At 71.1% G+C, this 57,671-nt stretch carries 48 protein-coding genes and 2 pseudogenes (1 of these 50 only partly in view); 29 read left to right on the plus strand and 21 right to left on the minus strand.

All coding sequences use genetic code 11. The features are described 5' to 3' along the window. Positions 1–443 precede the first annotated feature (443 nt). The 8 genes from ACPXB1_RS16040 to ACPXB1_RS16075 all read left to right on the plus strand — a co-directional run bounded on the left by ACPXB1_RS16040 (position 444) and on the right by ACPXB1_RS16075 (position 9,575). Positions 444–1,433 (plus strand): LacI family DNA-binding transcriptional regulator, encoded by a 990-nt coding sequence (locus tag ACPXB1_RS16040; protein ID WP_197281424.1) that lies wholly within the window; start codon positions 444–446, stop codon positions 1,431–1,433. A 364-nt stretch (positions 1,434–1,797) separates the two neighbouring features. Then, a complete protein-coding gene (gene chvE / locus ACPXB1_RS16045) occupies positions 1,798–2,943 on the plus strand; it encodes a multiple monosaccharide ABC transporter substrate-binding protein (protein ID WP_355598108.1) in 1,146 nt (381 codons plus the stop codon). Between the two features lie 82 nt (positions 2,944–3,025). Then, entirely contained in the window at positions 3,026–4,564 is a 1,539-nt protein-coding gene (mmsA, locus tag ACPXB1_RS16050) for a multiple monosaccharide ABC transporter ATP-binding protein (protein ID WP_355598110.1), read from the plus strand. Further along, a complete protein-coding gene (mmsB, locus tag ACPXB1_RS16055) occupies positions 4,561–5,811 on the plus strand; it encodes a multiple monosaccharide ABC transporter permease (protein WP_355598112.1) in 1,251 nt (416 codons plus the stop codon). The genes mmsA (ACPXB1_RS16050) and mmsB (ACPXB1_RS16055) overlap by 4 nt, the downstream gene beginning before the upstream one ends. A gap of 600 nt (positions 5,812–6,411) precedes the next feature. Beyond that, a complete protein-coding gene (locus ACPXB1_RS16060) occupies positions 6,412–7,581 on the plus strand; it encodes a peptidoglycan DD-metalloendopeptidase family protein (RefSeq protein ID WP_355598114.1) in 1,170 nt (389 codons plus the stop codon). 65 nt (positions 7,582–7,646) lie between these two features. Continuing rightward, a complete protein-coding gene (locus ACPXB1_RS16065; RefSeq protein ID WP_355598116.1) occupies positions 7,647–8,516 on the plus strand; it encodes an N-acetylmuramoyl-L-alanine amidase in 870 nt (289 codons plus the stop codon). A 100-nt stretch (positions 8,517–8,616) separates the two neighbouring features. Further along, positions 8,617–9,270: a M23 family metallopeptidase gene (locus ACPXB1_RS16070; protein ID WP_355598128.1), complete on the plus strand. Its 654-nt coding sequence runs from the start codon at positions 8,617–8,619 to the stop codon at positions 9,268–9,270. A gap of 74 nt (positions 9,271–9,344) precedes the next feature. After that, positions 9,345–9,575: a DUF2188 domain-containing protein gene (locus ACPXB1_RS16075; RefSeq protein WP_355598118.1), complete on the plus strand. Its 231-nt coding sequence runs from the start codon at positions 9,345–9,347 to the stop codon at positions 9,573–9,575. 114 nt (positions 9,576–9,689) lie between these two features. On the opposite strand, the gene ACPXB1_RS16080 is transcribed toward ACPXB1_RS16075, so the two are convergent. Next, entirely contained in the window at positions 9,690–10,808 is a 1,119-nt protein-coding gene (locus ACPXB1_RS16080; RefSeq protein ID WP_355628000.1) for an ROK family transcriptional regulator, read from the minus strand. Between the two features lie 90 nt (positions 10,809–10,898). Here ACPXB1_RS16080 and ACPXB1_RS16085 point away from each other — a divergent pair, with 90 nt between their 5' ends. Beyond that, complete coding sequence (locus ACPXB1_RS16085) at positions 10,899–12,197, plus strand: DUF1479 domain-containing protein (protein ID WP_355598122.1); 1,299 nt, start codon at positions 10,899–10,901, stop codon at positions 12,195–12,197. A gap of 61 nt (positions 12,198–12,258) precedes the next feature. On the opposite strand, the gene ACPXB1_RS16090 is transcribed toward ACPXB1_RS16085, so the two are convergent. Continuing rightward, the gene (locus ACPXB1_RS16090; protein WP_425735474.1) at positions 12,259–13,518 is read right to left on the minus strand and encodes a family 16 glycosylhydrolase; all 1,260 of its coding nucleotides are present in this window, start codon (positions 13,516–13,518) and stop codon (positions 12,259–12,261) included. A gap of 293 nt (positions 13,519–13,811) precedes the next feature. Between ACPXB1_RS16090 and ACPXB1_RS16095 the strand changes: the two genes are divergently transcribed. Then, complete coding sequence (locus tag ACPXB1_RS16095) at positions 13,812–14,213, plus strand: hypothetical protein (RefSeq protein ID WP_053652778.1); 402 nt, start codon at positions 13,812–13,814, stop codon at positions 14,211–14,213. A 30-nt stretch (positions 14,214–14,243) separates the two neighbouring features. Here ACPXB1_RS16095 and ACPXB1_RS16100 read toward each other — a convergent pair whose 3' ends face one another. After that, positions 14,244–15,701 (minus strand): aminotransferase class V-fold PLP-dependent enzyme, encoded by a 1,458-nt coding sequence (locus ACPXB1_RS16100; RefSeq protein ID WP_157552255.1) that lies wholly within the window; start codon positions 15,699–15,701, stop codon positions 14,244–14,246. Positions 15,702–15,867: 166 nt separating this feature from the next. On the opposite strand from ACPXB1_RS16100, the gene ACPXB1_RS16105 reads away from it, so the two are divergent. From ACPXB1_RS16105 to ACPXB1_RS16125, 5 genes are all read left to right on the plus strand, one after another. Further along, complete coding sequence (locus ACPXB1_RS16105; protein WP_355595520.1) at positions 15,868–17,046, plus strand: alcohol dehydrogenase catalytic domain-containing protein; 1,179 nt, start codon at positions 15,868–15,870, stop codon at positions 17,044–17,046. A gap of 600 nt (positions 17,047–17,646) precedes the next feature. Continuing rightward, positions 17,647–19,194, plus strand: coding sequence for a multiple monosaccharide ABC transporter ATP-binding protein (gene mmsA, locus ACPXB1_RS16110; protein WP_355595518.1), 1,548 nt, complete (start codon positions 17,647–17,649; stop codon positions 19,192–19,194). Further along, positions 19,191–20,489: a multiple monosaccharide ABC transporter permease gene (mmsB, locus tag ACPXB1_RS16115; RefSeq protein WP_053652775.1), complete on the plus strand. Its 1,299-nt coding sequence runs from the start codon at positions 19,191–19,193 to the stop codon at positions 20,487–20,489. Before mmsA (ACPXB1_RS16110) ends, mmsB (ACPXB1_RS16115) begins: the two co-directional genes overlap by 4 nt. Before the next feature lie 57 nt (positions 20,490–20,546). Beyond that, positions 20,547–21,650 (plus strand): sugar-binding protein, encoded by a 1,104-nt coding sequence (locus tag ACPXB1_RS16120; RefSeq protein ID WP_355595516.1) that lies wholly within the window; start codon positions 20,547–20,549, stop codon positions 21,648–21,650. 156 nt (positions 21,651–21,806) lie between these two features. Next, positions 21,807–23,012 (plus strand): ROK family transcriptional regulator, encoded by a 1,206-nt coding sequence (locus tag ACPXB1_RS16125; protein ID WP_355595534.1) that lies wholly within the window; start codon positions 21,807–21,809, stop codon positions 23,010–23,012. Positions 23,013–23,037: 25 nt separating this feature from the next. Here ACPXB1_RS16125 and ACPXB1_RS16130 read toward each other — a convergent pair whose 3' ends face one another. Further along, positions 23,038–23,388 carry a hypothetical protein gene (locus ACPXB1_RS16130; protein WP_355595514.1) on the minus strand — a complete coding sequence of 117 codons (351 nt, stop codon included), beginning with the start codon at positions 23,386–23,388 and terminating at the stop codon, positions 23,038–23,040. An 82-nt stretch (positions 23,389–23,470) separates the two neighbouring features. Between ACPXB1_RS16130 and ACPXB1_RS16135 the strand changes: the two are divergent. Beyond that, positions 23,471–24,041, plus strand: a pseudogene (locus tag ACPXB1_RS16135) (ATP-binding cassette domain-containing protein); the annotation flags it as partial. A gap of 125 nt (positions 24,042–24,166) precedes the next feature. Next, positions 24,167–24,985 carry an ABC transporter permease gene (locus ACPXB1_RS16140; RefSeq protein WP_425735493.1) on the plus strand — a complete coding sequence of 273 codons (819 nt, stop codon included), beginning with the start codon at positions 24,167–24,169 and terminating at the stop codon, positions 24,983–24,985. A 50-nt stretch (positions 24,986–25,035) separates the two neighbouring features. Here the strand turns inward: ACPXB1_RS16140 and ACPXB1_RS16145 are convergent, their stop codons facing one another. The 4 genes from ACPXB1_RS16145 to ACPXB1_RS16160 form a co-directional block, all read right to left on the minus strand. Then, entirely contained in the window at positions 25,036–26,646 is a 1,611-nt protein-coding gene (locus ACPXB1_RS16145; protein ID WP_355595512.1) for a hypothetical protein, read from the minus strand. A gap of 152 nt (positions 26,647–26,798) precedes the next feature. Beyond that, a complete protein-coding gene (locus ACPXB1_RS16150; RefSeq protein ID WP_355595510.1) occupies positions 26,799–27,788 on the minus strand; it encodes an ABC transporter permease in 990 nt (329 codons plus the stop codon). After that, positions 27,785–28,675, minus strand: a complete 891-nt coding sequence (locus ACPXB1_RS16155) for an ABC transporter ATP-binding protein (RefSeq protein ID WP_355595508.1) — start codon at positions 28,673–28,675, stop codon at positions 27,785–27,787. Before ACPXB1_RS16155 ends, ACPXB1_RS16150 begins: the two co-directional genes overlap by 4 nt. An 18-nt stretch (positions 28,676–28,693) precedes the next feature. After that, positions 28,694–29,101: a GntR family transcriptional regulator gene (locus tag ACPXB1_RS16160; protein WP_355595506.1), complete on the minus strand. Its 408-nt coding sequence runs from the start codon at positions 29,099–29,101 to the stop codon at positions 28,694–28,696. A gap of 206 nt (positions 29,102–29,307) precedes the next feature. Here ACPXB1_RS16160 and ACPXB1_RS16165 point away from each other — a divergent pair, with 206 nt between their 5' ends. Beyond that, on the plus strand, positions 29,308–30,576 hold the full coding sequence (locus ACPXB1_RS16165; RefSeq protein ID WP_355627991.1) for an Nramp family divalent metal transporter: 1,269 nt from the start codon (positions 29,308–29,310) through the stop codon (positions 30,574–30,576). A 172-nt stretch (positions 30,577–30,748) separates the two neighbouring features. On the opposite strand, the gene ACPXB1_RS16170 is transcribed toward ACPXB1_RS16165, so the two are convergent. The 6 genes and pseudogenes from ACPXB1_RS16170 to ACPXB1_RS16195 form a co-directional block, all read right to left on the minus strand. Beyond that, positions 30,749–31,021 carry a hypothetical protein gene (locus ACPXB1_RS16170; protein ID WP_355595502.1) on the minus strand — a complete coding sequence of 91 codons (273 nt, stop codon included), beginning with the start codon at positions 31,019–31,021 and terminating at the stop codon, positions 30,749–30,751. 111 nt (positions 31,022–31,132) lie between these two features. Continuing rightward, positions 31,133–33,829 (minus strand): annotated as a pseudogene (locus ACPXB1_RS16175) (DUF5682 family protein); the annotation flags it as partial. Continuing rightward, positions 33,826–34,938: an ATP-binding protein gene (locus ACPXB1_RS16180; protein WP_355595498.1), complete on the minus strand. Its 1,113-nt coding sequence runs from the start codon at positions 34,936–34,938 to the stop codon at positions 33,826–33,828. The gene ACPXB1_RS16180 and the pseudogene ACPXB1_RS16175, both read right to left, overlap by 4 nt. 15 nt (positions 34,939–34,953) lie before the next feature. Next, positions 34,954–36,384, minus strand: a complete 1,431-nt coding sequence (locus ACPXB1_RS16185; RefSeq protein ID WP_425735475.1) for a VWA domain-containing protein — start codon at positions 36,382–36,384, stop codon at positions 34,954–34,956. Continuing rightward, positions 36,381–37,772, minus strand: coding sequence for a hypothetical protein (locus tag ACPXB1_RS16190; RefSeq protein WP_355595497.1), 1,392 nt, complete (start codon positions 37,770–37,772; stop codon positions 36,381–36,383). The genes ACPXB1_RS16185 and ACPXB1_RS16190 overlap by 4 nt, the downstream gene beginning before the upstream one ends. Next, entirely contained in the window at positions 37,772–38,239 is a 468-nt protein-coding gene (locus ACPXB1_RS16195; protein ID WP_355595530.1) for a hypothetical protein, read from the minus strand. Before ACPXB1_RS16195 ends, ACPXB1_RS16190 begins: the two co-directional genes overlap by 1 nt. A gap of 326 nt (positions 38,240–38,565) precedes the next feature. Here ACPXB1_RS16195 and ACPXB1_RS16200 point away from each other — a divergent pair, with 326 nt between their 5' ends. From ACPXB1_RS16200 to ACPXB1_RS16215, 4 genes are all read left to right on the plus strand, one after another. Further along, the gene (locus ACPXB1_RS16200; RefSeq protein ID WP_355595495.1) at positions 38,566–39,675 is read left to right on the plus strand and encodes a hypothetical protein; all 1,110 of its coding nucleotides are present in this window, start codon (positions 38,566–38,568) and stop codon (positions 39,673–39,675) included. A 32-nt stretch (positions 39,676–39,707) separates the two neighbouring features. Further along, positions 39,708–40,757 carry a nitronate monooxygenase gene (locus tag ACPXB1_RS16205; protein WP_355595493.1) on the plus strand — a complete coding sequence of 350 codons (1,050 nt, stop codon included), beginning with the start codon at positions 39,708–39,710 and terminating at the stop codon, positions 40,755–40,757. Between the two features lie 63 nt (positions 40,758–40,820). After that, positions 40,821–41,906 (plus strand): SRPBCC domain-containing protein, encoded by a 1,086-nt coding sequence (locus ACPXB1_RS16210; RefSeq protein ID WP_355595491.1) that lies wholly within the window; start codon positions 40,821–40,823, stop codon positions 41,904–41,906. A 14-nt stretch (positions 41,907–41,920) separates the two neighbouring features. Next, complete coding sequence (locus ACPXB1_RS16215) at positions 41,921–42,559, plus strand: CG0192-related protein (protein WP_355595489.1); 639 nt, start codon at positions 41,921–41,923, stop codon at positions 42,557–42,559. Between the two features lie 52 nt (positions 42,560–42,611). Here the strand turns inward: ACPXB1_RS16215 and ACPXB1_RS16220 are convergent, their stop codons facing one another. Further along, on the minus strand, positions 42,612–44,648 hold the full coding sequence (locus ACPXB1_RS16220; RefSeq protein WP_355627977.1) for a glycosyl hydrolase family 28-related protein: 2,037 nt from the start codon (positions 44,646–44,648) through the stop codon (positions 42,612–42,614). Positions 44,649–44,860: 212 nt separating this feature from the next. Here ACPXB1_RS16220 and ACPXB1_RS16225 point away from each other — a divergent pair, with 212 nt between their 5' ends. Next, on the plus strand, positions 44,861–45,955 hold the full coding sequence (locus tag ACPXB1_RS16225; RefSeq protein WP_355595486.1) for a PIN domain-containing protein: 1,095 nt from the start codon (positions 44,861–44,863) through the stop codon (positions 45,953–45,955). A gap of 123 nt (positions 45,956–46,078) precedes the next feature. Next, a complete protein-coding gene (locus ACPXB1_RS16230) occupies positions 46,079–46,300 on the plus strand; it encodes a hypothetical protein (protein WP_030335934.1) in 222 nt (73 codons plus the stop codon). 115 nt (positions 46,301–46,415) lie between these two features. On the opposite strand, the gene ACPXB1_RS16235 is transcribed toward ACPXB1_RS16230, so the two are convergent. From ACPXB1_RS16235 to ACPXB1_RS16245, 3 genes are all read right to left on the minus strand, one after another. Further along, positions 46,416–47,477 carry a Gfo/Idh/MocA family oxidoreductase gene (locus ACPXB1_RS16235; RefSeq protein ID WP_355595484.1) on the minus strand — a complete coding sequence of 354 codons (1,062 nt, stop codon included), beginning with the start codon at positions 47,475–47,477 and terminating at the stop codon, positions 46,416–46,418. A gap of 95 nt (positions 47,478–47,572) precedes the next feature. After that, positions 47,573–48,238, minus strand: a complete 666-nt coding sequence (locus tag ACPXB1_RS16240) for a response regulator transcription factor (protein ID WP_355595482.1) — start codon at positions 48,236–48,238, stop codon at positions 47,573–47,575. Next, positions 48,226–49,539, minus strand: a complete 1,314-nt coding sequence (locus tag ACPXB1_RS16245; protein ID WP_355595480.1) for a sensor histidine kinase — start codon at positions 49,537–49,539, stop codon at positions 48,226–48,228. Before ACPXB1_RS16245 ends, ACPXB1_RS16240 begins: the two co-directional genes overlap by 13 nt. Before the next feature lie 134 nt (positions 49,540–49,673). On the opposite strand from ACPXB1_RS16245, the gene ACPXB1_RS16250 reads away from it, so the two are divergent. Both ACPXB1_RS16250 and ACPXB1_RS16255 read left to right on the plus strand, forming a co-directional pair. Continuing rightward, entirely contained in the window at positions 49,674–50,435 is a 762-nt protein-coding gene (locus ACPXB1_RS16250) for a TetR/AcrR family transcriptional regulator (RefSeq protein ID WP_355595478.1), read from the plus strand. Positions 50,436–50,512: 77 nt separating this feature from the next. Next, positions 50,513–50,959 (plus strand): low temperature requirement protein A, encoded by a 447-nt coding sequence (locus tag ACPXB1_RS16255; RefSeq protein ID WP_355595476.1) that lies wholly within the window; start codon positions 50,513–50,515, stop codon positions 50,957–50,959. A 148-nt stretch (positions 50,960–51,107) separates the two neighbouring features. Here ACPXB1_RS16255 and ACPXB1_RS16260 read toward each other — a convergent pair whose 3' ends face one another. The 3 genes from ACPXB1_RS16260 to ACPXB1_RS16270 form a co-directional block, all read right to left on the minus strand. Beyond that, positions 51,108–51,503 (minus strand): hypothetical protein, encoded by a 396-nt coding sequence (locus tag ACPXB1_RS16260; protein ID WP_355595474.1) that lies wholly within the window; start codon positions 51,501–51,503, stop codon positions 51,108–51,110. After that, the gene (locus ACPXB1_RS16265) at positions 51,500–51,949 is read right to left on the minus strand and encodes a hypothetical protein (RefSeq protein ID WP_355595472.1); all 450 of its coding nucleotides are present in this window, start codon (positions 51,947–51,949) and stop codon (positions 51,500–51,502) included. Before ACPXB1_RS16265 ends, ACPXB1_RS16260 begins: the two co-directional genes overlap by 4 nt. A gap of 363 nt (positions 51,950–52,312) precedes the next feature. Further along, a complete protein-coding gene (locus tag ACPXB1_RS16270) occupies positions 52,313–53,191 on the minus strand; it encodes an alpha/beta fold hydrolase (RefSeq protein WP_355595470.1) in 879 nt (292 codons plus the stop codon). Between the two features lie 152 nt (positions 53,192–53,343). On the opposite strand from ACPXB1_RS16270, the gene ACPXB1_RS16275 reads away from it, so the two are divergent. The 3 genes from ACPXB1_RS16275 to ACPXB1_RS16285 form a co-directional block, all read left to right on the plus strand. Beyond that, positions 53,344–55,209: a BTAD domain-containing putative transcriptional regulator gene (locus tag ACPXB1_RS16275; protein WP_425735476.1), complete on the plus strand. Its 1,866-nt coding sequence runs from the start codon at positions 53,344–53,346 to the stop codon at positions 55,207–55,209. Next, positions 55,191–56,762 (plus strand): hypothetical protein, encoded by a 1,572-nt coding sequence (locus ACPXB1_RS16280; protein WP_425735477.1) that lies wholly within the window; start codon positions 55,191–55,193, stop codon positions 56,760–56,762. The genes ACPXB1_RS16275 and ACPXB1_RS16280 overlap by 19 nt, the downstream gene beginning before the upstream one ends. 166 nt (positions 56,763–56,928) lie before the next feature. Then, positions 56,929–57,671 carry the 5' end (the start) of a Na+/H+ antiporter gene (locus tag ACPXB1_RS16285; protein ID WP_355595466.1) on the plus strand. The gene runs 835 nt beyond the window's last position, so 743 of the gene's 1,578 nt are visible here — the first part of the coding sequence; it begins with the start codon at positions 56,929–56,931; its stop codon lies off the right edge, out of view.

The following is a 57,671-nucleotide window of genomic DNA, read 5'->3' on the forward strand; positions in this document are numbered from 1 at the left end:
ACCCCGCCCCCCCCCCCCCCCCCCCCCCCCCCCCCCACCCCCCCCCCCCCCCCCCCCCCCCCCCCCCCCCCCCCCGCCCGCCCCCCCCCCCCCCCCCCCCCCGCCACTGTTCGTGCCCGTCGCCGCCCTGCTCCGTGCCCCTTCCGGGAACGGGGAACCGGTCGGTGGCGCGGGCGCCGCCCGGTCCGTTCGTCGCCCTCGGTGTGGGTGACGGGTGGGCCGGGCCGCCGACCTGCGACCCGTCGTGCCGTTCGCCCACAGCCAGGCCCTGTCCAGGCCGATGGCTGGCGTAGACTGTCGGCGATCCAGCGCTGGTCACCTGGGATTCAGCACCGGCGTGGTGACTGAGCGAGGGGGATCAGGCCGGGCCGCTTCCAGTCGACGTCGACGGGCTGCGGTCCGGATTTGGCGGGGGGAGTGAAATGGCCGTCCATGGTCCCGCGATGACTGATGTCGCTCGTCTCGCCGGTGTCTCCCACCAGACGGTGTCGCGGGTGCTCAACGGGCACCCCAACGTGCGTGAGCAGACCCGTTTGCGGGTGCGGGCGGCGATCGCCGAACTCGGCTACCGCCCGAACGGCGCGGCACGCGCCCTGGTGACCGGCCGGTCGCAGGTGATCGGCGTGGTGGCACAGAACACCACCCTCTACGGCCCGGCGTCGCTCCTGGCGGCCCTTGAGCAGACCGCAGCGGAAGAGGGCTTCGCGGTCAGCGTGGGCAGTGTCCGGGACCTCGACCACCGGTCGATCTCGGCCGCGGTCGAGCGGCACCTGGCGCACCGGGTCGCCGGCATCGTCGTCATCGCGCCGGTCGAGTCGGCCGGCGAGGCGCTGGAGCGGCTGCCTCAGGACGTCCCGTTGGTCACCGTCGACGGCGACCCGCATCGGCCGATGCCGCTGGTGACTGTCGACCAGGTGGCGGGCGCGCGGGCGGCGACCCAGCATCTCCTCGACGCCGGGCACCGCACCGTGTGGCACGTGTCGGGGCCGTCCGACTGGTTCGACGGTGCAGGTCGCATCGAGGGCTGGCGGGAGACTTTGCTGGCCGCCGGGATCAGCCCGCCGCCGCTGATGCCGGGGGACTGGTCGGCGGCATCGGGTTACCGGTGCGGGCAGATGCTGGCACGGATGCCCGAGGTCACCGCCATCTTCACGGCCAACGACCACCTCGCTCTGGGCGTGCTGCGGGCGTTGCACGAGTTCGGCAGGCGGGTGCCGGCCGAGATCAGCGTGGTGGGCTTCGACGACGTGCCGGAGGCCGCGTATTTCATCCCGCCGCTGACCACCGTCCGGCCCGACTTCGACGCTGTGGCACGGGCGAGTCTGCAGATGCTGTTGACCCAGATCGAGTCGGGCAGCGGCGGGGCTCTGCGGCAGACCATCGCACCGACACTTGTCGCCCGCGACAGCGTTGCCCCGCCCCCTTCGCGCTGAGGCGCGTCGCGTGTCGTCGACGGAGCCCTGCCGGCCTGTCGCATCCTGTCGGCGGTGTTCTGCCGGCCCGTCGTGTTGAGGGCCCGTCGCGTCTGGTCGACGATGTCCCGCCGCCCGTTGCGCTGACGGTGGTGGGCGGTCGGTCACGCTGAGGCAGCCGCTACCCAGCGTGCGATCGAGGCGACCACTTCCACTGTGGACGGCGGAATCCCAGGCCGCGCCGTCGGAAAGCCTCTCGTTACGAGACCGTGACACCGGTATTTCAGATCAACTGTTGACGTGTCTTATGTGAGCGCTAACACTACCCCAAAGGTGACACGTGGGCCCCGGCGGTCGGCGGGGGAATCCGGAGGAGGAGAGGCCCGTGAGCAGGAAATTCCTGGTTGCTCTGGGTAGCGCGATGCTGGCGCTGAGCCTGGCGGCATGCAGTGGCGAAGGCGCCGGCAGCGGCGGTAACACGAGCGAGAAGAAGCCCGGCGACCTGACCATCGGCGTCTCGATGCCGACCCAGACCTCCGAGCGGTGGATCGCCGACGGCAACGCCGTGAAGCAGAAGTTGGAGGCCAAGGGCTACAAGGTCGACCTCCAGTACGCGGGCGACGACATCCCCACCCAGTCGCAGCAGGTCGACCAGATGATCACCCAGGGCGCGGACGTCCTGGTCATCGCGGCGATCGACGGAACGGCGCTCAGCGGCCAGCTCCAGGCCGCAGCCGACGCGAAGATCCCGGTCATCTCCTACGACCGGCTCATCCGCGGCAGCAAGAACGTCGACTTCTACGTGAGCTTCGACAACTACAAGGTCGGCGTCGCCCAGGCCACCGGGCTGCTTGTCGGCCTCGGCCTGCAGAACCAGGACGGCTCGAAGGGCACGGCCACCGGCCCGTTCAACATCGAGCTGTTCGCCGGTTCGCTCGACGACAACAACACCCAGTACTTCTTCGGCGGCGCCATGGACACGCTGAAGCCGTTCATCGACGCCGGCACGCTGAAGGTGAAGTCGCGCCAGACCACCATCGAGCAGGTGGCCATCCTGCGGTGGCAGCAGGAGACCGCGCAGAAGCGGATGGAGGACCTGCTCACCTCCAGCTACAACGACGGCTCGCAGGTCGACGGCGTGCTGTCGCCGTACGACGGCATCTCCCGGGGCATCATCACCGCCCTGCAGAACGCCGGCTACGGCGGTAGCGGCAAGAAGAAGCTGCCCGCGGTGACCGGCCAGGACGCCGAGATCGCCTCGATCAAGCTGATCAACGACGGCGTGCAGACCTGCACCGTCTTCAAGGACACCCGGCTGCTGGCCGACCAGGCCGTCAACGCCGCCGAGGCGTTCCTCCAGGACAAGCAGCCGCAGGCCAACGACACGCAGACGTACAACAACGGCGTCAAGGTCGTCCCGTCGTACCTGCTGCCGTTCGTGACGGTCTACAAGGACAACATCAAGACCGCCCTGATCGACTCCGGGTACTGGACGGCGGAAGAGGTCGCCGCCGGTCAGGCCAAGAAGTAAGCCATTCGTCGGGCTCGGCGGTCACCCCGCCGGGCCCGACGTCGTGGCGGACCACGTCGGGACCTGACAGAGGACAGCGACCATGGACGACACCATCCTCGAGATGCGTCGCATCACGAAGACCTTTCCCGGGGTGACCGCCCTTGAGGACGTCACCCTCGCGGTGCGCCGGGGAGAGATCCACGCCATCTGTGGCGAGAACGGCGCCGGCAAATCCACACTCATGAAGGTGCTGTCCGGCGTACACCCATCGGGCTCGTACGACGGAGAGATCCTCTTCGACGGCAAGCCGATGCACTTCCGGGGAATCCGGGACAGCGAGGCAAACGGCATCGTCATCATCCACCAGGAACTCGCCCTGGTGCCGCACCTGTCGATCGCCGAGAACCTCTTCCTCGGCAACGAGCGCCGGGGCCGCAGCGGCCTCATCGACTGGAACCGGGCCAACGCCGAGGCGGCGGAACTGCTGGCGTCCGTGGGGCTGCACGAGAACCCGGTCACCCCGGTCATCCAGCTCGGCGTGGGCAAGCAGCAGCTTGTGGAGATCGCCAAGGCGCTGTCGAAGAAGGTGCGCCTGCTCATCCTGGACGAGCCGACCGCCGCTCTCAACGACGTCGACTCGGCGCACCTGCTCGGGCTGCTCCGACAGCTCAAAGAACGGGGGATCACCTGCATCATGATCTCCCACAAGCTCAACGAGATCACCGCGATCGCGGACTCGACGACAGTGATCCGCGACGGGCGCGCTGTGGAGACCTTGGACATGCGCGCCGACGACGTGAACCAGCAACGCATCATCCGGGGCATGGTCGGGCGCGACCTGGACAGCTTCTACCCCGACCGCGAGTCGTCGCCGGGCGAGGAGGTGCTGCGGATCGAGGACTGGTCGGTGCGCCACCCCACCCAGGAGCGGATGGTCGTCGAAGGTGTCGGCCTGTCCGTGCGCGCCGGTGAGGTCGTCGGCATCGCCGGGCTGATGGGCGCCGGCCGGACCGAGTTGGCGATGAGCGTGTTCGGCAGGTCGTACGGCCGGGACATCAACGGCCGGTTGTTCATGCACGGCCGGCAGGTCAACGCCCGTACCGTCGCGGAAGCCATCGACAACGGCATCGCGTACGTCACCGAGGACCGCAAGCGGTACGGCCTCAACCTCATCGACGACGTACGGCGCAACGTGTCGGCCGCAGCCCTGGACCGGCTGTCCCGGATGGGCTGGGTCAACGGTAACGAGGAGATCAAGGTCGCCGAGTCGAGCCGCCGGGACATGAACATCAAGGCACCGAGTGTCATGGCGGTGGTCGGCAAGCTCTCCGGCGGCAACCAGCAGAAGGTAGTGCTGTCGAAGTGGCTCTTCACCGACCCGGACGTGCTGATCCTCGACGAGCCGACGCGCGGGATCGACGTCGGGGCCAAGTTCGAGATCTACACGATCATCAACCGGCTGGTGGCCGACGGCAAAGCGGTGATCATCATTTCCTCCGAGCTGCCGGAGCTGCTCGGGATGTGCGACCGCATCTACACCCTCGCCGCGGGCCGGATCACCGGCGAGATGCCGGTGGGTGAGGCGACCCAGGAGAGCCTCATGGAGCTGATGACAAAGGACAAGGAGCTCGTCGGATGACAAGCATCAAGACCCCTTCGACGGAGCGCCCGACGCCACCGGACGCCACGCCGGCCGCCGCCCTGCACACCGGGACGAGCGACCTGCGGGCGCTTGTGTTGAACAACCTGCGGCAGAGCGGGATCTACGTCGCCCTGGCCGTCATCGTCGCGCTGTTCGCGATCCTCACCGACGGGGTGTCACTCAGCCCTGGCAACATCACGAACATCGTTCTCCAGTACTCGTACATCCTGGTCCTGGCGATCGGGATGGTCATCCTGATCATCGGCGGGCACATCGACCTGTCGGTGGGGTCGGTTGTCGCGCTGACCGGCGCGGTCTCCGCCGTCCTGGTCATCCAGCAGGGATACCCGTGGTGGGTGGGTGTCCTGGCCGCGCTCGCCGTGGGCGTCGCGGTCGGCGCGTGGCACGGCTTCTGGGTCGCGTACGCCGGGATTCCCGCGTTCATCGTGACCCTGGCCGGAATGTTGCTGTTCCGTGGGCTGACCTTGCAGGTACTCGACAACATCTCGCTGTCGCCGTTCCCGGCCGAATACCAGCGCGTCGCCGCGGGCTTCCTCAATGGCCTGCTCGGCGGTCAGGGCTTCGACGCCTTCACGCTGCTCATCGGTGCCGTCGCCGTCGCCGGGTACGCGGTAAGCGGGTTCCGCACCCGCGTGGCACGGATCCGCTACCAGCAGCCCGTCGAGTCGTTCCCGCTGTTCGTCGCCCGGGTCGTCGCGGTGGGCGCTGTCATCATGTACTTCGCCTGGCAGTTGGCGCACGCACGTGGCCTGCCGATCGTGCTGATCATCCTGGCGGTCCTGGTGCTGGTCTACGGCCTGCTCACCCGTCGTACGGTCTTCGGCCGGCAGGTCTACGCGATCGGCGGCAACCTGTCGGCGGCGGCGCTGTCCGGGGTGAAGGTCCGTACCGTCAACTTCTGGATGTTCGTCAACATGGGCTTCCTGGCGGCGGTGGCGGGGGTCATCTACTCCTCTCGGTCCAACGGGGCGCAACCCGCCGCCGGCAACATGTTCGAGCTGGACGCCATCGCCGCGGCGTTCATCGGAGGCGCGGCGGTCACCGGCGGGGTCGGTACGGTCGTGGGCGCGATGGTCGGCGGTCTGATCATGGCGGTGATGAGCAACGGCATGCAGCTGATGGGAATCGACCAGTCGACGCAGTCGGTGGTGAAGGGGCTCGTCCTGCTCGTCGCTGTCGCGTTCGACGTCTACAACAAGCGCCGCGCCGGAACGGCCCGCTGACGTCGCAAGAGCACGATCGTGGCCCCTGCCCGCCTCGGCGGGCAGGGGCCACGCGTCAACAGGTGGTCGGTAGGCACACCGTGCCCGCCTCGACCCCGCGCCGGTGCCTGGCACGCTGGTTGAGGGCTTCCCGCGGCGATGCCTGAGCCGCCCTGCAGGGTCGACCCACCTGTCGGTGGTCCTGTAGAGCTGCCCCACATATGGACCGTGCCCTGCGGAGATGGTTGTGGTGCTCCGGCTGCTCGCGGTGATCCGGTCGGCGCTGCCCCATTTCTGGGGCAGCTCTACAGGGAACCGGACACACCCCAGGGCCGGCCAGGGAGGCGGCACCGCAGCGCCGGTGCCGCTGTCGTTATCGCTGCCCGTCGCGGAGTCTCGTCACCGCTGATCTGACGGGTTGGCCAAAGCGCGCAGAGTGTAGGAAACCTTCGATGCGCACGTTGACTTCGACGGTTTACTACACAACAATCATCGTCAATATTCACGTTCCTCTCTATCTATGCGGCACTCCGCTCAGCCTCGCCGGTACCCCCACCCCGCCAGCGGCCGCAGGCTCTCCATCGCCCCGGCCTCGATCCCCGTATCGAAAGTGAGGTCACGATGAGACTCGATCGACGATGGGCAGGCGGCGCAGCCGCGGCCCTGCTGACGGTCACCAGCCTGTTCTGGGCGACCCCCAGCGTCGCCGCGCCGACCGCCGACGCCTCCGCGCTCACCGAGGCGGTGACCGCCAAACTCCTCGGCACCGCGAAGATGTCGACCGCCGGCGCGCAACAGGACACCCGGATCACCGTCAGCCGCAGCAGTGGCCGGTGGGCGTTCGGCACCGCCGTCGCGGTCGCCCCCCGGCAGGAGGACGCCCACCCGACCGGGTCGGTCTTCATCGCCCGCGCCGACCGCGCCGGATGGCGGATCGCCTTCGACGGCGAGGCCGCCTTCGGCGAACTGGCCGCCGAGTCGCCCCTGGTGGGCGGCCAGGAGAGAAGCGTGCTCACCACCACACCGACCCCGATGTACGCGGGCGGGGACTACCGGACCGGAATGGCCCTGCCGTTCGGTGTCGGACAGACGTGGACGCTCACCAGCGGCCCGCACGGCTGGGGCGGGACCGAGTCGCCGTACAGCTCGATCGACCTGGCCGGCGGCGACCAGGTGGTTCGCGCGACCCGGGCCGGAGCGGCGTACACCATGTGTCGGGGATGGATCCGGGTCATCCACGACCGGGGCTACTCGACCGACTACTACCACCTGTGGAACAGCATCTCGGTCAACGGCGCCAGCGTCGGGCAGGGTGCAGTCCTGGGCAACACCGGCACCGACGTCACCTGCGGTGGGGCTGCCTACGGCCGGCACGTCCACTTCGGACTGCGACAGAACAGCGCGTACGTGCCGATCGCCGGGCACGACATCGGCAAGTGGGTGCTTGCCAACGGCGGCGCCGCCTACCAGGGCGGGGCGCGGCACGGGTCGGCCTTCGCCGGCGTCGGCGGTGGCCTCTACAACTACGGCGCGCTCGGCTTCAACCAGGGCGTTGTCGACGCGAACGGCGGTGGCGCGCTCACCCGACGGGCCGGTCCGGGAACGGGCTACGGCTCGCTCGGCTCGGTGGGCGACGGCGCGACAGTCACCATCTCCTGCTCCGCGAACGGCACCTCCCACACCGGCCGGTACGGCACCACGGCGCTCTGGAACCGGTTGAGCGACGGCAGTTGGGTGTCCGACGCGTACCTGTCGACAGGTGTGAACGGTCCGGTAAACGGCTGGTGCTGACGAGTACGACCGCCGAGGTTGGCGGCCCCACGGGTCGCCAACCTCCGTTCCCGCGAGGAGTGCAGATGTCCGTTCGACCCATCCTCCGAGGCCGCCTCCTGCTCACCCTGACCACCGCGCTCACCACTGCGCTCACCGTCGCGGTCGTCGCACCGGCCGCCGCCGACCCCAGCGGGATCGGCACCCTCAGCACCGACTACGGGCCGGCCGCGTGGGCGCCGGCGAGCACGAGCAACTACACGGTGGCCAGCCGGCCGGGCAGCCACCAGGTGACCCGAATCGTCATCCACACCGCGCAGGGCTCGTACTCCGGCACCGTCAACTGGTTCCAGAACCCGGCCGCGCAGGCCAGCGCGCACTACACCTTCCGGTCCTCCGACGGGGCCGTCACCCAGTCGGTGCGGGAGAAGGACATCGCCTGGCACGCCGGCAACTGGACCTACAACACCCAGTCGATAGGCATCGAACACGAGGGGTACGTCGACAACGCCGCCTGGCTCACCGACGCCATGTACCGGGCATCCGCCGCGCTCACCCGCACCCTCGCCAACAGGTACGGCATCCCCAAGACTCGGGCGTACATCATCGGGCACAACGAGGTGCCCGGCGCCACCCACACCGACCCGGGCCCGAACTGGAACTGGACCTACTACATGCAACTGGTGAACGGGATCACCGGCGTCGGCTCCGGAACGGTGAGCACCAGTGCGAGCACCCTCAACGTGCGCTCCGGCCCCGGCGCCAGCTATCCGGTCGTGGGTTCGGTCGCCGACGGCGCGACAGTTGCCATCTACTGCCAGGCCGCCGGCAGTACTGTCACCGGCCCGTACGGCACGACCTCCGTGTGGAACCGGATCGGCACCAACAGGTACGTCTCCGACGCGTACCTGCTTACCGGCTACGACGGATACATCCCGAACGTGCCGCGCTGCTGACGGCACGGCCTGACGCCAGCTCACCGCCGCTGGGCAGCGGTGAGCTGGCGTACGGGCTGGGATGCCGCGACCCGGAGCCCACGCGTTGCCGGCGTCTGTCATGCTCGGGCCGGTGACGACCGGCAGCCCTCGCAGAGCCCGCAACCACCGCCGCCCCCGGAGTCGGCTGATCGGTGTCCTCGTCGGGCTCGTCGCGCTTGCGGTCGTCGTCGGGGTGGCAGTGGTCGTCGTGCCGCTGCTGCGTCCGGCGGGTCCGCGCCCGCTCTTCCAGATGCCTGTGGCCTGCGGCGAGACCTGGCAGTTGAGCACCTATCCCGGTCACGACGACTTCGACGTCGACCTGTTCCCGATCGAGGGCGAGGCGTGGGGGCGGCCCGTGCTCGCGTCCTACGGCGGCACTGTCACAGTGGCGGGCATCAACGGGACCCTGGGTGGGCGTACCCCGGAGAACCCGGACGGTCCGCGCGGCCGTGGCGGCGGCTACTGGGTGAAGATCGACCACGGTGGCAAGTGGGAGACGCAGTACCTGCACCTGCTCGAACCGCCGCTGGTGAAGGAGGGCCAAAAGGTCACGCAGGGCCAGCAGATCGGGCGGCTCGGCAGCACCGGCAACTCCGGCGCTCCGCACCTGCACTACGAGCAGCGCCGAGGGTGGGAGAAGGTCGAAACCTACTTCGACGGTACGCCGTCGGGCATCACCACCGACGAACGCGAACAGACGCTGCGGCGTACGAGCAACAACTGCGTCTCCTGAGGACGGCGTTTTGCCCGACCCCGCTCGGGGCACTGATCGAAGGACAGTGCAGAGACGCAGGGAGGGAGCAGGCCATGGCCAAGGGTGACGTCGACACGTACCACGAGGACGGGCAGTGGAAGAACAAGGCGGAGGGCAACGAGCGGGCCAGCAGCACGCATGAGGCCAAGGCCGACGCGCAGGCCCAGGGCCGGGAGATGGCTGCCGACCGTGGCGTCGAGCACGTGATCAAGAAGCAGGACGGCACGATCGGGGAGAAGAACACGTACCCGCGCAGCCGGGACCCGCGCGACATCGCTGGCTGACAGCCTCCCCATATTTCGCGGACTGACCCCGTCGGCCTGGCCGGCGGGGTCCGCTCTGTGCCTGGCACGGCCAGGTCCGAGGGGCGCGTGACGCCCGGCGGAGGGCCGTCGCGGTCAGGGTGTCCGGCGGGCGATGATTGCCGAGCGGAGACGGTCTAGGGCTTCCGCGCGGGCGCCGGTCAGCGCCGGATCGTCGGTGAGTCGGGCCGGACGCACCTCGACGTGCCGGGGCATCCCGCTGAACGCCGTGGTGACGGCGTCGAGGATCGGCGGATGGGTGCCCCAGGAGCCGCCGATCAGCACGAGCCGGGGGTCGGCTAGCGCGACGACGGCGGCGAGTACGCCGCTGACGGCATGTCCCAACAGGGCCCTGCCGGCTGCCGGAAGGCGGCGGACCCGCTCGATGTCGATGGCCGTCGTGCCGGCGTGGCGCACGCCCAGCTCGGCGAACACGTCGATGAACCGGATTGCCCGACCGTCCGGGCCGGTGGTCAGCAGGTGCGCGATCTCGCCCGCGACACCGCTGTGGCCTCGGCGGACCTCGCCGTCGCTGACGACAGCGCACCCCAGCCCTTCGCCGAGGAAGACGTAGGCGAAGTCGCTCAGGCCAGCCGGGTCGAGGTCGCGTTCGGCCTGCGCCGCCCAGTTGACGTCGTTGTCGACGAGGACCGGTCCGGCGACGTGTGGCGTCAGCACGGCGACCGGGTCGAGGTCGCCGAGCAGGAACGGCGCGTCCGGTAGCCGGACCAGCCGGCCGGTGACCCGGTGCACCGGGTCGGCGGCGCTGACGACGGCCAGCCGGATGGCTCCTGCGCCGCCCTTTCCCGCCTGGGTCGCGGCGGTGCCCAGTGCGGCGGCGACCCGGTCGGCGTGCGCGGGCCGGCTGATGTCGTGCCGGGTCCGTCCGACGATGTCGCCGTGGGCGTCGATCCGCTCGACCACCACCCCGTCCGGGGCGATGCTGACGGCCAGGGCGGTGCCCGCCGAGTCGGCGAGGGCGTAGTACGAGCCGACACGGCCCATGCCTCGCCCGCCCGGGGTGCGTTCCCCGGTGTCGACGACAAGCCCGGCCTCGGTCAACCGGCGCACGCTCTCCCCGACGGTCGGCTTGGACAGCCCGCTGCGGGTTGCCAGGTCGGCCCGGGTCAGCCGCCGTTGCCGCATCAGCTCCCGGAGCACGTGCTCGTCGGTGAGCGAGCGGAGCAACTCCAGGGAGGGCTTGGCGGTGGTCACGCCAGGATTCTAGGCAGGAGTCTTGCCTGGAATGGCGAACGCGCCTAGAGTCTTTTCCAAGAAGGAGCCCTTACTAGAAGGAGTCGCGCCATGAACGCCCAGCCCGACCTGGCCGTCGCCCCGCTCCCGTCACTGCCGCACTGGGAGTCGACCCCGGCCGACCTGCCCGCCGCCATCGGTGAGATCAAGGCGGCGCTGCGGGCCCGGATCGCGGCGTCCGGCCGGACTGTCGAGGAGGTGTTCGCGGTCGTCGAGGAGCGCGTCCGGGCGCGGGTCGAGGAGATCGCCGCCGCCAGGGACCGCGGCGAGACGATCTGGCCGATCATCGAGTACGCCGACATCGCCGCCGGCACCGTGTCGCCTGAGGCGGTGGCGAAGCTCCGCCAGCGGGGCTGTCTCGTCGTACGCGGGCACTTCGACCGCCAGCAGGCGCTGGACTGGGACCGCGACATCGTCGACTACGTCGAGGCCAACAGGTTCTTCGAGACCTACCGGGGCCCCGGCGACGACTTCTTCGGAAGCGTGGGGTCGAAGCCCGAGATCTACCCGATCTACTGGTCGCCAGCACAGATGCAGGCCCGGCAGAGCGACCGGATGGCCCGGGTCCAGGCGTTCCTCAACAGCCAGTGGAAGCACGAGTCCGACGGCGTGCGCTGGTTCGACCCCGACCGCGACTCGCTCTACCCGGACCGGATCCGCCGCCGGCCACCGGGCGCCGACTCCAACGGCCTGGGCACCCACCTCGACCCCGGCACCCTGGACCTGTGGATGACCGAGGCGTACCAGAGGGCCTTCCGGCACCTCTTCGACGGAACGGTCGAGGAGTACGACCCCTGGGACGCCGCCCACCGCACCGCAGGCCCGCAGTACCCCGGCAGCACCATGTGCTCGGCGTTCCGCACCTTTCAGGGCTGGACCGCGCTGTCCGACATGGACCACGACCAGGGGGTGCTGCACACGGTGCCGATCCCCGAGGCGATGGCCTACCTGATGCTGCGGCCGCTGCTGGCCGACGTGCCGGTGGACGACATGTGCGGCGTCACCGTCAACCAGGTCTTTCCGGTGAGCGAGCGGTGGCATCCGCTGCTGCTGGAGGCCCTCTCCGGCATTCCCGACGTCCGGGCGGGCGACTCCGTGTGGTGGCACTGCGACATGATCCACAGCGTCGCGCCGGTGCGGGACCAGCAGGGGTGGGGCAACGTCATGTACATCCCCGCGGCGCCGTGGTGCCCGCGCAACGAGCGGTACTCGGCGGCCGTCCGCGACGCCTTCCGGACCGGGTCCAGCCCGACCGACTTTCCGGCCGAGCACTACGAGCGCAGTTGGTCCAACCGCTTCCAGGCCGACGACCTGAACTCAACCGGTCGGCGCGGCCTGGGTCTGGACTGATTGCCGGCAGCGGGCCGCCCGACAACGGTGTCGGGCGGCCCGCAGGCCGTCGGTGCCGTGCTCAGATGCGGGACCACTTCTGGTTCGACGCACCGTTGCAGTCCCACAGGTGCAGCTTGCCACCGTTGTTGGGGTTGGCTTCCCGGACGTCCACACAGCGGTTGGCGCTGATGTTGACGAGGTCGCCGGCGCCGTTGAGCGTGAAGCGCTGCGCGGGATTGCCGTTGCAGGTCACCAGGTTGACCTCGGTGCCGTTGGCGGTGCCAGCCCAGGCGGGGTCCATGCACTTGCCCATGGCGCGGACGGTGCCGTCCGAGGCGAAGGTCCACGCCTGCGCGGCGGTGGTGTTGCAGTCCCAGATCTGGAGCTTCGCGCCGTCGACCGGGTTGGCGCTGGGGATGTCGATGCAGCGACCGCTCTGCGCGCCGCGGATCCGGCTGGTGCCGGGTGCGGGGTCGCCGCCACCACCGGAGGTGTAGCCGGACACCCGGACGTAGTCGACGAGCATCTGCTGCGGGAACTGGGTGGAGCCGTCCGGGTAGCCGGGCCAGTTGCCGCCGACCGCCACGTTGAGAATCATGAAGAACGGGTGGTCGAACACCCAACGGTTGCCGCCCAGCCGCGCCGGGTTGACCTGGTGGTACTGCACCCCGTCCAGGTACCAGGTGATGAGGTTCGGCTCCCAGTCCACCCGGTAGGTGTGGAAGCCGTCGGCGAGCGGGCTGCCGACGGTGCGGCTGCCGGTGATGCCGCCGCCGCCGGAGTAGCCGGGGCCGTGCACGGTGCCGTAGACGGTGTTGGGCTCCCGGTCGATGTTCTCCATGATGTCGATCTCGCCGGCGTCGGGCCACCCGCCGCCGGTGCCGAGCATCCAGAATGCCGGCCAGATGCCCTGGCCGCGCGGAATCTTGATGCGGGCCTCGAACCGGCCGTACGTCTGGGTGAATGTGGACGCGCTCAGCAGTCGCGCCGACGTGTACTCGCAGCGCCCGTAGTGGCACTGGTAGTTGGCCGGGTTGTCCCGGCGGGCGGTGATGACGAGGTTGCCCTGGCCGTCGTGCACGGCGTTGCTTGTGCTGTTCGTGTAGTACTGCCGCTCGTTGTTGCCCCAGCCGCCGCCTCCGATGTCGAAACGCCACTTGTTCTGGTCGACGGGCGTACCGGCCGAGGCGTTGAACTCGTCCTGCCAGGTGATCGGGCCGATGGCGGCTTCGGCTTGGTCGTTGTGTCCGGGTACGACGAGGGCGGCGGCGGTGGCGATGAGCGCGACCGCCGCGAGGACGAAGGGTCGCAGGCGGGGTACGGGACGGGCTGTGAACACGGGAGGCTCCTCAGCGGGAGGGGGTGGCGGAGGCTTCGCGCCGGAAAATCCGGAGAGCGCTCTTTCGACGAAGGATGTCGATATGGCGCCTTTCTGTCAAGAGTCCTTCCAATTAAAGGAGTGGCCGAGTCGCCCTGCCAGAAGGGCGAAGCGCGCCTTCCTCCGATAGGGGATGAATCGACTCCTGCTATTGCCGTCGGCGTCCACGCGGGACAGGATGACGAAAGCTCGCTCGAAACCTCGCCGTAACGTGCGAGCTGCTGGTCTCTGTCACAAGGAAGTGGGAGTCAGTCATGAGCGACGCGTCGACGGCGCTGGGTGTGCGCCTCTACCCGGACCTGGTCGAGCGGGATGGCCTGGCCCCCGCGCTCATCGAAACCGCCACCGCGCACCAGCTCGACATCGGCCGGGTGACAGCCCCCGACCAGGGACGGGCCCGGTTCACCTGCGCCGAACTGCACTCCGGCCAGGGAGTCGTCTGCGTCGGGCTCGGCTCACAGGCCCGGTACTTCATGGTCGATCTCCGGGTCGACGGTGAGGTGCAGGCCCGGGGCGACGCCATGGACCTGCTCCAGGTCGCCCAGATGGCTGCGGCCTGGCACGCCGGGGCGACGCTCGCCGAGCTCACCGCCCGGTTCCCGTTCATGGAGGAGACGAAGCGGCACACCGCCGCGCCGGTCGCCCAGGTCAGCTAGCGACACCCCGCCGCCGGGCCGCGCAACCGGTCAACAGCGCAGCCGGGGCGGCAGGGGCGGCCCGCTCGTGGCGTCGCGGTCCAGATAGGTCGACTCGACGAACGCGAGAAACCGTTGCGCGTCGTCCGCCGTGGACACCAGCCCGAACGAGACGCGAACCGCGCCGCCGATCGGCAACCGCAGCGCGTGGAGGTACTGGTCGATCGAGTCGAGCCGGGCGGGCACCCGTCGCCGCAGCAGGCCCCGGCTGATCCCGAACGCCTCCTCGCCCGCGCCCGGATTGCAGAAACAGCCGGTCCGCAGCAGGAATCCGGCCGAGGCGGCCTCCCGCGCGACCAGCCGCTCGTCGACAAGAGTGCCGTCCGGGCGACGGAGGTTGAACGTCACAGTGGCACCCCGACCCTCGCCCGTCACCGGCCCGTACACCTGAGCCAGCGGCTGGCCGGTGCCGTGCCGCAACGCGGTCAACCGGGCCAGCAGCCACTCGGTGAGCAGCCCGACCCGGGTGTGCACGAGGTCCACGCCTATCGAGTCGAGCCAGCGCAACCCGAACTCCACGTCCGGGATGCTCAGGAAGTTGAGAGTGCCGTCCTCGAACGCCGACTCGTCGTCCATCGTGCGGTGCCAGTCGCCCTGCACGCTCACCGCGCGGATCGTGCCGCCGGAGAACCACGGCCGGCGCAGCCGGGCCAGCGCGTCCCGACGGGCCAGCAGCGCGCCCACGCCGGTCGGATACCCGAACAGCTTGTACCAGCTCAGGCAGACGAACTCCGGTCGTACGACGCTCAGATCCAGCCGGTTCGTCGGCGCGAACGCGGCGGCGTCGAGCAGCACGTCGTAGCCGTGCTGGTGGGCCAGCTCCACCCAGCTCAGCGGATGCTGCACCCCGGAGAAGTTGCTCTGCGCCGGGTACGCGAACAGTCCACGCCGGGATGGGCGACCCGACAACCCGGGAAGCCGACGATGGCCGGCGTCCAGCACCCGCACCAGATCCGACTCGGCGACCCGCAGCTCCGGGCCGGCCAACGGCACGTACCGCACCGGCGCTCCGGCTGATCGGGCGTACTCGCGGATGCCGTTGACCGAGTTGTGGTTGTCCCAGGTCAGCGCCAACGGCGACGACCGGCCGAAGTCGTACGCCTCGCCGACCAGCCGGCACGCTCCGCTGGCGTTCGGAGTGAAGACGACCGCGTACTCGGAGGGGTCGGCACGGAAGAAGTCGAGCACCGCGCGGCGGGCCGATCCCACTGTCGCGCCGGAGGCCACCGAGGTGGGGTTCTCCGAGTGCGGGTTGCTGTACAGGCCGGCGAGCAACCTGTCGTGGTGGGCGCGTACCTGCGCCTGCGCGGCGACCCCCGCCCCGGTGTAGTCGAGATAGACCCGGCCGCCCTGGTCGAGGTGCCGGTATTCGGTGGCGCGCAGCTCGTCGAGCCGGGCGGTGTCGGCGTACCCCCGCATGGCCGTCGGTGTGCTCTGCTCGGTCGTCATGGCGAAGGCCCCGATCCGGTCGGTGACGTGTCCGCCTGAATATCGTGCCTCGCCGATGCGATGTCTGTCGCGACGCCGACCTGCGCGCACCCCGGCTACAGGTTGCATGATCGCGCGGGCGGCGGGAAGACCGGCGTTTCAGGCGTCACCGCGCGAGGGGGTCGGTATGAGAGCCGTCGTGTACGCCGACGTGTGGTCCGTCGCCGTGCGGGAGGTGCCCGACGCGACGCTGGAGGCGGACACAGACGCGCTCGTGCGGATCACCTCCACCGCCCTGTGCGGCACCGACCTGCACATGTACGACGGGCGCACCGGCGCGGACCCCGGGCTGGTGCTCGGTCATGAGCCGCTGGGCGTGGTGGAGCAGGTGGGCAGTGGAGTGCAGACCGTCCGGCCGGGCAGCCGTGTGGTCATGCCGACGCATCTGTTCTGCGGTACGTGCGTCATGTGCGCCCGAGGGCTCTCGGCGGCCTGCCTGCGGGCGCGCGCCGAGGGGCCGGGCGCCGCGTACGGCTACGCCGGGATGGGTCCCTACCGGTGTGCGCAGGCCGATCTGCTGCGGGTGCCGTGGGCCGACGCGAACTGCGTGCCGTTGCCGGGGGAGCCGGGTGACGCGTACGAGGACGACTTCGTCCTGCTGGCGGACGCGTTCGTCACCGGCTGGCACGCCGCCTCCGCGCTCGCCGACGTGCAGCCCGGCGACACGGTGGCCGTGTTCGGTGCCGGCACTATCGGCCTGCTCAGCGCCTACTCGGCGCTGATCCGGGGCGCACGGGTGGTGTACTGCGTCGACGGCGTCGACGCCCGGCTCGACAAGGCCGGTGAGATCGGCGCGGCGCCTGTCGACTTCCGGCGCGGCGACCCGGTCGAACAGATCCGCGCCGACCGCGCCCGTGCCGGGCTGCCGCTGGGCGAGGAGAAGCTGGGCGGGATCGACAAGGTCATCGACGCGGTCGGGTTCCAGGCCCGCGACCGGGAGCACCCCGACCAGGAGCGCCCGGACCAGGTGATCGCCGACGCGGCCCGGTTGGTGAACCCCGCCGGCGCGATCGCCGTGGCCGGGGTGTACCCGGAGAGGGACCTGCATCCCCGCCCCGGGGCGAGCATCCACGAGGACCTGCGTGCTCCCTGGGGGACGCTGTTCGGCAAGGGTGTCGCGGTGCGATTCGGGCGTACGCACGACCGCCGTTACACGGTGCTGCTGCGGGACGTGGTCGTCGCCGGCCGTGCCCGACCCAGCATGATCGTCACCCACCACGGCAGCCTCGCCGACGCCCCGGAGCTGTACCGCAGCTTCGACAGCCGGGAGCACGGAGTGATCAAGGCGGTGCTGCACCCGAGTTGAGCGTCAGCGGGGCCTGGTTCGTCGCGGGGGATCGCGTCGCGCCGACGGCGTCCGGCTCGGGCGTGATCGTCCGATGCGTGGGCCGGGCAGACGGGCACGATCGGCGCAGCGAGAGACAGCGTGTCACGGCAGGGCTTCGGAGCGCCGTGAGGTGACGAGTGTGGGGCACCGCTCCTTTTTGATTGGTACGGCCAACAGAGTTATCGATAACAGCGAAATATTTTGGTTTAACGCCGGTGGTGCGTACCGCTGCCGGGTGGGCTGGTGTGCGGTGCCGGCCGCCGGCCTCCGGCTGCCTCGCGCCCGGCGGCCCTGGGTCCTGCCTGGTGGGAGCCCCGCGGCCGAAGGTCGGTTTCGATCAAGGCGGAACCGCAGGTCCTCCGGGTCGGGCGGCTGCTGCTCGCGGGCGGGGAGGGGCTGCTGGGACTGCTGGTGCACGTGAACAATGGATCACGTCAATATTGCCGGATTGTTACCTTTTCAACAGGCTCTCGCCTTGCAGATCGGCCGTCCGCCGCAATACGTTGCCGACAACAACAAAACCAAGTGAAGGTCCAACCTTCCGGAGGCAACGATGACGTTGGCGAGGTGGTACGAGCGATGAGCGACGTGCCGATCCTCCTTGAGATGCGTTCCATCACCAAGGAGTTCCCCGGAGTCAAGGCCCTCTCCGACGTCAACCTGGTGGTTCGCGCCGGCGAGATCCATGCCATCTGCGGCGAGAACGGCGCAGGCAAGTCCACGCTGATGAAGGTCCTCAGCGGGGTCTACCCGCATGGCACGTATGACGGCCAGATCATCTACCAGGGGTCGGAGAGCAAGTTCTCCGACATTCGGGCCAGCGAGAACGCCGGCATCGTGATCATCCACCAGGAGCTCGCGCTCATCCCGGACATGTCGATCGCCGAGAACATCTTCCTCGGCAACGAGCCACGCAAGTGGGGCGCGATCGACTGGAAGGCCGCGAACCGGATGGCGTTGGACCTGATGGCCCGGGTCGGCCTCCAGGAGGACCCGGACACCCTGATCAAGGACATCGGGGTCGGCAAGCAGCAGCTGGTGGAGATCGCCAAGGCGTTCGCCAAGGACGTCAAGCTGCTCATCCTGGACGAGCCGACGGCCGCGCTCAACGAGGCCGACTCCAAGCACCTGCTGGACCTGCTGCGCGGGTTCCGCTCACGCGGCATCACCTCGATCATGATCTCGCACAAGCTGAACGAGATCGAGGCGATCGCCGACCAGATCACCATCCTGCGCGACGGCCGGACGGTGGAGACGCTCGACGTCAAGGCCGACGGTGTCGACGAGGACCGCATCGTGCGGGGCATGGTCGGTCGCGAGCTGGGCAGCCGATTCCCGGACCACACCCCGAAGATCGGCGAGGTCTTCTTCGAGGTCCGCGACTGGAACGTGCGGCACCCGATCTCCGCCGACCGGCAGGTCTGCAAGAACGAGAGTTTCGTGGTGCGCCGCGGCGAGATCGTCGGCTTCGCCGGCCTGATGGGCGCGGGCCGCACCGAGCTGGCCATGAGCGTGTTCGGCCGCTCGTACGGGGTGTACGAGTCGGGCACGATCATCAAGGACGGCAAGGAGATCGTCCTGAAGTCGGTGGCCGACGCCATCGACCACGGGCTCGCGTACGTCAGCGAGGACCGCAAGGCGATCGGCCTCAACCTGCTCGACGACATCAAGGCGTCCACGGTGGCCGCCAAGCTGTCGAAGATCTCCCACCGCGGCGTGCTGAACCAGGTGGAGGAATACAAGGCGGCCGAGTCGTACCGCAAGGAGTTGCGGACGAAGGCGCCGACGGTCGACGAGGGCGTCTCCAAGCTCTCCGGCGGCAACCAGCAGAAGGTGGTGCTGGCGAAGTGGATGTTCACGGACCCGGACCTGCTGATCCTCGACGAGCCGACGCGCGGTATCGACGTGGGTGCCAAGTACGAGATCTACGGCATCATCCAGCGGCTCGCCGACCAGGGGAAGGGCGTCGTCGTCATCTCCTCGGAGCTGCCTGAGCTGATCGGGCTCTGCGACCGCATCTACACCGTGTTCGAAGGCGCCATCACGGGCGAGATCGCCCGGGCCGATGCCACACCGGAAAACCTCATGAAGCAGATGACCTCGACGAAGAAGATGCTGACACGATGAGCCGATTGAAGGACCTTCAGAAGAACCTGTTCGGAGGGACCACCTCCAACGCTCGCCAGTTCGGGATGATCTTCACCCTGGTGGCGATCGTCGTCCTGTTCCAGATCCTCACCGACGGCCTGACGCTGCGGTCGGACAACCTGATCGCGCTGTTCCAGCAGAACTCGTACATTCTGATCCTGGCCATCGGCATGCTCATGGTGATCGTCGCCGGGCACATCGACCTCTCGGTCGGGTCCGTCGCCGCCTTCTCGGGCATCCTCGTGGCGAAGGCGATGGCCGACTGGTCACTGCCCTGGCCCCTCGCCATCCTCTTCGGCCTCGGAGTCGGTGCCCTCATCGGTGCCTGGCAGGGCTTCTGGGTGGCCTACATCGGGGTACCGGCGTTCATCGTGACCCTGGCCGGCATGCTGCTCTTCCGCGGCGGCAACCAGTTCATCGGTAACGCCAACACCATTCCGGTGCCCGAGGGCTTCCGGCAGATCGGCTCCGGCTTCCTGCCCGAGTTCGGGCCGGACACCGGCTACAACAACGCCACACTGCTGCTCGGCCTCGCCGCGGCGGTGGCCGTGGTGTGGCGCGAACTCCAGGCGCGCAAGACCCGCCGCGAGATGGACGCCGACCCGGCGCCCATGTGGATCTCCATCCTGCGGATGGGCGTCATGGTCGGGGTCATCGCCTTCGCCGCGCTGCGCTTCGCCAGCGGTCGCGTCGGCACCAGCTTCCCGATCTCCGGCATCATCCTTGTCGCGCTCGTCATCGCGTACTCCTTCTACACCCGCAACACGGCAGGTGGCCGGCACATCTACGCGGTGGGCGGCAACTCCCGGGCGGCCGAGCTGTCCGGCGTGAAGCTCAAGCGGGTCAACTTCTTCGTCATGATGAACATGTCCGTCCTGGCAGCGCTGGCCGGCATGATCTTCGTGGCCCGTTCGGCGGCCTCCGGTCCGCAGGACGGCAACGGCTGGGAACTGGACGCGATCGCCGCGGTCTTCATCGGCGGCGCGGCCGTCTCCGGAGGTATCGGCACCATCAGCGGGTCGATCGTTGGTGGTCTCGTGATGGCCGTGCTCAACAACGGCCTGCAACTGATGGGCGTCGGCACCGACCGCGTCCAGATCATCAAGGGGCTGGTCCTGCTGCTGGCCGTCGCGATCGACGTCTACAACAAGAGCCAGGGTCGTTTCTCGATCATCGGAAGCCTGATGCGGCCATTCCGTCGCGAGGAATCCGGACCGCCCGCCTCACCGCCGGACGCGGAGCGCGAGCCCGCCAAGGCAGCGGTGTCCGGCTGAACGGCCACCGACCCTCACCACCCGTCTCCACCCTTTCCAGAAAGGCAAGTCCTCACCATGCGTAAATCCTTCGGCACGTCGGTGGTGGCCATCAGCGCCGCCGCCATGCTGGCCCTCGCCGGCTGCGGCTCCGGCCGTAGCGAGGAGTCCGGTGGCTCCAACGGAGACGCCAAGGGCTTCGCGGCGAACTCGCTGATCGGTGTCGCCCTGCCGGCCAAGACCTCGGAGAACTGGGTCCTCGCCGGCGACCTCTTCACCAACGGTCTCAAGGAGGCCGGTTTCCAGGCTGACGTGCAGTACGCCGGCGCGTCGACCACTGTCGCCGACCAGCAGGCTCAGATCACCGCCATGGTGACCAAGGGCGCCAAGGTCATCGTCATCGGCGCGACCGACGCCGCTCAGCTGTCGACCCAGGTCGCTGCGGCCCACCAGGCCGGCGTCAAGGTCATCGCCTACGACCGGCTCATCATGAACACGGCGGACCTCGACTACTACGTCGCGTTCGACAACTTCAAGGTCGGCCAGCTCCAGGGCCAGGCCCTGCTGGACGGCATGAAGGCCAAGAAGCCGAACGGCCCGTACAACATCGAGCTGTTCGCCGGCTCGCCGGACGACAACAACGCCACTGTCTTCTTCAACGGCGCGATGGACGTGCTCAAGCCGGAGATCGACAAGGGCAACGTTGTCGTCACCTCGGGTCAGAAGGACATCAAGCAGGCCGCCATCCAGGGCTGGAAGGCCGAGGGTGCGCAGGCCCGCATGGACCAGCTGCTGACCTCGACCTACGGCAACAAGGAGTTGGACGGCGTCCTCTCCCCGAACGACACGCTGGCCCGCGCGATCCTGACCTCGGTCAAGGGTGCTGGCAAGCCGATCCCGGTCGTCACCGGTCAGGACTCCGAGGTCGAGTCGGTCAAGTCGGTCGTGGCTGGCGAGCAGTACATGACGATCAACAAGGACACGCGGAACCTGGTCAAGGAGACCATCAACATGGTCAAGGCTCTCCAGGCCGGTGACAAGCCGCAGGTGAACGACACCGAGTCCTACAACAACGGCAGCAAGGTCGTCGAGACGTACCTCCTCCCGCCGGTCGCCGTCACCAAGGCGAACGCGGCCGAGGCGTACGCCAACGACCCGAAGCTCGCGCCGCTCACCAAGTAATTCTGTACCGCAGGTAATGCCGATGGGTCCCGGATCTCCTGTTCCGGGACCCATCGTCGTTCCGGCACCACCGGTGCCGAACCGGAAGGAGGTCTGACCGTGGCAACACCCGCACGGTCCGGACCCGCCGGAGTCGGCCGCAACCCCGAATCCCCACTGCAGTCGGTCCCCGGCGCGAGCCAGGAGGAGATCCGGCGGCAGAACCTCGGCGCCGTCCTGCGCTACGTCCACCTGCACGGACCGACGTCCCGGGCCGAGTTGACGAGCCGGCTCGGCCTCAACCGCAGCACAATCGGCGCCCTGGCTGCCGAACTGACCGCAAGTGGTCTGGTCACCGAGGAGGTGCCGACCACCGCTCGCCGCGCCGGCCGTCCCTCACTGGTGGTCAGCCCGCGCTCCGACCGCGTCTACGCAAACGCGTTGAGCATCGACGCGGACCGGCTGCGTGCCGCACGGGTCGGCCTGGGCGGGCGCATCCTCGACCTGCGGGAGGTCGTCCGACCCGGAGGCATGTCGGCGATCGACGCCGTCGGCCCCCTGGCCGACCTCGTCCGCGACATGGAACGCGCCGTCGCACCCGACACACTGCTCGTCGGCGGCGCGGTCGCCGTCACCGACACCACCCGCGATCCGGACGGCCGCATTCGGATCGCAAGCGTCGACGAGAGTCTGGGTGCCGCCCTCGACGCCGAGTTCGGGCCCGGCCCGGGTTTCGTGACCGGTGACCTGGCCGACATCGCCGGCCTCGCCGAGCACATCCGAGGCGTGGCAGCGGACGTCGACGACCTCATCTACCTGCACGGCGACGTGGGCATCAGCGCCGGCATCATCGTCGCCGGACGGCTGGTGATGGGCCACCAGGGCCACAGCGGCAAGGTCGGCCACATGGTGGTCAACCCGAACGGACTGCCCTGCGGCTGCGGCTCGCGCGGCTGTTGGGAGACCGAGGTCGGCGAGGCCGCCCTGCTGCGCCACGCCGGCCGGGACGCCGGTGACCGCGCCGCCGTGACCGAGGTGCTGGCCGCGGCAGCAGACGGCGACCCGAGGGCGAGGGAGGCCGTCGAGCAGGTCGCCGACTGGCTCGGCTTCGGCGTGGGCAACCTGGTGAACGTCGTCAACCCGGATGCCGTCGTGTTCGGCGGCTCGCTGCGCGACGTCTTCATCGCCGGCGCGGACGTCGTCCGTCGGCGGCTGGACACCATGCCGCTGCCGATCTCCCGTGAGCACCTGCGGCTGCAACCGGCGGCCCTCGACGAGAACGCCGTCCTGATCGGCGCCGCCGAACTGGCCTTCGACAAGCTGCTGGCCGACCCACTCAACGTCGGCGTCGCCGGCCAGCTGGGGTGCGCCGACTCGGCGTAGGTGCCCTGGCCCGGTGCTGTCGCTCCTACTGCCGAGGCGCGGGCAGTTCCTGCACCACGCTCGTGCCGCTGCCCGGCCGGGACTCCCAGGACCAGGTCTCGTCCAGCCGCAGCCGGCCGTCGGCAAGCACCGTCACCTCGGAGACGCAGTGCCCCGACGACGTCTGCCCCTCGGCGTTGAGTTGGACGTAGCGGAAGTCCAGCCGGTCGCCCTCGCGGGTGCCGACGAGGTAGCCGCGACGGATCGACCCCCCGGCGTACTCGGCCCAGACCTCGCCGGCCCGCTCGTGGTACGCGAAGACCGTCTCCGTTCCCACCTCGCCGGCCACCACATCTGCCTCGGCGGCGAAACGCCGACCGTCCAACGAGATCGTCATGCCGCCGAAGGTACTCGATCAACTGGTCCCGTATCTCCTACCGTATGTTGTACGGTAGGCGCCTTCGATGCGTCGGAAGGGGATGGATGTGACAACGAGCGGTGTGGCGATAGTCGCCGAGGGGCTACGGAAGCGGTATCGGGACCGGTACGCCCTGGACGGCTTCGACCTGCGGGTGGACGCCGGGACGGTGTGTGGCCTGCTCGGCCCGAACGGGGCCGGCAAAACCACGTCGGTACGGATCCTGTCCACCCTGCTGCGACTGGACGGAGGGCGGGCCGAGGTTGCCGGCTTCGACGTGACCCGCCAGCCCGACCAGGTGCGCTGCCGGATCGGCCTGGTGGGGCAGCACCCTGCGCTCGACGAGGCGCTCAGTGGCCGGCAGAACCTCGTGCTCTTCGGCCGGCTGTTCCAGCTCGGTCGCCGCCGAGCCGGCCAGCGTGCCGACGAGCTGTTGGAGCGGTTCCCCCTCGCCGACGTCGGCGAGCGACCGGTAACCACGTACTCCGGAGGCATGCGTCGTCGCCTCGACCTGGCCGCCGGCATGGTCCTGGCGCCTGCCGTGCTCTTCCTCGACGAGCCCACGACCGGGCTGGACCCACGGGGCCGTAACGAGGTGTGGGCTTCGATCCGGGAGCTGGTCCACGCGGGCATCGACCCGGTGCCCTCGTGGAGGTGCTGCGGGCGCTCGACGCCGCGCCCTTCGTCGTCCCACCCTGGACGACGTGTTTCTGCGCCTCACCGGACGCGGTGTCGCCGAGGAGGTGGCAGCGTGAGCGTGACCCTGCCCTCGACGGTGGACCTGACGCCAGGCCGACCCGCTCCGCTGGCCGACAGCGGCACGCTCGTCTGGCGCGGCCTGGCCCGGTGGCGCCGCGATCCAAGCCCGTTGGTCGCTTCGCTCGGTTTCAACATCCTGATCGTGCTGATGTTCGCGTACCTGTTCGGCGGGGCGTTGCAGGTGCCCGGCGGTGGCAGCTACCGGGAGTTCCTGATGCCCGGCATGTTCGTGATGACCATGGTGTTCGGCATCAGTCTCACCACGATCGCCGTCGCCGAGGACCTGGAGCGCGGGGTGACCGACCGGCTTCGTTCGATGCCTGTCGCACCACTTGCCCCCCTCGTCGCCAGAGCCGTGACCGACATGCTGTTCGCCGTGGTCACCCTGGCGGTGCTGCTGGTCACGGGCCTCGCGGTGGGCTGGCGGGCGCACGGCGGGACGGGCGCCACGCTGGGCGCGGTGGGGTTGATCCTGCTGTTGCGGTTCGCCCTGGTCTGGGTCGGCATCTTCCTCGGCCTGGTCACCCGCGGTCAGTCGGCCGTGGTCGCCGTGCAGACCCTGGAGTTCCCGCTCGGCTTCCTCTCCAACGCGTTCGTCGCACCGGCCACCATGCCGGCCTGGCTCGGCGCGGTGGCCGAGTGGAACCCGCTTTCGGCGACTGTCGGGGCCGCCCGCGAGATGTTCGGCAACCCCGGCTGGGGCGGCGACTCCTGGGCGGCGCAGCACTACCCCTGGTTGGCCGTGGCCTGGCCGATAGTGCTGGTCGCCGTGTTCCTCCCACTCTCGGTCGCCCGTTACCGGCGGCCGGCCGGCTGAGTAGTGGGCGGGTGCGCCCCCGGTGGGCCCGGCCACCGGGGGCGCGTCGGTCAGCCCCCGGGACGCAACACCCGCGACGCGGCGGCGGCGTTGTCGGCGGCGGCCTGGCTGCGCTGGGTGCCGGTTACGCAGACGTCGTCGCCGATGAACGCCTCGCGCCACACGTAGCCGGCGACGCAGGTGTGCGGCCCGTACGGGCCGCTGATCCAGCGGCTCGCCGCCGAGGCGTTGTCGGCGAGCACCTGGGTACGCGTCGCCCCCGTCACGCAGACGTAGTCGGACTGGTCGGCGTCGCGCCAGACGTACCCGCTGACGCAGGTGTTCGGGCCGGCCACCAGTCGGGCCGGGTTACGCCGCGACGCGGCGGCGGCGTTGTCGGCGGCGGCCTGGCTGCGCTGCGTGCCGGTTACGCAGACGTCGTCCCCGGCGTACGCCTCGCGCCACACGTAGCCGGCGACGCAGGTGTGCGGCCCGTACGGGCCGTTCACCCAGCGACTGGCCGCCGAGGCGTTGTCCGCCCACACCTGGCTCCGGGTGGTGCCCGTGACGCAGACCAGGTCGCCGGGGCGGGCCTCGCGCCAGACGTACCCCTGCAGGCAGCGGTTGACCACATCGGTGGTCACGGTCACCGATGCGGCGTTGCCGGAGATCCAGTTCACGCCGATCTGGACGCCGTTGGCGTTGAGCGACTGGGCCGGCCCGCCGCCCGGGCCGGTGCGGAGCAGGGTGGGGGTGCCGTCGCGGACCTCGTGCAGCAGCACGGTGTCGGCGGGGATGCCGGCGCTCCAGCCGGTCTTGCGGCGGAACTCGACGGTGTAGTAGTGGAAGAGGTCGGCCGGGTCGAACGGGATGCGGATCAACTGTGGGCCGGTCGCGCCGGGCGCCTCCAGCGGTGCCATGGTGAGGGTACGCGAGCCGACCCCGTCGGCGGCCATGGTGAAGATCCGGTTCTTGGGCAGCCAGCCCAACTCGTCGCGGTTGGGTCCGTTGAGTCCGACGGCGCTGGTGCCGTAGTTCGCGGTGGTGAACGCGAAGATGTGCATGGCGCTCATCTCGTCCCACGGGTCGTCGTACTCGCCCGGCTGGGACCAGGACGCGTTCTGGTAGGTGGTGTCGTTGGAGAACGAGTGCCCCAGGTTGTAGCCGTGCAGCATCTCGTGCGCGGCGAAGCCGACGTTCCAGGCGCCCGGGTCGAGCAGCACCCGCCCGCCGGACGCACCCGAATCCACCCAGTCGTTGAGCATGACCGCGATCCGGTTGCCGGCCGGAACCGTGTAGCCGGCGGTCGCCGCGGTGTCCACGCAGCGCTGGATCCGGGTGCCCCGGTTGATCGACTGGAACTGCGCCAGCGTGTACGGCATGGTGTACCAGCCTCGGACGACCGACCCGGCCAGCGATACCCGTCCGCCGGACTGGTCGGCCAGGTAGTCCGCCACCCCGCCGGTGCCGATCCCGGCGGCGGTGAGGAAGTTGGCGAAGTGCGTCGGCGTTCGCGGCTCGGCCGGCTTGTCGCTGAACTTGCACAGCAGCACTGACCAGGCGGTGGCGTTGCGGATCGGACTGGCGGCGGCCGGGGCGGCCGGTAGCGCCACCGCACCGGCCATGGCGCAGGCGAGCGCCACGGCCGACGCGGCGACCCGACTGAGGATTCTGGACTTCACGCGTGCGCTCCCATCCCTGCGGCCCGCCGGACGCGGGCTCACGGTCCACATCGGAGCACTGATCGAGATCGGACAGACGCGTTCAGTCGCGTTGGCGACCGGCCTGGAATCCGACTCCGTGGGCCGGGTCATGTCGGTGGCCCGTCGCCCGGCTACGCGATCCGGCGGATCCGGCGCACCGCGAGATAGAGCAGGATCAGGGCGAGAGCGACGAAGATGCCCGTCTCGATGCCCTGGAACAGCCAGAATCGGTCCGCCGGCTGGTAGAGCTGCCAGTTGTACGCCCCGGGCTGGAGGCCCAGTTCGGCGCCGCAGGCTCGGCCGTCCGGGCCGCTGCCGCCCGATGGGCACTGGATCCGCGTATCCTCCGCCACCATCGTCCCATCGGCGTTCCGGATCCCGAGGGAGAGGATCCAGTCACCACGGTCGCCCTCCGGCGCCCCGACACCCTCGATCGGAAAGGTCTGCGTGCGGGCCGGCTGGTAGTGCGGGCGGGCCAGCAGTTCCACCGCCGCTCGTACCCCGATGAAGCCGGCCAGGGTGATGCCCATGGCCGGAAGCACCCGCTTCGACGCGGTGCCGGCGAAGATGCCGAGCGCCACCGCGAACAGGGTGTATCCGATCGGGACGATGCCCTGCAGGTCGAAGACGATCAGCCCGAGTCGACCCTCCCGGGCGGCTTCGGTCAGCGGTGCGACCCACCACGACATGCCCAGCCCGTAGCCGATCGCGAGGAGCAGCACCGCGGCGCCGACCAGCCCGAACTTCACCAGCGCCCAGTGGGTACGGCCGACGCCCTGGGTCCAGACGAACCGGTGGGTGCCCTGCTCCACCTCGCGTGCGACGAGCGGGGCGCCCCAGAACAGGCCGACCAGTACGGGCAGGGTGATCAGCAGGACGGCCACCAGGTTGAGGCTGCCGTACCTGTTGCTGAAGCGGTGGAAGGACGCCTCGCAGGTCTCTCGCGTCGCCTGGGCGACGTTCGCGTCGTTGAGCTGACGTACGCAGTCGGCCAGGCCGAGGTCGGCGAAGGTGCTCCGCATCGACAGGCCGATGGGCACCAGGGCCGCGGCCAGCACCACGAACCCCAGCAAGGTGTAGAGCGCCTGCTTGCGGTGTTGCCGCCAGGTCAACCAGATCATGCCGGCACTCCCCACTCGCTGTGGCTCGTCCGGGTGGCGCCGTCGGCCAGGTGGGCCAGGACGACGTCCTCCAGGCTGACCTCGCGCACCGTCCAGGAGGGATCGGTGATCGGGCCGTCGGTGCGGACCAGCAACGTGGACTGTCGGTCGGTGTGGCTGGCCCGGACGATGGCGGCGACGCCCCCGATCGGGCCGCCATCGTGCCGTGGGCCGACCAATTGACGGTGCTCGGCCACCAGATCGTCGACACCGCCGGCGAGCTGCACCTGGGCGGCGTTGAGCACGATCAGGTAGTCGCAGACGCGTTCCAGGTCGGCCAGTAGGTGCGAGGAGAGCAGAACGGTGGTCCCGGCGTCTGCCACGCTGCCCATCAGCGACTGGAGGAACTCCCGCCGGGCCAGCGGGTCGAGGCTGGCCACGGGCTCGTCGAGCAGCAGCAGCCGAGGCTGCTTGGCCAGCGCCAGCGCGAGGGCCACCTGGGCTCGCTGCCCGCCGGAGAGTTTGCCGACCGGCCTGTCGGGCGGTATCCCGAGCTGTGCCAGCCGGGTACGGGCCAGCGCGGCGTCCCACCGCCGGTTCAGCTTGCCGCCGGCCGTGACCAGCTCGGCGGCGGTGAAGTCCCGGTACAACGGGGTGTCCTGGGCGACGAACCCGATGTCCGCCAGTCCTTCCGTGTCGCCGTACGGCGACCGGCCGAACACCCGCACCGCGCCCGCGTCGGGCTTGAGCAGCCCGACCGCCAGGTGCAGCAGTGTGCTCTTACCGGCGCCGTTGGGCCCGACCAGCGCGGCGATCCGGCCGGCGGGCAGGTGCAGCGAGCAGTCCCGCAACGCCCACGTGCCGCCGTACCGCTTGCCCAGCCGGTCGGCCTCCAAGACCATGTCCATCTCTGTCCTCTCGTTCCGCTATGCGGGTTCCTTCTGCGGGGCGTCGTCGGCGAGGGTGGCGCGCAGCGTGGTCTCCACCAGGGCGATGACGTCCTCGGCCGTGAGGCCGGCGGCCTGCGCCCGGTGCAGCCAGGCGACCAGGTCGTCGCGCAGCTCGGCCTGGTTGGGCAGGGAGGCGCCGGCCAGGGTGCGCTGGACGAACGTGCCCACCCCTGGTCGGCCGCCGACCAGACCCTCGATCTCCAACTCCCGGTACGCCTTGAGCACCGTGTTCGGGTTGATCGCCAGGGACTGCGCGACGTCCCGCACCTTTGGCAGCTGATCTCCCGGCGACAGCAGGCCGACCCGCAGCGCCTGTTTCACCTGCTGCACGAGCTGCATGTAGGTGTTCACCTTCGACCGGCTGTCCAGCACGAACTCGATCACTCGGGATGATCCCTTCTATTGTCCTACGACAGTAGGACTAATAGACAGCTTCGGCGGATGGCGCAGCGCTGTCAAGGGCATCGCGGCGAGTCGCCGCCGATCCCACCCGATCCGGTGTGGCACGTCCGGGCCACACGTTGGCACCGAAGGGCCAAGCGGCCGGGAAGGGAACGGGCACGCGATCCCACGAAGACAGGAGGTGTTCGGTGGTCACCAACGAAGTCAGGGCGACGACGGCGACGCCGTTGCAGATCGCCCGCGCCCGGGGCCGGATACGGGGGCGGCTGATCCTGCTCGGTCCGGCGTTCGTCGCCGCCGTCGCCTACGTCGACCCGGGCAACTTCGCCACCAACTCCGCCGCCGGCGCCCGCTACGGCTACCTGCTGGTCTGGGTCGTGGTGGTGGCCAACCTGATGGCCATGCTGGTGCAGACGCTCACCGCCAAGCTGGGCCTGGCCACTGGTCGCAGCCTTCCCGAGCTGTGCCGGGAACGCCTGCCCCGACCGCTGAACCGGGTGATGTGGGTGCAGGCCGAGCTGGTGGCGATGGCCACCGACCTGGCCGAGGTGATCGGTGGCGCGGTCGCCCTGTACCTGCTCTTCGGCATCCCACTGCTGCCCGGTGGCATCATCATCGGCACCTGCGCGTTCGCCGTGCTCGCCCTGCGCTCGCGGGGCTTCCGCGCCTTCGAGATCGCCATCGCGATCGGGCTCGGCATCATCGTCCTGGCCTTCGCGGCCAACCTGCTCGCCGCCGGCTCCGACCCGGGCTCCGCCGTGGCCGGCCTGGTGCCTCGGCTCCAGGGCACGGACAGCGTCCTGCTGGCCGCCGGCATCCTCGGCGCCACAGTCATGCCGCACGTCATCTACGTCCACTCGGCTCTGACCCGGGACCGCATCCCCGCCGCCGACGACACCGAGCGCCGTACGCTGTTCCGTGGCCAGCGGACCGACGTGCTGCTCGCCCTCACGGCGGCCGGCGCGGTCAACCTCGCCATGCTGCTGATCGCCGCGGCCAGCTTCCGCGGCGGCGGCCCGGCCGGCGCCGACAGCCTGGAAGGCGTGCATGGCGGTCTCGGCGAGACCATCGGCACCGCCGCCGCGTTCGGCTTCGCCATCGCCCTGCTGGTCTCCGGCCTCGCCTCCACAAGCGTCGGCACCTACGCCGGCGAAGTGATCATGCAGGGCTTCCTGCGCCGACGGATCCCGCTGCTGCTGCGCCGACTCGTGACCCTGCTGCCCGCGCTGGCAGTGCTCGCCATCGGCCTCGACCCCACCCGCGCTCTCGTGCTGTCGCAGGTCATCCTGAGCTTCGGCATCCCGTTCGCGCTGATCCCGGTGGTCGCCTTCACACGCCGGCGCGACCTCATGGGCAACCTGGTCAACCACCCCCTCACCACCGCCGCCGCATCGCTCGTGGCCCTGCTGGTGGTCGCGCTGAACGCGTTCCTGCTCTGGCAGGTCGTCGCCGGCTGAACCGCCCGCTGTGCCGCCGTCGTGCGGCGCGAGCGTGAGGCCTGTGAGTCCGAGCCGGCCGGGCGGTCGGTTGCCGCCGCCGTCCGCGTGATGTCTGTGAGTCATCAAAATGACTCACAGACATCACCGCGTCGGGGAGGGGCCGGGCCCGGCCCGGCTGGCTGGGTCTCGGTCAGGTCCGGCGGCCCTCGTCGCGGGTGGGGATCTCCTGGCGCTGTTCGAGGGCGTCCGCCGGGTTGGCGTCGGCCGGAAGGGTCGTGACCTCCTCAAGCGTTCCCGCCGGCAGGGCGCCCTGCTCGGCCAGATCCGCCTCGGACGCCTCCGGGTCGATGTCACCAGACACCCGGTCCGGCGGCCCGTAGTCGACGGCGTTCTGCCGTTGCTCAAGCGCATCCGCCTCTGGGGGAGGAAACGCCGCGTCCTGTTCATCCCGGTACGTGCTCATCGGAGCCTCCTGCCCGGCGGGTGTCGACAGGACGCCGGGCCGCTGCCTACCCGGCGCCGCCGAGCGCATGCCCGGAGATCACATCGCGGGGCGCCCACGCCCACGCTGTGCCAGGAGCGCGCTCACGGCCTCGGCGGTCTCGGGATGGGCGGCCAGCAGGGCGCCTACCAGAGGCTGTGGCGCGGCAGCGGCGACCGCGCCCGTGGGGGTCGGAGGCGCCAGCCACGGCGGCACCCAGGCATCCAGCTCCGGCAGCGCCCCCGGGAAGATGCGCCCCGCCTCGCGGACCAGCAACGGGACCAGTTCCGGCCCCTGGTCCCGCAGTGTGGTGATGAGGGTGGGCAGCCAGGGCAGCAGCACCGGGTCGGGCAGTTGGGCGAAGGCGGTGGACATCGTCTCGACGACGAACGGCGCCAACCCGGGCACCGGCTCCAGCGCGTGCACGAGCCCGGCAAGGTACTGCGGGAAGGCGGGGACCACCAGCGGATTGGCCAGCAGCTCGGCGCACCGGACCCGCAGCTCGGCGAGCGGCAGCTGGCCGAGCTGGTGCTGACCCGCCCAGAGCAGGGCGACCTTCGCCGGAGCCGTCGGATGTGACTGTGCGACCGCCAACTCCAACTGGTGCCGATCACAGCCCAGTGACAGGGCCAGGCCCTCCATGGAGAACAGGAAGCCGAGCATCGCGGCGACCTGCCGGACCTCCGTCTCCTCCGCTGTCACGGCGGTCGGCAGCAGGGTGCAGTAGTGCGCGTACCCGGTGGTGACGAACGCCTCGCACCAGGCCGGCAGGCTCGCCGTGGTGGCCCGGTAGTGAGCCAACAGTCGACGGATACGCCGCAGCACGTCCGGGGCGCCGTCGACGGTGCGCTCGGCGGCGAGCAGGTCCACCGCCCGCGCGCCCAACTCGTCGACCAGGCGGGGGCTGCCGAGCAGCCGGATGGCGTCCTCCACGGCGGCGAGCGCACCTGAGGCGGTGGCGTCGGGGCCGCGTACCGCCCGGCGCAGCCGCTGCTCCAGGACCTGCTCGACTGTCACACCTTCGTAGCCCAGCTCGATGAGCGCGCGCTGGTGGTGGCCGAGTGCCAGGTCCCAGCTCTCCTGGATCGAACGGTGCCCGAGCCGGCGCTCACCCATGATCGGGCGTACCGCGGCCGGCGGTAGCAGGTGCCGAAGGATCCACAGCAGGTCCGAGCAGGGGGCCAGCTCCGGGTGACCGGCCAGGTCCAGCAGAGCCCGTTGGACGGACCGTTTCTCCAGTGCCAGGCCGAGCGGCTGGAGCCTGTCGAGGACGTCGCGGGCCAGGGGCGGGAGGGCGTCGTAGCCGACCTGACCGACCCGGTCGCCGCCCAACAGGATCTCGCAGAGCCGCCGCACGTCGCGACGGCCGGGTACCACGTCCTTCTCGATGCAGGTGACCGCCGCGTCGGCGAAGTCGTACGGGGTGGGTCGGGCCCGATTGCGCAGACCGGCAAGCAGGACCGAGGTCTCGAAGACGGCTATCGCGTCGGCGGTGCTGGCCAGGTACCCGTTGCGGCGGGCCAGCCGGACGATGTCGACGCACCAGCCGCGCAGCTCCGCCTCGTCGAGGCCGTCCAGGGCCGGCGGGGCGGAGAGAAAACCGGTGAGTACGTCGCTGACCGGACCGTCGACGGGGGAGGGCGCCGCCGGGGCGCGGCCCCGCCGGCCCCGGGTCGCCGTGGTGCGTTGACCCTCCAGCCGGTACGGGGACAGCCGGTGACGGCTCACCGCCTTCGTCCACGTCGCTGCGGCGATCGACACCGAGCCGGGCGCCAGGCCGAACTGCGCCTCGATAGCGGAGTGACTGGACGGGATCAGCCCGTACCGCCAGCGGGTGTCGGTGCGCGGGGTGATGGTGAAATCGGCGGCGACGGAGTCCAGCCCGAACTGCTCGACCCGGCTTGCGGCGTGGAAGGCGCCGCAGACGTAGAGACACTCGGAGGGATCGACGCCGGAGGCGGCCAGGTGCTGGCGCATCCGCGTCCACATGTACCGCTCGCGGTCCTCGTCACGGTCCAGCCGGTCCGTGCCGGTCGGGCGCAGCCGCCGGAACAGGCTGCCGATCAGCACCATCACCTGTCGGTAGGTGTCGTAGTCGGCGTCGGCCAGCGGGCCTTCGACGTACTGGTCCCACCACTCCGACCAGTGCCGCACCTTGCCGTGGTGCAGCAGGTACGCCTCCAGCTCCGCGAATCGGGGCCGCAGGTCACCGATCTCCACCCCGACGGCGTCGCCGTGCAACCCGGACTCTTCGCCGGTCTGCGCGGCCGGCACGGTGTCGCCGCCCTCGGCGGTCGGATCCGGGCGCGGCGACCACTGGAAGACGTGGTCGGTGGAGCGGTCCACAAGCACCAGCTCCACGCCCGGGGTCTCCAGCGCGTACGCGATGGCCTGGTATTCCGCCGACGCCTCCGTGACGGGCGCGACCACACTTAGCGGCCCCCAGTCTGCGGGGAAACCGGACAGCTCCGACGCGAATGCCTGCACCGCCACCGGCAGACGGCAGTTGCGCAGCTCGCCGAGCAGTGGCTGGAGATCCTCGCACAGCTCCAGGTAGATCACCCGGGGTTGCTTGGCCCGCAGTCGGCGCACCATGGCAAGCGCGGACGCCGGTGAGTGGTGGCAGACCGGGAAGATCTCCAACCGCTCGCCGAGGGCGCGGTCGACGTCGTCGACGATGCCCGCGAGGATCGCACCGAGCGCGTCGGGGGAGCCCGCGAACGCGGATGCCGCGTCGGTGAGCTGCTCGCGCAGCGCGCCGAACGTGCCGGCGACGGTCGGTGCGGTCACGACAGGGACGCGATCGCCTGGCGACCGCCGTCGAGGAAGCCCGCCCACCCGTCGGCGTCCTTACGCGCGCGCGGCTCCACCACGCCGTGCAGGTACTTGTTGAGGATCGCCAGGTCCTCCGGGCTGCGCCGGGCCAGCGAGCCGACCAGGGAGCCGGCGATCGTGGCAGCCCGCAGCGTACGGTCGCCGAAGAACTGGCTGTGCAGGATGGCGTCCTCCAGTACGCCGATCTGCTCGGCGGTGGACAGCGCCGACTCCAGCTTTTCGTCGTCGCTTGTCGCGGCGGCGGCACCGGCCCGCAGGTCGGCGAAGCTCTGCAGCAGGATGTCGAGCAGTGTGGGCGGCACGTCCAGCTCGATGCGGTGCCGGCGCAGCAGCTCCTCGGTGCGGAAGCGGACGATCTCGGCCTCGCTGCGCTTGTTCGTCACCACTGGGATCCGGACGAAGTTGAACCGCCGCTTGAGCGCGGAGGAGAGGTCGTTGACACCTCTGTCGCGGCTGTTCGCGGTCGCGATGATCGAGAAGCCGGGCTGGGCGAAGACGATGTTGTCGTGGTCCAACTCGGGGATGGCCACGTACTTCTCGGACAGGATCGAGATCAACGCGTCCTGCACGTCGCTTGTGGAACGGGTCAGCTCCTCGAAGCGGCCGACCACACCCTGCTCCATCGCCGTCATGATCGGCGACGGGATCATCGAGTCCCGGGACTGTCCCTTGGCGATCACCATGGAGACGTTCCACGAGTATTTGATGTGGTCCTCCGTGGTGCCGGCGGTGCCCTGCACGACAAGTGTCGAGTTGCGGCAGATCGCGGCGGCCAGCAACTCGGCCAACCAGCTCTTGCCGGTGCCGGGGTCACCGATCAGCAGCAGGCCGCGATCCGAGGCCAGTGTGACGATGGCCCGTTCGACGAAGCTGCGGTCGCCGAACCACTTTTGCGGGATCTCCCGGGACAGGCCGTCGGCCCGCTCCGAGCCAAGGATGAACAGACGGACCATGCGTGGGCTCAGCCGCCAGGAGAACGGCTTCGGGCCGGTGTCGACCGACTCGAGGAAATCCAGCTCGTCGGCGTACGTGACCTCGGCGGGGGCGCGCAGCATCTCGGACATGAGGGGGTTGGTCTCCTAGGTGAGGAAGTTCTTCAGCTCGACGACGAGTTTGCGGATGTGCCCGGAGATGACCGGGGTGCCCTGGTCCTTGAGGCGTTGCCGGAACCAGGGGTTGACGCTCTGCTGCCCGGAACTGCTTACCGAGCCGACCGGGATGACCCGTGCACCGGAGCGGTGGACGGCCTGTAGACCGTCGAAGACCGCCTGGTTGTTGACCTCGTAGAAGTCGGAGATCCACACCAGCACTGTGTTCTTCGGCTCGGCGATCTTCGGCCGGGCCAGCGCCAGCGCTGCCGTGCCGTCGGTGCCGCCGCCCAACTGGGTACGCAGCAACACCTCGAACGGGTCGTGCACCCACGGCGTGAGGTCAAGTGCCCGGGTGTCGTACGCGACCAGGTGCACGTCGACCTTCGGCAACCCGGCGAAGATCGACGCGAGGATCGTGCAGTTGACCATCGAGTCGACCATGGAGCCGGACTGGTCGACGACGACGATGAGCCGGGCCGGCGTCGTACGCCGGGCGGTCTGCCGGTAGTAGAGCCGGTCGACGTAGAGCCGCTCGTCCTCCGGGCTCCAGTTGGTCAGGTTCTGCCAGATGGTCCGGTCGAGGTCAAGGTTGCGGAACACCCGCTTGGGCGGCACCGACCGGTCCAATTCGCCCACGCTGGTCTGCTGCACCTGCGTACGCAGCACCTCGGCGACCTCGTCGACGAAACGCCGGATCAACGCCTTGGCGTTGGCCAGCGCCACCCCGGAGAGGTTGGCCTTGTCCCGCAGCAACTGCTCGATCAGTGACATGCTCGGTGTCAACGCCTTGGCCAGCGCCGGGTCGGCGAGCACCTCCCGCAGGTGCATCCGCCGGACCAGGTCACCCTCCAGCCCCGCGAGGGTGGCACCCAGCCCACTGCCTTCGCGGCGCAGGTCGCCGGGCTCGCTTCCGAGGGCCTGCTCGAACCAGCCGGCGTCGGACTGCCAGCGGGCCAGCTGGGTGGCGCTTACCGGACCGGAGCCGGTGGCGAACACGTTGAGCAGTACCTTCGACACGAGCGCGGCCCGGCGCACCTCGGCCTCGCCCGGCCGGTAGATCGCGCCGGCAACTGGGCCGTCGTCGGCAGAGCTGTCGGCACCAGGACCGGCACCAGGACTGGCACCAGGACCGGCACCAGGGGCGTCGGCAGCAGAGCTGCCGGCGGCGGACTCCTCGTCGGAGGTGAGCAGCCCGCGCAGCTCGGCCGCGAGCGCCGGGAAGCGCTGCACGATGGTGTCCACCGAGACCGCCGGGTCCAGCAGGGCGGCGGGCAGCCCGAGATCGTCGACAAGTGCGACGCTTGCCGACTCCAGGTTGGGTTGCTCGTCGCGGTCGAAGAGGCGTGACAGCAGCCTCCAGTAGAGGACCTGGCGGCGGTTGGCGTCGGCGGACGCGGCGGTGGTGGTGGGCTCGGTCATCGGCGCAGCAACCGTCCCGCGCGTTCGCGCAACACGGCCACGGCATCGCCTGCCCTGGCCTCCTCCTTGGCGATCTTCGGATCGGTGACGCCGCACGCCCAGTCGCCGTTGTGCGCCTGCACCGTCCGCCGCTTGACAGTGGCGCGTACCGCCAATGGTTGGAGCTGCCACCGGCAGTCGTCCCAGCGCAGCAGGCCCAGGCAGGCGGACGAGGCGGCCACCAGCTCTGCCGTGAGGGGACCGGCGGCCGGTAACCGGTCGACGGCCAGGACGACCCGTTCGCCGTCCACCTCGACGGCGAGCGTCCCGTCCTCGTCGCGGAGCGGGGTGCCCTCGATGAGGACGGGCTCGCCGATGGCTGTCGGGTGTCTGTCCAGTGGGGCGGTCGCCGCCGCGACGGCCGCGGGCAGCAGCACCCGGGCAGTGGCGAACGGGTCCGCAGGCTCGTCGAGTCGGACCCGTTCGTCGGCCCAGCCCAGGTCGCCGCCGTGCAGCGGCAGCTCGGTGACTGTCAGTGCCCGCTGCTCGGCCAGCGCCGTGAGCAGCGTCGGATGCGTCGACAGCAACCGCCAGACTGCCGGACCGACGATTGTGGCCACCTTCGCGGCGGCGACCGCCGTGCGGACCAGCAGAGGCTGCCCGCCGTCAGTCGGCTCCAGAACGGCGTGCAGTTGCACCTGCACTGCCGTGTCGTGGACGTGCAGGTCCACGCCGAGCGGCAGCAGTCGCCCGGAGACCCGTGGTGCCTCGTCGGTGACCTGGGTGCCCTCGGTGAGGAGCACGCCCCGGGCCCAGAGATCGGCCCAGCGCTGTGCCGGCACCTCCGCCATCGTGGCGATCGGCACGCAGGCCCGCAGCTCGGCGGCCAGGCCGTCGAGCAGCACCGCGAGCCGACGGAGCGCCGGCACGGCAAGGGCGGCCTCGACGGTCGAGGCGGCAGAGGACAGCAGTTCGTGGTCGACACCGCGCCAGCCGGCGACCGCCACCTCGTGCCACCACGCCCGCGCACCCGCGAGGGCGGGCAACGCCTCGGCGGCTTGGACCGTCGGAGCCGTCCATGGTGACCGTGCCCGGGTCGCCGCAGTGTCGAACTGCGTCAGCAGTGCGTCGTGTGCCGCGCCGAGCAGCGCCGAGCGTGCCCCGGCGAGCGCGCCGAGGTGCTCCGGCCTGACCGACCCGGCGGTGATCGCGGCGACAGCGGCGGCGACCGGGTCGGCCAGCGGCGTGCCGACGAACGCGTGGGCGAACGCGGCCAGTGCTGCCCCGTCCCGCTCGCCGACCCGGCCGAAGCCGTTGGTGAGGGCGTCGTCGAAGCCGGCGACCACGTCGAGCGTGTCGGCCAACCCGACCGGAACCTCGCGGAGCTGCGCGAGGTGCGTGCCGCGCATCAGCGGGTCGCCCCGGTGCCCGGGAACCACTGGAGCTCGGGAAGCGCGCTCGTGCTGCCCGGCAGCTCCAGGTACGACAGGTGACGCAGGAAGCGACTGAACACCATCGCCGCCGAGGCCGGCTCGGGCTGGCCGTCGAGTCGGGCCAGCAGGTCCGCGCCGCCGGCCACCCCGTCGCCGATGTCGACCCGCAGGTAGCGGGCGACCCGGTCGGCGCCGTACTGGAGGAGCGCCTCGTCGGTGAGCGCGTGCAGGTGCTTGCACGGTGCGCCGCGCAGGCCGCCGCAGGGTCGGTTGTTGTTGGTGCTGCACTGGTAGGCGTGGGTGCCGGCGGAGATCGACGAGACGTAGACCCGCTCGATGTCCGACCCGCTGGAGACGACGCCCTGCAACCGCCCGTCGGCCAGCTCGACGAAGGGCACCTTCGCCAGCTTGCGGGGCCGCGCGGGCGGCACCACCGCCAGCACGCTGCGCCGCCGCAAGCCGGCTCCGTCGGCGTCCGTCACGTCCCGCCCTCCCGCCATCGACAAACTCAGGATGATGCGCACGCCCGCCGATGCCCGGCGGCGTTGCGACGACACGATCATGGACTACGGGTACGACGAAACGGCGGCGCGCCATCATCTGGGACGGCCCACCAGGGGCGGTGCGTGGCGCCCCGAATCCGCGACCGGGCGGAGCGACAGTACGTCGACATGGGGTGTGGCGTGCGCCCCGATGGCCGTCGCAGGTGGTCGTGATCAGCAAGGATGGGCAGGTGGTCGGATCACGGCTGCGACGAGGAGGGCGGGCGATGCGGGTACGCGGGTGGTTGAGCTGGGGGCGGCGTGCCCGCATTGGGGCGGTGCTGGCGGCTCTGCTCACCGGCGTGGTCCCACCGGCGGTGCTGCTGACGCCGGGTGCGGCTGGCGCGGCGACCGGCGCGTCGGTGTGCCAGATCCGCGACGACCGGCTCACCGAGATCTCCGGGATGGTCGCCACCGACGACGGGTACGTGGTGGTGAACGACGGCGCCGAGAACGAGGCCCGCCGACGGATCTTCTTCCTCGACGAACGATGCGCGGTGCAGCGGACGGTCAGCTACCCCACCCGGCCCCGGGACACCGAGGACCTGGCGATCGGTCGGGACGGCACCATCTGGGTCGCCGACATCGGTGACAACGACCGCACCCGGGAGACGATCGGGCTGTGGCGGCTCGCTCCGGGCGCCGATCAACCGGTGTTGTACCGGATGACGTACCCGGACCGCCCGCACGACGCGGAGGCGATGCTGCTCGACGGGGACGGCCGGCCGCTGGTCATCACCAAGGGCGGCAGCGGCACCGTCTACCTGTACGCGCCGACCACCGCGTTGAAGCCGGACGGCACCACACCGCTGGCGTTGGTCGGCCAGGTGTCCCTGCCGTCCACCACCACAAGCAACCCGTACTCGTTCGTCGGGCGCAACGTGATCACCGGCGGGGCGAGCGCCCCGGACGGCCAGCGGGTGGCGCTGCGCAGCTACGCCGACGCCTTCGAGTACGACGTGTCCAACGGCGACGTGGTCGCCGCGCTGACCACAGGCACCCCCCGGATCGTCGCGCTGCCCGACGAGCCACAGGGCGAGTCGATCACCTACAGCCGCGACGGCCGGTCCCTGCTCACCGTCTCCGAGACCGCAAGCCAGCCGCCGGGCACCCGTCCGACGATCCTGCGGTACCCCGCCAGCAGCACGCCGACCCCGACGGCCCAACCCGCGGAGTCCGCCGCCGCGGCACCGCCATCCACGCCGGGCAGCCCGGCGGCGCAGGCGAGCGGCCTCGACGTGGGGCAGCTCTGGCCGCTGATGGCCGGCGGAGGGACGCTGCTGGCGCTCCTCGCGGTGGGCGCGGTGCTGTGGCGGCGGCACACCCTCCGACGCTGACGACCAGCGGATCGGTGCGGCAGGATGGGTGGATGTCAGTGCTCTCCGCCCTGCGCCAGCCGATCGTCGCGGCTCCGATGGCCGGTGGCCCGTCCACGCCAGCCCTCGTGTCGGCCGTCTCCGCCGCCGGCGGGTTGGGCTTCCTGGCCGCCGGAATGATCGACACCGGACGGCTTGTCGCCGACATCGCCGAGGTCCGCGCACGTACCGAGCGGCCGTTCGGGGTCAACGTCTTCCTGCCCGGTGACGACGCCGTCGACGAGTCCGCAATCCGGGGGTACGCGCGGCGGCTCGCCCCGCAGGCCGACCGGTTCGGGGTGAGCCTGGGCGATCCGGTGGGCGGCGACGACGCGTACCCGGAGAAGTTGGCGGCTCTGCTCGCGGACCCGGTCCCGGTGGTGTCCTTCGTCTTCGGGCTGCCCGACCGGGCAGCCGTGGCGGCCCTACGCGAGCGGGGTACCGAGGTGTGGGCAACTGTCACCCGCCCCGACGCCGCCACGGCCGCCGCCGAGCTGGGTGTGGACGCCGTCGTGGTGCAGGGCACCGAGGCCGGTGGGCATCGCGGCGGCGTGCCGGATGACGACGACTACGCGTTGCTGCCGCTGCTGCGGCTGGCCGCCGCCGTTTGCGACAGGCCACTTGTTGCCGCCGGTGGCATCGCCGACGGCCCCGCTCTGGCGGCGGCGCTGGCCGCCGGTGCCGCCGCCGCGCAACTCGGCACGGCGTTCCTGCGCTGCCCGGAGGCGGGCAGTTCGCCGCTGCACCGCGCGGCGGTGGCAAGCGCCGCACCCACCGCGTTGACTCGGGCGTACACCGGCAAGCGGGCCCGGGGTGTGGTGAACGCCTTCCTGCGTGCGCACGACGCGGCAGCGCCGGCCGGCTACCCGCAGGTGCTGCACCTGACCCGCCCGCTGCTCGCCGCGGCCCGGCGCGACGAGGACGCCTCGGTGGTCAACCTGTGGGCCGGTCAGGCCCACCCGCTGGCCCGGGACGTGCCGGCGGCGCAGCTTGTCGCCGAGATCAGCGCCGGTGCCCGGGCCGCGCTGGCGACGGCGGCGCAACTGTCGACGCGCTGGGGTTGAACGACCCGTCGAGCAGGCGGGAGGGGCCCGACGCGTCGGTGGGCAACCCGTTAGAGTCTCGCCGTGATCGAGATCGACGCGCACGTCGACCTGTCCCACCCGCCCGACCGGGTCTGGCTCGCATTGACCGATCGGGAGCTGATCGGCCGCTGGTTCGCCGAGGCCGACATGGTCGAGGGAGTGCCGGACCGGCTGTTGCTGCACACTGCCGGACTGCCCGGCTTCGATGCCAACGTCGAGGTCGAGGTGATCGAACGTCAGGTGCCGGAGCTGCTGGAGCTGCGCTGCGACGAGGCAGGTCGGCTCACCGAGCTGACCTGCGTTGTCACCCCCACCACCCAGGGCTGCCGGCTGAGCGTTCGCGAGGTCCCCACCCACGGCTCCTGGTCGGCGGAGCAGCACGGGCCGCGTGAGCAGCAACTCCGCCAGGCGTTGACGGTGCGCCTGCCGGCCATCCTGGACTGGCTCGCGTTCCAGCAGGTCGACCTGCGTCGCGGCGAGGCCGGGATGACCGCCGAACTGCCGTTGATCGGCGGGGTCGGCGCAGCGCGGGCACGCCGCCGCCGTCGGACGGTGGTCACCGCCCTGGTCGGTGTCGTTCTCGTGGCGGGGTTGGTGGCCTGGATGACGCTGCCGGGCGGGTCGAAGCAGGCCGCCGCGCCGGTCTCGTCATCGCCGACCGCGACGTCGGAGCCGAGCGCCGCGACCGCCACGTCCACCGCACCACCGAGGGCGACATCGTCGGCGCGCCCGTCCCGGACCGCCGCGTCGCCCACCACCAGCCCGAGCCGCACCCCGACGGCGAAACCCTCGCGTACGCCTTCGGCCGCGCCACCGCCGCCGCTGACGGCCCGCTACGACACCGACTCCAGCCGGTTGTTCGGCTACACGGGTGAGGTGGTGGTGAACAATCCGGGCCGAGCACCGGCCGAGCAGTGGTCCGTGGTGGTGACCCTCGCCGAGGGCAGCAGCGTCGACGACGTCGAGGGCGCCGAATGGCGGCAGAACGACAGGGCGATCACCTTCAGCGGGCCGGCCGTGCCGGCGGGCGGTTCGCGGACGATCCGTTTCGACGTCCGCGACGGCCGACCCAAGGCCAGGGAACCGGTGGGCTGCACGGTGGACGGCAACCCGTGCGCGGGCCTCTGACCTAGGCTCTGCACATGGCACTGCTGCACCGGGCGACGCTGCGCCCCTCGAAGCTGGACCTGCTGGCGACCTGGCTGCCGGGCCGACAGTGGTACCAGGGGCCGGCCGGGGTCAACGCGGTGAGCTCGGGCGCCTACCGCTTCGACGATCCGGCTGGCGAGGTCGGCATCGAGACGATGCTTGTCGGCGCCTCCGGCGGGCCTGTGCACCAGGTGCCGCTGACGTACCGCGCCGCGCCCGTCGACGGCGCAGACGATTGGCTGGTGGGCACCGTCGAGCACTCGGCGCTCGGCCAGCGCTGGGTGTACGACGGCTGCGGCGACCCGGTCTACGCTGCGGCCCTGGCCCACGCCATCCTGGCCGGCACCGGCCAGGCCGAGCAGTATTTCGAGGTCGACGGCCGGCGCGAGGTGCGCGAGCCGACGATGACGGTGGTCGCCAGCGGCGCCGGGGACAACAGCGTGCGCCCGGTCGGCGGCATCCGTCGGGTGGTCGACGGGGACAGCACGATCATCGTCACCGACTCCGTCGAGCTTGTCGTCGTCCGGCGACCCGCTGAGGACGGGGCTGCGGGCGCGGCCGGCGCCACCCTGAGCGGCAGTTGGGCCGGGCAGGCGACGACGGTGCCGCTGGCGTACGCCCGGACGCTCTGACGCCTGACAAGCCGTGCGGTGGGCGGCCCGACTTCCGGGCCGCCCACCGCGTTCACCATCGCGACGGAGGCGGTGGTGGCGAGACCGGCGGCCGGTCGTCGCAGGTGATGGTGTTGGGCAGCAGCCACGGGGCGAGCCAGCCGCCGTCGTTGCCGCCCAGGTCGGTGAGGGTGAACTCCGACCCGGCCGCTGTGAAGTGGAACGACCCGCAGTTGTTGACGCCTACCGCGCCGACGTTGCGGGCGTCCACGTTGGCGAACGACGCCGACCCCGCCGAGCGGGCGCTGACCACTGACGTGCCGGTGCCGTCGACCCGGATGTCGCGGAACCGTACGTCGTTTATCGAGTAGAGGTCCTTCACCGGCCAGTCGCTCACCAGCATGATCGCGTTGTACGTGTTGTCGAGGTACGCGTCACCGGTGACCTCGATGCGCGCGTCGATGCTCCGGTCCAGGGCGAAGATCCAGATGGCGCCCAGCCCGATGTTCCAGTTCAGCTCGTACGTGCCGGCGCGGACAGTGGTGTTGTCGGTGATCCGCAGGTGCCCGGTGAACGGCTCCGCGCCGAAGCGGGCGCCGACGTGGAGGGCGCTGCCCTCGCGGACCGGGTCGGCGACGAGGTTGTGCGACACGGTGGTGTCGGTGCCGCCGTAGATGGCGATGCCGTTGGCGAGCGTGGGGGACTGCACGGTGTTGTGGTCGAACGTGTTCCGCGCGTTGGCTGTCTTCTCCGACCACATCGCCAGGCCGTCGTCGCCGGTGTTGCGGACGAAGTTGTGCGCGACGAGCGAGTCGGTCACGCCGGTGTGGAAGTTGAGCGCATCGGCGATCTGGTCGACGATGATGTTGTTGGTGACGCGTACGTTGCGCATCGGCCCGTCGAACCAGATGCCCACCTTCGTGTGGTGCAGGTAGAGCCCGTCGATTGTGGAGTCGCTCATCGCGCCACCGATGGCGTTCACCTGGTCGGTGTCGATGCGTTCCCGTACGTCGCCCTCGATGGCGAAGCCGGAGAGGTGGACGTTGCGGCTGCCACCGTCGGCGGCGTCGCGGCCGTAGAACCCGACGCCTGTGTGCACAGAGCCGTCCGGTGCGGGCGGCGACAGGGCCACCTCGCGGCCCTTGATGATGGTGTGCCAGTTGCCCGCGCCCTCGATTGTGACGTCGTCGACGACGATGTGCCTGTTGACCTGGTAGGTGCCCGGCGGGAGGTACACGGTCAGGTGGGTACGCCTGGCGAACGCGATGGCCCGGTCGAGGGCGTCGGCGGAGTCCCGCCGGCCGGTGGGGTCGGCGCCGAAGGCCAGCACGTTGGCGGCGAGCAGCCGGACGCGGGGCGGCGCGACCAGTTCGGAGTCGAGCAGGTCGATGACGGTCCAGGCGGCGGCGCTGCCGCTCGGCGCGGTGAGCCGGATCGTGTCACCGGCCCGGTAGGTGCGCCCGAGCAGGAGTCGCTGCTCGTCGTAGAAGTGGGCGGGCCGGAACGGCGTGCTGATGCTCGGGTACGGGGTGGTGGCCGACGGCACGCACTGGCACTCGGTGATCCACCAGTCCGGGTGCAGCAGCCCGGCCCGGGGGTCGTTGGAGAACGGGTACTGGTTGTACAGCCAGGAGTACTGCGACGTCAGCGTCATGTCGCGCACGTGTTTGCCGTTCGCCGAGACGCGCAGGGGTGCTGTGATCCCGCCTCCGGTCGGCGCGTCCGGGATGCTGTACCGCACGGTGATGCCGTTGGCCGCCCTGGGCAGGACGAACTCGACGTACTGGCCGGGAGTGAGCCGGACCGCCCGGCGGCCGGACGCCTCCGCGGGCAGCGTGTAGGCGGACCGGTCGGGGCCGATGACAGTGCCGTTGGTGCGGGCGTTCTCCGCCTCCTGTTCGACGAAGTCCACGTCGGCGCCCCGCCCGGCGACAAGCGCCGGGTCGAGGCCGGCTCGGGTGACCACAGGCGTCGCGGCGGGTGCCGGCGGACCGGCGACGGCGGCAGTGGACCCGCCGGCCGCCAGCACTGTGATGGCGGTCGCGAGGCTGACGGTGGTGATGGTCGGGCGGCCTGGGCGACCCCGCGCCCGCATCGAGTTCCGGAACATCGGTGCCACTCCTTCGTGGATGGTGGTGGGGAGGTCCGCCCGGCGCTCCCCCTACGCCCGACATTGATCGTCATCGTGCCAGTACCGACCACTGTGCTGCAAGATGCCTATCCGTAAACGAAAAAAAGCGACAACATGCTGGTAAGAAATGGACTGTCGCGTTGGGTGGCGGTTCTGCTCCGGCCGCCTCTGCGCGGCGTACGCTGTGCCGCGTGGAGCAAGAAGACCGGATCGCCCTTTTCCTGGACTACGAGAACCTCGCGCTGGGCGCCCGCGACCATCGTGGCGGCGCGGCCTTCGACTTCCGGCCGATCGCCGACGCGCTTGCCGAGCGGGGACGGGTGGTGGTGCGCCGGGCGTACGCCGACTGGTCGTTCTTCGACGAGGACCGCCGGATGCTCACCCGGTCCCACGTGGAGCTGATCGAGATCCCGCAGCGCATGGGCGCCTCCCGCAAGAACGCGGCAGACATCAAGATGGCGGTGGACGCGATCGAGTTGGCCTTCGAACGCGACTACATCTCCACGTTCGTCATCTGTAGCGGTGACAGCGACTTCACCCCGCTCGTGCACAAGCTCCGCGAGCTGAACAAGAAGGTCATCGGTGTCGGGGTCGAGGGGTCGACGTCGGCGCTGCTCCCTCCGGCTTGCGACGAGTTCCTCTACTACGACCGGCTGGAGGGCGTGGACATCCCGCCGACCGCCAGCCGGCGGGGTCGCCCGGCCCGACAGTCGGGCCCGGGTCAGCGACCGCCCGAGCCGGAGCAGGAGGAACGGGAGCAGGAGCCCGAGGGTCGGCCGGCGGGGGAGGAGCCCGGCCGGGACGTCGACGCCCTGGCTGTGCTGGTGGCCCAGACGGTGGCCGGGTTGCAGGGCAGCGCCAGCGGCGAGGTGACAGCCTCCCGGCTCAAGCGGACCCTGCTGCGCAAGGACCCGACCTTCAGCGAGTCCGACTACGGCTTCCGTACCTTCGGGGAACTGCTGCGCCACCTCGCCGGGCACAACGTGGTCGACCTGGCCGAGGGGCCCGCCAAGGGTGACCCCGAGGTCTCGCTGCCCGAGCACGGCGACCGGGAGGTGGCCTTCGGTCTGCTCCGTTCGGTGGTGGGCGACCTCGGCAGCGCCGGCAATCCCGTGGCGCTGTCCGGTCTGAAGAACCAGCTGCGTCGGGCCCGTCCGGACTTCAGCGAGAAGAAGCTGGGGTACCGCAGCTTCCTCCAGTTCTGCAAGGCGGCCGCGACCGGTGGCGCAGTCGATCTGCGGTGGAGCGCGGAGGCGGACGACTACCTGCTCACGGCGCAGGGTTGACGGCCGTCGAAGGTTGCTAACCGTTAACACTGGTCTCGATTTGCGCCTGAATTGCGGCTCTTGCCCAGGTCCGTGCGTTCCTGCGCCGTACCCTCCGCGCAAAAATTGCTATACGGTCGGCGAATGAAGGTCGAGGAGCATTGGTGGAACGGAGACACGACCCCGCGCGGGCGCCGGGACGTGTACATCCGTACTGATGGGCAGGGTTGGGAGGTCCGCGCCCAGATCGGTGGGGCGTCGGGTCGTGAGCGGGTGCAGCAGTGCCCCAGCCGGGCCTCGGCGGCCATCCTGGCCGACGCCTGGCGCGGCACCCACCCATCCTGGCGCGAGCTGAAGCAGCGCTGATCCGGCACCGGGCCGGGCCGGCAACGCTCCTGGGCTCCCGCCCGGCGCGCTCACCGGCCGGCCCGGTGTCCACGTCAACCCGCCGGCACCCCCACCGGCCAAGCTCGGCAACCCGTCAGGCGATCGGGACCGGTAGCACTACGCCTTCGGCCGCTGACCGGTGCGCAAGCTCGATCAGCTCGACGGTGGCCACCGAATCCCGCGGGTCCACAGGCATCGGCGTACCCTCGCGCAACGCCGTGGTCACCTGCGCGTAGAAGCTCTGGTACGCCCCCGGCTCGGTCGGCACCGGGCGCAGATCTCCGTCGACGCCCAGCAGGCCGTACCGCTCCGGCGGGACCTCGCCCCAGCCCGGCTGGTCCGGTCGGCCGCCCTCGTGCAAAGCCGCCTCCTGCACGTCGAGGCCGTACGTGGTGTAGCCGGCCCGGTCACCCAGCACCCGCAGCCGGGGCCCGAGCTGGGCGGTCACCGCACCCATCCACAGGTGCGAGTGCACCCCGTTGGCGTGCGTCAGCGCCACGAAGGCGTCGTCGTCGACAGCCGCGCCCGCACGGCGACGGTCCACCTCCGCGTAGACGCGCTCGACAGGGCCGAACAGCTGCACCGCCTGGTCCACGAGGTGCGCGCCCAGGTCGAAGAGGGCGCCGCCAGCCTCCTCGGGGCCCGCGAGCTCCCGCCAGCCCGGCTTGATCGTCGGCCGGAACCGCTCGAACCGGGACTCGAAGCGCAGCACCCGCCCCAGCTCGCCCCGCTCCACCAGTTGCCGGGCGGTCAGGAAGTCACCGTCCCAGCGCCGGTTCTGGAACACCGTCAGCGGCACCCCGCGCTCGGCTGCCTCGTCGACAAGCGCGCGGCTCTCGGCGGAGGTCGGTGCGAGCGGCTTGTCCACGACGGTCGGCAGGCCAGCGGCCAGCGCCGCCCGGGCCATCGGCACGTGCTGCCGGTTCGGCGTCGCCACCACCACCAGGTCCAGAGCCTCGGGTGTACGCCACAGCGCGTCGGCGTCGTCGACCAGCCGGGCGTCCGGATGGTGCTGTGCGGCCTGCTCGCGCCGCTGCGGATCGCGGGTCACGATGGCGTCGAGTCGCAGCCCTGGCGTCGCGGCTATCAGCGGCGCGTGGAACACCCGACCCGCCAGCCCGTACCCCAGCAGACCGACCCGCAACGCCTCCGACATGCCGTGCTCCTCCCCGGCCCGCGCCCGGATGGCGGCGGCACCGCCTGTCGAATCTACGCCTCGGCGCAGCCGGGCTGATCTAGACCCGGTGCTGGTCAGCCGGCCGGGTCGGCGCGCAGATAGGTGAGAACGGCCAGCACCCGGCGGTTGGTGTCGTCACTGGGCGGCAGGTCGAGCTTCAGCAGGATGTTGCCGACGTGCTTACCGACCGCAGCCTCGGTGACATGCAGCCGGGCCGCGATCGAGGCGTTGGACCGGCCCTCGGCCAGCAGCGCCAGCACCTCGCGTTCCCGGACGGAGAGGGCACGCAGCGGGTCGCGCGGGCGGTGCAGCAGTTGCCGCACCACGTCCGGGTCGATGGCGGTGCCGCCAGCGGTGACCCGGCGCAGCGTGTCGACGAACTCGGTGACCTCGGACACCCGGTCCTTGAGCAGGTAGCCCACCCGCTGGCCGTCGCCGCTGTCCAGCAGCGCCGCCGCGTACCCGGTCTGCACGTACTGGCTCAGGACCACCACCGGGAGCCGGGGCCGCTCGGCGCGCAGCGCGACGGCCGCCCGCAGCCCGTCGTCGCGCCGGTCCGGTGGCATCCGGATGTCGGTAAGCACCAGATCCGGCTGGTGCGTACGGGCCGCGTCCAACAACTCGGGCGCGGAGCCGACGGCGGCGCACACAGTGAAGTCGAAGCGGGTCAGCAGCGCGACCAGGCCCTCCCGCAACAGCACCTCGTCCTCGGCAAGCACGACACGGGTCACCGGGGCCATGGCAGCTCCACCCGGACCAGGGTAGGCCCGCCGGGTGGGCTGGCCAGCAGCAGTCGCCCATCGGCGGCGGCGACCCGATCGGCGAGACCGGTCAGGCCGGTGCCCCGCGACGGGTCGGCGCCGCCGCGTCCGTCGTCGGACACCTCCACGACGAGATCGCCGCCGGCCCGACTCAGGCGGACCTGCGCGCGGGTCGCCCCGGCGTGCCGGACCACGTTGCCGAGCGCCTCGGACACCACGAAGAACGCGGTGGTCTCGACGATCTCCGGCAACTCCCCGTCCAGGTCGGCGGAGACGGTGACCGCGACGGGAGCCGCGTCGGCAAGCTCCCGGACGGCGCCGGCGAGGCCGAGGTCGGTGAGGCTCTGCGGCCGGATGCCGTGCACCAACTGCCGGAGCATCACCATCAGGCCCCGCGCCTGGTCGTGCGCGACCGCGAGGGGCCCTGCGGCGGGGGAGTCCTCTCCCACGTCCAGCCGGGCCAGGCCCAACTGGAGCGTGAGGCTTGTCAGCCGGGGTTGCGCGCCGTCGTGCAGGTCGCGCTCGATCCGGCGCCGTTCCGCCTCGTACGCGCCGACCAGCCGGGTCCGGGACCGGGCGACCTCGCGCAGCGCTGCCGCGTCGACCGGCCGGGCCAGCGTCCACCGCACCACCGCTGCCTGGCCGGCGGCGAGCAGCCCGGCCGCGTACCAGAGCACCGGAACGAGCAGCACGCCCACTATCGCGTACGGGATGGCCTCGCCCGCGGTGTCGACGGTGCCCCAGACGACGATTACCTGCGCGGCGTCGCCGGGCTCCGACGTGCTGTCGAACGCCAGCCACGGGCTCGCGATCAAGCCGATGTCGAGAAGCACCAGCAGCAGGAACACCCAGTACGCGACAGGCGCGACACCGCCGAGGCAGAACAGGTACGCCACCTCGCGCCAGCCGGCCGCGCTGCGGTAGCGGGCGGCCAGGCCGGTCCACCGCGGCACCGGCAGAGGGCGGCCGTCCACGAGGCCGAGGCGCCAGCGTTCGACGACGGCGACCGGGAAGCTCACGATCGGCGCCAGCGCCAGCAGGGTGAGGCTGCCGACGGCCAGGAACAGCATGAGGGGGAGGCCCGGGGGTCGGCCGTGCTGCCGGAGCGCGTTGACGGCGGCCAACAGTGGCGCGCCGATGACGAGAAGCCCGATGGCGAGCACGCCGGCGATCGGCACGGTGCTGACCAGGTAGGCAAGCGCCCGCCACGGCCAGGCGGAGATCAGCCAGTCGCGGCGGCGCAGCGCCTCGGCCAGGTGACGAGGGTGGTCCGGGGTCATGCCGCAGACGCTATTCGCCGACGGCCCGGCGCCCCAGCCGTCCAGACCCCCTTCCGAGGTATGCCCAGCCCTACCCTCGCGTGCGCCGGCCGGGCGTCGTACGGCGTACGGCCGCGTTGTTAGGATTGCCGACCATGGCGAGTCAGCGTAAGGCGAGCGCGGACCCGGCCCGCAGCCTGGCCATCCTGTGGCGCACCCGGGAACCGACCAGTCGCAGCGCCGGCCAAGGGCTCAGCGTCGACCGGATCGTCCGCGCCGCGATCGACATCGCCGACACCGAGGGCCTCGACGCGCTGACCATGCGCAGGGTCGGTGAGGCGCTCGGCGTCGGCACGATGTCGGTATACACGTACGTGCCGGGCAAGACCGAACTCGTCGACGTCATGATCGACACCGCGTACGGCGAGATGCCCCGCACCGCCGGCGACGGCGACTGGCGGGCACGGCTGGAGCGGATCGCCCGGGACAACCTCGCGCTCTACAAGCGCCACCCGTGGATGCTGCGGGCCGAGACGACCCGGCCGGTGCTCGGCCCGCACACGATCGCCAAGTACGACCACGAACTCGGCGCGGTCGCCGACATCGGTCTCACCGACGTGGAGATGGACGCGGTCCTCACCCTCGTCCTCGGGCACGTCAAGAGCGCCGCCCGCGCCGCGTCGGAGGTGCTCGACCTGGAGCGGGACACCGGCATGACCGACGGGCAGTGGTGGCAGTCGCACGCGCCGTGGCTGGAGACGTTCCTGACCGCCGACAGGTTCCCGACCGCGTCCCGGGTCGGCACGGCGGCCGGGCAGCAGCACGGCGCCGCGTACGGCCCGGAGTACGCCTTCGAGTTCGGCCTGCAACGGGTCCTCGACGGGATCTCGGTGGTGGTCGCCGAGCGGTCCCGCTAGCGAATCGACCCGGGCGCCTCGGCGCGGGTGGTACGACTGGGGCGGCGACTGCGGCTGCGGGCCCGGGGGGACGGCGAATGACGAGTGGGCTTCCGGGACGGCTGTTGCAACGGCGGGAGAACCCCCGCCGTACGTCGTTCCTGGAGCTCTTCTTCGACCTGACAGTCATCTTCGCGCTGACCCGGCTCTCCCAGGCGTTCCTGCACGACCTCAGCATCCTCGGCGGCTTCCAGGTGCTGGTGCTGCTGGCGGCGATCTGGTGGGTGTGGTTCGTGACCGCGTGGTCGGCCGACTGGTTCGACCCGCGTGCGCCGCTTATCGTCGCCCTGCTTCTCTGGGTGATGTTCGGCGGCCTGCTGATGGCCGCCGCCGTGCCCACCGCGTTCGACGAGCACGCGCTCGTGTTCGCCGTCGCCTATGTCGCCATCCACCTGGGCAGGGCGGCGTTGCTGCTCCCCGCCCTGCGCGGGCACCCCTTGCAGGTGCGGACGGCAGCGCGATCGTCGCCGGGATACTGCTGCTGATCGTCCTGCTCGACGCGATGCCCGCAATGTGGAGGCGGGAGTCCGTCGACCGAAGCGACGCGGCACCTGGCTAGCCGGCCGGGCTGCCGCCCCGCGTCGACCAGCGACCGGGCACCAGCTGCCGGATCACGCCAGAGTCCGGGGCAGCTCAGGAGTCTTCGGGCTGCCGGTCGGACTCCGCTACGACCGCACGGACCTTGCGCAGGGTGGCGTCGGGCGCACGGATCGCCGTCCGCCACCGGTCCAGTGTGCGGGTGAGGACCCGGACGACGAACTGCAACTGGTTGACCTGCTCGCGCAGCAGCCCCAGCTCCGATCTGGCGCTTATCGCCTGGCCTTCCAACTCGGTGATCCGCGACTGTAGTGGCTGCACGAGGGTCAGGGCGGCCTCGGTGAGGGTGTCGGCCGCGTCGGCCTTGAACTTGCCGCGCTGCACCACGACTGTGGCGATGGCGGCCAGGCCGGTGGTCCCGCCGAGGATGCCGAGCAGGCTGATCAGTATCTGTACCCAGCCCGGCGCCTCGGGGGTCGGTGCTGAGATCACGTGACACCTCCCACGACCCGCCGGTGGGTCGTGCACTGGTGGCCGTAGGCCAGGCAGCGCAGGTCGTTGGCGATCTGGGCGGCCCGCCAGAACGACCCCGCAGGCACCGCGCTGATCAGCGACGCCGCGACGACACCCTGCTGGCCCGACACCGCCACCAGCGCCACCGCGTACATGCCGGTGATGGTGCCGAGCACCAGGACGGACGCGAACTCGATGCCGAGGCTCGTGGAGAGCCGACCGGGCCACAGGATGCCCAGCAGCCCGGCCACCCCGACGACGATCAGGGAGACCTCCCAGCCGAGCCGGATGGGTTCGGGCATCGACAGTTGGACAGACGGTGGTCGGACATCGAGCGCCATCAGCAGGACACCGCAGATGGACGTCGTGACCAGAGCGGCCACCTCGAACGGCTGGTGCTTGGCCCGGACTCGCAGAATTCCCACGGCAACTCCCTGGTCGAGGACCGTGGTCACCCGCCGCCCGCCGGGGGACGTGCCGTGCTGCTGGTCGCGCGTTCGCGGCGCGGTCCGTCGGCGGCCTTCGTCCAGGCGGTGCGTGTGGACGGTCGATGGTCGAGGAGGTGAGCGACTCGCCGTCGTTGGCTGGCCGGTATCTGCCTGTGTATCACCGGCGGGCGGTTCGCGTCCACCTGCGTAACGTCGTGTATCCGCAGGTCAGATGGGGTGCAGAAGGGCTTCGGCCGGGCTGCGCGCAGCGTGACGGGGGGAGGGCCGGCGAACCGGCCACCCTCCCTGTCATAACTATACGTGTCGGGAATTTAACTGAGAGTCATGGGGGTTGTCGATCTATCGCCCCAGCAGGGCGCGCAGCGCCCGGACCACCTCGGCCGGCGCCTCCTCGGCCATGAAATGCCCGCAGGTGACGGTCTGGTGCTCCAGGTCCGGCGCCCAGGCCCGCCACACCTTCGCCGCGTCGTAGCCCAGCGCCGCCCCCCAGTCCTGCTGGAGGACCGTCACCGGCATCCGCAGCAGGTTGCCAGCCGCCCGATCGGCGGTGTCGTGGGCGACGTCGACAGCGGCTGACGCCCGATAGTCGGCCACGATCGAGGGAACCGCCTCCCGGGACGCACGCAGGTACGCGGCCCGCACGTCGGCGGGAATCGCCTCCGGATCGCGTGCCCACAGGTCCAGGAAGTAGCCGAAGAACGCGTCCGGGCTGCCACCGATCAGCTGCTCGGGCAGGCCCTGCGGCTGCGCCATCAGGTACAGGTGGAACGCGACAGCCGCCGAGACACCGTGCAGCACGTCCCACATGTCCAGGGTGGGCAGGATGTCGAGCAGGGCGAGTCGGCTGACCGCCGCCGGATGGTCGAGGCCCGCCCGGAACGCGACAAGGGCACCCCTATCGTGACCGGCAAGCGCGAAGCGGTCGTGACCGAGCGCGCCGGCCAGCGCCACGATGTCCGCCGCCATGGTGCGCTTGGCGTACGCGTCGCCGTCGGTGTCCACGGGCTTGTCGCTGTCGCCGTACCCGCGCAGGTCGGGGCAGATGACTGTGTGATCGGCGGCCAGGTCGGCCGCGACGTGCCGCCACATGAGGTGGGTCTGCGGGAAACCGTGCAGCAGCACGATCGCCGGCCCGGAGCCGCCCACGGCGGCGCTGAGCGTCACACCGTCGGCGACGGTGACGCGGCGGTAGTCGAAACCGTTGATCCTCGGGTCCACGGGGAACCTTCCTGATGAGCGGGGTCGGCGGGGGCGGGTGCCCGTCGCCGTCGTACCTGATCGAGCCTGGCCGGCGGGCATCAGCGACCGGTCAGCGACGGATCAGCACCGGCCGGCCGAGGTGGCCCCGGACGCCCGCCTAGATTGGTCCTGTGACCAGGCAGCAGGCCGCACCCGTGGCGGTGACCTTCGGCGTGCTCGGGCCGGTGACCGCCGCGACGGAACGGGGCCCGGTCGCGCTCAAGGGGCCCCGGCAGCGCACCGTGCTGGCCCGGCTGCTGATCGCCAGGGGCCGGGTCGTGCCTGTGGAACGCCTCGTCGACGACCTGTGGGAGAGCCCTCCCGGCGGCGCGGTGGGTGCCATCCGCACCTTCGTCGCCGACCTGCGGCGGGCGCTGGAGCCGGACCGGCCGCCCCGGCAGCCACCCCGACTCCTGGTCACCGAACCCACCGGGTACGTGCTGCGGGCCGCCCCGGACGCGGTGGACGCCGGGCGGTTCGAGGCTGCGGTCGGCGAGGCGGGACGGCTGCTCACGGCAGGACTGCCCGCACCGGCCCTGGACGCCGTGGACGCGGCCCTGGAGTTGTGGCGCGGGCCCGCGTACGCCGACTGTGCGGGTGAGATCTGGGCGGCCGCGGAGATCAACCGGCTGGACGAGCTGCGGATGCTTGCCGTCGAGCGACGCGCCGAGGCGCTGCTGGCGCTGGGTCGGCCGGACGAGGCAGCCGCCGACCTGCCCGCCCACCTCGCCCACCACCCGCTGCGGGAGGACGCCTGGCGGTTGCTCGCTGTCGCCCGGTACCGCTCCGGCCGACAGGGCGAGGCGTTGGCCGCGCTGCGCGAGGCGCGCGACGTCCTGGTGGCCGAGCTGGGTCTGGACCCGGGACCCGAGCTGCGGCAGCTGGAAGCCGACATCCTGGCCCAGGCGCCCCACCTAACCAGCACCGCGCCGCCGCCAGCCAGGCGAGTCGGGTCGCCGCAGCCATCCGGTCGGGTCGACTCGACGCCGCAACCAGGTCGAGTCGGCTCGACATCCGGTCGGGTCGGCTCGCCGCCGCAACGGCCGTTCGTCGGCCGGGACGCGGAACTTCAGCGGCTGCGGCACGCCGCCGAGGCCGTCGCCCGCTCCGGCCGGCCCGCGCTCGCCCTGCTCAGCGGCGATCCGGGCGCCGGCAAGACCGCACTGGCCGAGGCGTTGACCCGCCGGCTCACCGCCGAGGGCTGGGCGACGGCGTGGGGTCGCAGCCCGGAGTACGAGGGCGCCCCGGCAGCCTGGCCGTGGACCCAGATCACCGACGCGCTCACCGGACCGACAGCGCTGGCCGGGCCGGCGGCGCTTACCGGGTCGACGGCGCTGGCCGAGCCTGCCGGAGGTGGGTCCGAGGGCGCAGGCGATCCGGCGGTGGCCCGGTTCCGCAGGCACCGCGCGGTGGCATCGCTGCTCTCGGGCGTCGCCGACCGGGGTCCGCTGCTGGTGGTCCTTGACGACCTGCACCGCGCCGACGGGGACACGCTCGACCTGCTGACCGGGCTGCTCACCGGCCCGCAGCCGGCGACCGGACCGGTGCTGATTCTCGGCACCTACCGGGCCACCGAGATCAACCCCGAGCTGACCGCCGCGCTGGCCCGCTCCGCCAGCCTGGAACCGGTACGGGAGTACCTGGCCGGCCTGTCCGACGAGGCGACCGGCGAACTGGCCCGTGCCGTCGCCGGGGTGGAGCTGGACCCGCCGACGGTCCGGCTTATCCACCACCGCAGCGGCGGCAACCCGTTCTTCGTACGCGAGCTGGCCCAGTTGTACGTGGGTGAGGGCGCTGTCGCGCTGGCGGCAGTGCCACCGGGAGTGCGCGACGTCATCCGGCACCGCGTCGGGCAGCTGCCCGAACCGACCCGTACCGTGCTGCGGCAGGCGGCAGTGCTCGGCCGCGACCTCGACCCGGAGGTCCTCGGTGCGCTCACTGACGACCCGGAGGCGGTGCTGGACGCCTGGACCGCGCGTTGCAGGCCGGTTTCCTGACCGAGGGGGAGTCCGACGGGCAGCTACGGTTCACCCACATCCTGGTCCGCGACACCCTCTACGCCGACCTGTCAGCTCCCCGCCGCGCCGCCTGGCACGCCGCGGCGGCTGACGCGCTGCAACGGCGTCAGCCGGTCGACCCGGCCGCGCTCGCGCACCACCTGCTGCACGCCGGGGGACCGGACGCCGCCCGGCGGGCTGCCGGCTACGCGCGTACCGCCGCCGAGGTGGCCGAGCGGGCCGGCAACCCGCACGAGGCGGCCCGGCTGTGGGCGCAGGTCATCGAGGCGTACGACAGGGCCGGTGGGACCGAGCGGCGCGAGCGGCTGAGCGCGGTGCTCGGCCTCGGGCGGGCGCTGGCGGTGACGGGCCGGCTGGCCGAGGCGCGGCGGTACCGGGCCGGGGCGATCGCCGACGCGGAAACCGTCGGTGACCCCCGGCTGACAGCGGCGGTGCTGGCCGGCTTCGACGTGCCCGCCATCTGGACCCGCAACGACGACGACCTGCTCTCCGGGCGCATCGTCCGCGCCGCGGAACACGCCCTGGCCGGTCTGGGATCGACCGGCTCGGCGCAGCGCAGCCGGCTGCTGAGCACGCTCGCGTTGGAGCTGCGCGGCAGCACCGGTGACAGTGGTCGCCGGGCCGCCACCGAGGCCGAGACGATCGCCCGGACCGCCGGGGACGCCGGGCTGCTGGCCTTCGCGCTCAACGCGCGCTTCATGCACGCCTTCGACAGGGTCGGGTTGGCCACCGAGCGGGCGCGGATCGGAGAGCAGCTCATCGACGTCGCCGCCCGGCACCAACTGGTGACCTTCGAGGTGCTGGGCCATCTCATCCTGGTCCAGGCGTGCTGCGCGCGCGCCGACCGCGCCGGGTCCGACGCGCACGCCCGCGCCGCCGACCGCCTCGCCCAGCGGTACGAGCTGCCGCTGGTCGGCGTCTTCACCGGCTGGTACGCCGCGTTGCGCCTCGCCCTTGACGGCGACCGGGCCGCCGCGGCCCAGGCGTACCGGGCGGCTGCCGACCGGCTGCCCGCCGACGACATGCCGGGCCTGACCCGTGGGCTGCTCCCGCTCGCGCTGCTCGGCCTGCACCTGGACGCCGCCGCCAGCGCCGACCTGCCGGCGCGCGCCGATCGGCAGGTCGACGCCGGGGGACCGGTTGCGGGCCTGGACGTCGAGGACTGGGCCAGCCTGGACTGGGGGCCGCACGAACCGTGGGTCCGACCGCTGCTGCTCGCCGCCGCCGGCGACCGGGACGCTGCCCGCACCGCGCTGCGGACCCTCCCGGACGGCCCGCACGACCTGCTGCGGGAGACCCGGCTCTGCCTCATCGCCCAGGCGGCGCTCGCGGTGGAGGACCGATCCACGATGGAGTACGTCGCCGCAGCGCTCCGCCCGGCCGCCACTGAACTGGCCGCCGGCAGCGGGGTCCTCACCGCCGGCCCGGTAGCGGGTCACCTCGCCGGGCTGGCCGCGGCACTGGGCCGCCCCGAGGAAGCGGCCGACCACCTCCGTACCGCCCGAGCGGTCACCGCCCGCGCCCGCGCCTGAGTCGTCACCGCCGCCGCGGCGTGCGCGTCGTCGTCGACCGACAAGGGGTGCTGCCGCGTTCCGGGGGCCGGTCGACTTGCCGGTTCTCGTGGAACTGTCCGGCGGCGTGCGGTCAGATGGAGGCACCGGCGCGTGCCGTCGTCGCCACGGATCGAGGGAGGTACGCGTGGAGGCGCTCGTCCTGATCGTGGTGCTGGGCGTGACAGTCCTGCTCGGCACCACCCTCGGTGGCCGGTACCGCGTCGCGCCGCCGGTCCTGCTCATCGCGTTCGGCGTCCTGCTCGGGCTGACACCGCCGTTGTCCGAGCTGACCCTGGAACCGGACCTGGTGCTGCTGATCTTCCTGCCGGCGATCCTCTACCGGGAGAGCCTCACCATCAGCCTGCGCGAGATCCGGGCCAACCTGCCGGTGATCGGGCTGCTCGCCGTGGTGCTCGTGCTGCTCACCATGGTCACGGTGTCGCTTACCGCGCAGGCGTTCGGGGTGCACCCCGCCCCCGCGTGGGTGCTCGGCGCGGTTCTCGCGCCGACCGACGCCGCCGCGGTCACCGGTCTGGCGAAACGGCTGCCCCGCAAGCTCCTCACCACCCTGCACGCGGAGAGCCTGATCAACGACGGCACCGCCTTGGTGATCTTCGCGGTGGCCGTGGGTCTGCTCACCGGCGCCGCGGAGCCGGGTGTGCTGGGCATCAGCGAGGAGTTCGTCGGCGCCAGCGCCGGTGGTGTGCTCGCCGGGCTGCTGGTGGGTGGCTTCGTGGTGCTGATTCGCAAACGGCTCGACGATCCGCTGCGCGAGGGCGCGTTGAGCGTGCTGACGCCGTTCGGCGCGTTCCTGCTGGCCGATTCGGTGCACGCAAGCGGTGTGCTCGCGGTGGTCGTCGCCGGCCTGGTCCTCGCCTACGCCGGTCC

Source organism: Micromonospora sp. DT68 (assembly GCF_049847245.1).
Lineage (GTDB): Bacteria > Actinomycetota > Actinomycetes > Mycobacteriales > Micromonosporaceae > Micromonospora > Micromonospora profundi.

Coding starts and splice junctions, on each gene's coding strand:
- ACPXB1_RS16040 (WP_197281424.1), top strand. CDS start 444: ATGACTGATGTCGCTCGTCTCGCCGGTGTCTCCCACCAGACGGTGTCG.
- mmsA (WP_355598110.1), top strand. CDS start 3,026: ATGGACGACACCATCCTCGAGATGCGTCGCATCACGAAGACCTTTCCC.
- mmsB (WP_355598112.1), top strand. CDS start 4,561: ATGACAAGCATCAAGACCCCTTCGACGGAGCGCCCGACGCCACCGGAC.
- ACPXB1_RS16060 (WP_355598114.1), top strand. CDS start 6,412: ATGAGACTCGATCGACGATGGGCAGGCGGCGCAGCCGCGGCCCTGCTG.
- ACPXB1_RS16065 (WP_355598116.1), top strand. CDS start 7,647: ATGTCCGTTCGACCCATCCTCCGAGGCCGCCTCCTGCTCACCCTGACC.
- ACPXB1_RS16070 (WP_355598128.1), top strand. CDS start 8,617: ATGCTCGGGCCGGTGACGACCGGCAGCCCTCGCAGAGCCCGCAACCAC.
- ACPXB1_RS16075 (WP_355598118.1), top strand. CDS start 9,345: ATGGCCAAGGGTGACGTCGACACGTACCACGAGGACGGGCAGTGGAAG.
- ACPXB1_RS16085 (WP_355598122.1), top strand. CDS start 10,899: ATGAACGCCCAGCCCGACCTGGCCGTCGCCCCGCTCCCGTCACTGCCG.
- ACPXB1_RS16095 (WP_053652778.1), top strand. CDS start 13,812: ATGAGCGACGCGTCGACGGCGCTGGGTGTGCGCCTCTACCCGGACCTG.
- ACPXB1_RS16100 (WP_157552255.1), bottom strand. CDS start 15,701: ATGACGACCGAGCAGAGCACACCGACGGCCATGCGGGGGTACGCCGAC.
- ACPXB1_RS16105 (WP_355595520.1), top strand. CDS start 15,868: ATGAGAGCCGTCGTGTACGCCGACGTGTGGTCCGTCGCCGTGCGGGAG.
- mmsA (WP_355595518.1), top strand. CDS start 17,647: ATGAGCGACGTGCCGATCCTCCTTGAGATGCGTTCCATCACCAAGGAG.
- mmsB (WP_053652775.1), top strand. CDS start 19,191: ATGAGCCGATTGAAGGACCTTCAGAAGAACCTGTTCGGAGGGACCACC.
- ACPXB1_RS16120 (WP_355595516.1), top strand. CDS start 20,547: ATGCGTAAATCCTTCGGCACGTCGGTGGTGGCCATCAGCGCCGCCGCC.
- ACPXB1_RS16130 (WP_355595514.1), bottom strand. CDS start 23,388: ATGACGATCTCGTTGGACGGTCGGCGTTTCGCCGCCGAGGCAGATGTG.
- ACPXB1_RS16150 (WP_355595510.1), bottom strand. CDS start 27,788: ATGATCTGGTTGACCTGGCGGCAACACCGCAAGCAGGCGCTCTACACC.
- ACPXB1_RS16155 (WP_355595508.1), bottom strand. CDS start 28,675: ATGGACATGGTCTTGGAGGCCGACCGGCTGGGCAAGCGGTACGGCGGC.
- ACPXB1_RS16170 (WP_355595502.1), bottom strand. CDS start 31,021: ATGAGCACGTACCGGGATGAACAGGACGCGGCGTTTCCTCCCCCAGAG.
- ACPXB1_RS16180 (WP_355595498.1), bottom strand. CDS start 34,938: ATGTCCGAGATGCTGCGCGCCCCCGCCGAGGTCACGTACGCCGACGAG.
- ACPXB1_RS16185 (WP_425735475.1), bottom strand. CDS start 36,384: ATGACCGAGCCCACCACCACCGCCGCGTCCGCCGACGCCAACCGCCGC.
- ACPXB1_RS16190 (WP_355595497.1), bottom strand. CDS start 37,772: ATGCGCGGCACGCACCTCGCGCAGCTCCGCGAGGTTCCGGTCGGGTTG.
- ACPXB1_RS16200 (WP_355595495.1), top strand. CDS start 38,566: ATGCGGGTACGCGGGTGGTTGAGCTGGGGGCGGCGTGCCCGCATTGGG.
- ACPXB1_RS16205 (WP_355595493.1), top strand. CDS start 39,708: ATGTCAGTGCTCTCCGCCCTGCGCCAGCCGATCGTCGCGGCTCCGATG.
- ACPXB1_RS16215 (WP_355595489.1), top strand. CDS start 41,921: ATGGCACTGCTGCACCGGGCGACGCTGCGCCCCTCGAAGCTGGACCTG.
- ACPXB1_RS16220 (WP_355627977.1), bottom strand. CDS start 44,648: ATGTTCCGGAACTCGATGCGGGCGCGGGGTCGCCCAGGCCGCCCGACC.
- ACPXB1_RS16230 (WP_030335934.1), top strand. CDS start 46,079: ATGAAGGTCGAGGAGCATTGGTGGAACGGAGACACGACCCCGCGCGGG.
- ACPXB1_RS16235 (WP_355595484.1), bottom strand. CDS start 47,477: ATGTCGGAGGCGTTGCGGGTCGGTCTGCTGGGGTACGGGCTGGCGGGT.
- ACPXB1_RS16240 (WP_355595482.1), bottom strand. CDS start 48,238: ATGGCCCCGGTGACCCGTGTCGTGCTTGCCGAGGACGAGGTGCTGTTG.
- ACPXB1_RS16245 (WP_355595480.1), bottom strand. CDS start 49,539: ATGACCCCGGACCACCCTCGTCACCTGGCCGAGGCGCTGCGCCGCCGC.
- ACPXB1_RS16250 (WP_355595478.1), top strand. CDS start 49,674: ATGGCGAGTCAGCGTAAGGCGAGCGCGGACCCGGCCCGCAGCCTGGCC.
- ACPXB1_RS16255 (WP_355595476.1), top strand. CDS start 50,513: ATGACGAGTGGGCTTCCGGGACGGCTGTTGCAACGGCGGGAGAACCCC.